Origin of the sequence: Streptomyces sp. NRRL S-118 (genome assembly GCF_000716335.1) — a bacterium.
Classification (GTDB): Bacteria; Actinomycetota; Actinomycetes; order Streptomycetales; family Streptomycetaceae; genus Streptomyces.
This window is the reverse complement of record NZ_KL591021.1, coordinates 1-51,372: the sequence shown is the minus strand read 5'-3', so window position 1 is coordinate 51,372 and position 51,372 is coordinate 1. Positions and strand designations below refer to the sequence as shown.

50 protein-coding genes are annotated in these 51,372 nt (G+C 70.9%); 21 read left to right on the top strand and 29 right to left on the bottom strand.

Annotated features, from left to right (window positions below):
- The 7 genes from IH00_RS0128170 to IH00_RS0128140 form a co-directional block, all read right to left on the bottom strand.
- On the bottom strand, positions 1 to 370 hold a 370-nt coding region (locus IH00_RS0128170; RefSeq protein WP_031078443.1), incomplete at its 3' end, for an ATP-binding cassette domain-containing protein.
- Entirely contained in the window at positions 363 to 1,418 is a 1,056-nt protein-coding gene (locus tag IH00_RS0128165; protein ID WP_031078441.1) for an ABC transporter ATP-binding protein, read from the bottom strand. The genes IH00_RS0128165 and IH00_RS0128170, both read right to left, overlap by 8 nt.
- A gap of 13 nt (positions 1,419 to 1,431) precedes the next feature.
- The gene (locus tag IH00_RS0128160) at positions 1,432 to 2,361 is read right to left on the bottom strand and encodes an ABC transporter permease (protein ID WP_031078439.1); all 930 of its coding nucleotides are present in this window, start codon (positions 2,359 to 2,361) and stop codon (positions 1,432 to 1,434) included.
- Between the two features lie 31 nt (positions 2,362 to 2,392).
- Positions 2,393 to 3,316: an ABC transporter permease gene (locus tag IH00_RS0128155; RefSeq protein ID WP_031078437.1), complete on the bottom strand. Its 924-nt coding sequence runs from the start codon at positions 3,314 to 3,316 to the stop codon at positions 2,393 to 2,395.
- Between the two features lie 175 nt (positions 3,317 to 3,491).
- A complete protein-coding gene (locus IH00_RS0128150; protein ID WP_052411685.1) occupies positions 3,492 to 5,132 on the bottom strand; it encodes a peptide ABC transporter substrate-binding protein in 1,641 nt (546 codons plus the stop codon).
- Between the two features lie 687 nt (positions 5,133 to 5,819).
- Complete coding sequence (gene typA, locus IH00_RS0128145; RefSeq protein WP_031078434.1) at positions 5,820 to 7,727, bottom strand: translational GTPase TypA; 1,908 nt, start codon at positions 7,725 to 7,727, stop codon at positions 5,820 to 5,822.
- A 409-nt stretch (positions 7,728 to 8,136) separates the two neighbouring features.
- Positions 8,137 to 10,419, bottom strand: a complete 2,283-nt coding sequence (locus IH00_RS0128140; protein WP_031078432.1) for an ABC transporter family substrate-binding protein — start codon at positions 10,417 to 10,419, stop codon at positions 8,137 to 8,139.
- A 257-nt stretch (positions 10,420 to 10,676) separates the two neighbouring features.
- Between IH00_RS0128140 and IH00_RS0128135 the strand changes: the two genes are divergently transcribed.
- The 6 genes from IH00_RS0128135 (at position 10,677) to IH00_RS0128110 (ending at position 16,602) form a co-directional block, all read left to right on the top strand.
- The gene (locus IH00_RS0128135; RefSeq protein WP_031078430.1) at positions 10,677 to 10,907 is read left to right on the top strand and encodes a hypothetical protein; all 231 of its coding nucleotides are present in this window, start codon (positions 10,677 to 10,679) and stop codon (positions 10,905 to 10,907) included.
- Between the two features lie 146 nt (positions 10,908 to 11,053).
- Positions 11,054 to 11,893, top strand: coding sequence for a hypothetical protein (locus IH00_RS0128130; protein WP_031078428.1), 840 nt, complete (start codon positions 11,054 to 11,056; stop codon positions 11,891 to 11,893).
- A gap of 15 nt (positions 11,894 to 11,908) precedes the next feature.
- Positions 11,909 to 13,816 (top strand): fumarate reductase/succinate dehydrogenase flavoprotein subunit, encoded by a 1,908-nt coding sequence (locus tag IH00_RS0128125; RefSeq protein WP_031078426.1) that lies wholly within the window; start codon positions 11,909 to 11,911, stop codon positions 13,814 to 13,816.
- Entirely contained in the window at positions 13,813 to 14,604 is a 792-nt protein-coding gene (locus IH00_RS0128120; protein WP_031078424.1) for a succinate dehydrogenase/fumarate reductase iron-sulfur subunit, read from the top strand. Before IH00_RS0128125 ends, IH00_RS0128120 begins: the two co-directional genes overlap by 4 nt.
- 10 nt (positions 14,605 to 14,614) lie before the next feature.
- A complete protein-coding gene (locus IH00_RS0128115; RefSeq protein ID WP_052411684.1) occupies positions 14,615 to 15,889 on the top strand; it encodes a hypothetical protein in 1,275 nt (424 codons plus the stop codon).
- Positions 15,886 to 16,602, top strand: a complete 717-nt coding sequence (locus tag IH00_RS0128110; protein ID WP_031078420.1) for a PspA/IM30 family protein — start codon at positions 15,886 to 15,888, stop codon at positions 16,600 to 16,602. Before IH00_RS0128115 ends, IH00_RS0128110 begins: the two co-directional genes overlap by 4 nt.
- A gap of 89 nt (positions 16,603 to 16,691) precedes the next feature.
- Here the strand turns inward: IH00_RS0128110 and IH00_RS0128105 are convergent, their stop codons facing one another.
- The 5 genes from IH00_RS0128105 to IH00_RS0128085 all read right to left on the bottom strand — a co-directional run bounded on the left by IH00_RS0128105 (position 16,692) and on the right by IH00_RS0128085 (position 21,591).
- The gene (locus tag IH00_RS0128105) at positions 16,692 to 19,193 is read right to left on the bottom strand and encodes a SpoIIE family protein phosphatase (protein WP_031078418.1); all 2,502 of its coding nucleotides are present in this window, start codon (positions 19,191 to 19,193) and stop codon (positions 16,692 to 16,694) included.
- A gap of 182 nt (positions 19,194 to 19,375) precedes the next feature.
- The gene (locus IH00_RS0128100; RefSeq protein ID WP_031078415.1) at positions 19,376 to 19,822 is read right to left on the bottom strand and encodes an ATP-binding protein; all 447 of its coding nucleotides are present in this window, start codon (positions 19,820 to 19,822) and stop codon (positions 19,376 to 19,378) included.
- Between the two features lie 185 nt (positions 19,823 to 20,007).
- Positions 20,008 to 20,412: a (deoxy)nucleoside triphosphate pyrophosphohydrolase gene (locus tag IH00_RS0128095; protein WP_031078414.1), complete on the bottom strand. Its 405-nt coding sequence runs from the start codon at positions 20,410 to 20,412 to the stop codon at positions 20,008 to 20,010.
- 45 nt (positions 20,413 to 20,457) lie between these two features.
- Complete coding sequence (locus IH00_RS0128090) at positions 20,458 to 20,637, bottom strand: SPOR domain-containing protein (protein ID WP_031078412.1); 180 nt, start codon at positions 20,635 to 20,637, stop codon at positions 20,458 to 20,460.
- 201 nt (positions 20,638 to 20,838) lie between these two features.
- Positions 20,839 to 21,591, bottom strand: a complete 753-nt coding sequence (locus IH00_RS0128085; RefSeq protein ID WP_031078411.1) for a GntR family transcriptional regulator — start codon at positions 21,589 to 21,591, stop codon at positions 20,839 to 20,841.
- A 282-nt stretch (positions 21,592 to 21,873) separates the two neighbouring features.
- On the opposite strand from IH00_RS0128085, the gene IH00_RS0128080 reads away from it, so the two are divergent.
- Entirely contained in the window at positions 21,874 to 23,217 is a 1,344-nt protein-coding gene (locus tag IH00_RS0128080) for a glycoside hydrolase family 18 protein (protein WP_031078410.1), read from the top strand.
- A 49-nt stretch (positions 23,218 to 23,266) separates the two neighbouring features.
- Here the strand turns inward: IH00_RS0128080 and IH00_RS0128075 are convergent, their stop codons facing one another.
- Positions 23,267 to 24,451, bottom strand: a complete 1,185-nt coding sequence (locus IH00_RS0128075; protein ID WP_052411683.1) for a DUF4190 domain-containing protein — start codon at positions 24,449 to 24,451, stop codon at positions 23,267 to 23,269.
- 359 nt (positions 24,452 to 24,810) lie between these two features.
- Positions 24,811 to 26,385, bottom strand: a complete 1,575-nt coding sequence (locus tag IH00_RS0128070) for a S8 family peptidase (RefSeq protein ID WP_031078407.1) — start codon at positions 26,383 to 26,385, stop codon at positions 24,811 to 24,813.
- A 199-nt stretch (positions 26,386 to 26,584) separates the two neighbouring features.
- On the opposite strand from IH00_RS0128070, the gene IH00_RS0128065 reads away from it, so the two are divergent.
- On the top strand, positions 26,585 to 27,685 hold the full coding sequence (locus tag IH00_RS0128065) for a pyridoxal-phosphate dependent enzyme (RefSeq protein WP_420710931.1): 1,101 nt from the start codon (positions 26,585 to 26,587) through the stop codon (positions 27,683 to 27,685).
- Positions 27,686 to 27,771: 86 nt separating this feature from the next.
- Positions 27,772 to 28,020 carry an SCO4226 family nickel-binding protein gene (locus IH00_RS0128060; RefSeq protein ID WP_031078404.1) on the top strand — a complete coding sequence of 83 codons (249 nt, stop codon included), beginning with the start codon at positions 27,772 to 27,774 and terminating at the stop codon, positions 28,018 to 28,020.
- Positions 28,021 to 28,395: 375 nt separating this feature from the next.
- On the opposite strand, the gene IH00_RS0128050 is transcribed toward IH00_RS0128060, so the two are convergent.
- Positions 28,396 to 28,809, bottom strand: coding sequence for a PIN domain-containing protein (locus tag IH00_RS0128050; RefSeq protein ID WP_031078403.1), 414 nt, complete (start codon positions 28,807 to 28,809; stop codon positions 28,396 to 28,398).
- A complete protein-coding gene (locus tag IH00_RS0128045; protein ID WP_031078400.1) occupies positions 28,791 to 29,075 on the bottom strand; it encodes a hypothetical protein in 285 nt (94 codons plus the stop codon). Before IH00_RS0128045 ends, IH00_RS0128050 begins: the two co-directional genes overlap by 19 nt.
- A 773-nt stretch (positions 29,076 to 29,848) precedes the next feature.
- On the opposite strand from IH00_RS0128045, the gene IH00_RS0128040 reads away from it, so the two are divergent.
- Both IH00_RS0128040 and IH00_RS0128035 read left to right on the top strand, forming a co-directional pair.
- The gene (locus IH00_RS0128040; RefSeq protein WP_018845686.1) at positions 29,849 to 30,100 is read left to right on the top strand and encodes a hypothetical protein; all 252 of its coding nucleotides are present in this window, start codon (positions 29,849 to 29,851) and stop codon (positions 30,098 to 30,100) included.
- Positions 30,100 to 30,492, top strand: a complete 393-nt coding sequence (locus IH00_RS0128035) for a hypothetical protein (RefSeq protein WP_031078396.1) — start codon at positions 30,100 to 30,102, stop codon at positions 30,490 to 30,492. Before IH00_RS0128040 ends, IH00_RS0128035 begins: the two co-directional genes overlap by 1 nt.
- A 55-nt stretch (positions 30,493 to 30,547) precedes the next feature.
- Here the strand turns inward: IH00_RS0128035 and IH00_RS42915 are convergent, their stop codons facing one another.
- Positions 30,548 to 30,814, bottom strand: a complete 267-nt coding sequence (locus IH00_RS42915) for a hypothetical protein (protein ID WP_158827958.1) — start codon at positions 30,812 to 30,814, stop codon at positions 30,548 to 30,550.
- Complete coding sequence (locus tag IH00_RS0128025; protein WP_158827956.1) at positions 30,811 to 31,266, bottom strand: hypothetical protein; 456 nt, start codon at positions 31,264 to 31,266, stop codon at positions 30,811 to 30,813. The genes IH00_RS42915 and IH00_RS0128025 overlap by 4 nt, the downstream gene beginning before the upstream one ends.
- Before the next feature lie 333 nt (positions 31,267 to 31,599).
- Here IH00_RS0128025 and IH00_RS0128020 point away from each other — a divergent pair, with 333 nt between their 5' ends.
- On the top strand, positions 31,600 to 31,872 hold the full coding sequence (locus IH00_RS0128020) for a hypothetical protein (RefSeq protein WP_031078392.1): 273 nt from the start codon (positions 31,600 to 31,602) through the stop codon (positions 31,870 to 31,872).
- 62 nt (positions 31,873 to 31,934) lie between these two features.
- Positions 31,935 to 32,612 carry a hypothetical protein gene (locus tag IH00_RS37760; RefSeq protein WP_158827954.1) on the top strand — a complete coding sequence of 226 codons (678 nt, stop codon included), beginning with the start codon at positions 31,935 to 31,937 and terminating at the stop codon, positions 32,610 to 32,612.
- Between the two features lie 549 nt (positions 32,613 to 33,161).
- On the opposite strand, the gene IH00_RS0128005 is transcribed toward IH00_RS37760, so the two are convergent.
- The 5 genes from IH00_RS0128005 to ychF form a co-directional block, all read right to left on the bottom strand.
- Positions 33,162 to 34,001, bottom strand: coding sequence for a helix-turn-helix domain-containing protein (locus IH00_RS0128005; protein ID WP_031078387.1), 840 nt, complete (start codon positions 33,999 to 34,001; stop codon positions 33,162 to 33,164).
- A complete protein-coding gene (locus tag IH00_RS0128000) occupies positions 33,991 to 34,515 on the bottom strand; it encodes a DUF6879 family protein (RefSeq protein WP_031078385.1) in 525 nt (174 codons plus the stop codon). Before IH00_RS0128000 ends, IH00_RS0128005 begins: the two co-directional genes overlap by 11 nt.
- Complete coding sequence (locus IH00_RS0127995) at positions 34,499 to 34,705, bottom strand: hypothetical protein (protein WP_031078384.1); 207 nt, start codon at positions 34,703 to 34,705, stop codon at positions 34,499 to 34,501. Before IH00_RS0127995 ends, IH00_RS0128000 begins: the two co-directional genes overlap by 17 nt.
- A gap of 141 nt (positions 34,706 to 34,846) precedes the next feature.
- A complete protein-coding gene (locus IH00_RS0127990; protein WP_031078382.1) occupies positions 34,847 to 35,347 on the bottom strand; it encodes a hypothetical protein in 501 nt (166 codons plus the stop codon).
- A gap of 270 nt (positions 35,348 to 35,617) precedes the next feature.
- Positions 35,618 to 36,706 (bottom strand): redox-regulated ATPase YchF, encoded by a 1,089-nt coding sequence (gene ychF / locus IH00_RS0127985; RefSeq protein WP_031078381.1) that lies wholly within the window; start codon positions 36,704 to 36,706, stop codon positions 35,618 to 35,620.
- A gap of 174 nt (positions 36,707 to 36,880) precedes the next feature.
- Between ychF and IH00_RS0127980 the strand changes: the two genes are divergently transcribed.
- Positions 36,881 to 37,522, top strand: coding sequence for a DUF6542 domain-containing protein (locus tag IH00_RS0127980; RefSeq protein WP_031078379.1), 642 nt, complete (start codon positions 36,881 to 36,883; stop codon positions 37,520 to 37,522).
- 105 nt (positions 37,523 to 37,627) lie between these two features.
- Here IH00_RS0127980 and ppgK read toward each other — a convergent pair whose 3' ends face one another.
- Together ppgK and IH00_RS0127970 are read right to left on the bottom strand one after the other, a co-directional pair.
- A complete protein-coding gene (ppgK, locus tag IH00_RS0127975) occupies positions 37,628 to 38,371 on the bottom strand; it encodes a polyphosphate--glucose phosphotransferase (RefSeq protein WP_031078377.1) in 744 nt (247 codons plus the stop codon).
- Positions 38,372 to 38,401: 30 nt separating this feature from the next.
- Positions 38,402 to 39,448 carry a 4-hydroxy-3-methylbut-2-enyl diphosphate reductase gene (locus IH00_RS0127970; protein WP_199819822.1) on the bottom strand — a complete coding sequence of 349 codons (1,047 nt, stop codon included), beginning with the start codon at positions 39,446 to 39,448 and terminating at the stop codon, positions 38,402 to 38,404.
- 413 nt (positions 39,449 to 39,861) lie between these two features.
- Between IH00_RS0127970 and xseA the strand changes: the two genes are divergently transcribed.
- The 3 genes from xseA (at position 39,862) to IH00_RS0127955 (ending at position 42,056) form a co-directional block, all read left to right on the top strand.
- Complete coding sequence (gene xseA, locus IH00_RS0127965; protein WP_031078374.1) at positions 39,862 to 41,091, top strand: exodeoxyribonuclease VII large subunit; 1,230 nt, start codon at positions 39,862 to 39,864, stop codon at positions 41,089 to 41,091.
- Between the two features lie 10 nt (positions 41,092 to 41,101).
- On the top strand, positions 41,102 to 41,335 hold the full coding sequence (locus IH00_RS0127960) for an exodeoxyribonuclease VII small subunit (protein WP_031078372.1): 234 nt from the start codon (positions 41,102 to 41,104) through the stop codon (positions 41,333 to 41,335).
- Between the two features lie 130 nt (positions 41,336 to 41,465).
- The gene (locus tag IH00_RS0127955; RefSeq protein WP_031078369.1) at positions 41,466 to 42,056 is read left to right on the top strand and encodes a malonic semialdehyde reductase; all 591 of its coding nucleotides are present in this window, start codon (positions 41,466 to 41,468) and stop codon (positions 42,054 to 42,056) included.
- A gap of 79 nt (positions 42,057 to 42,135) precedes the next feature.
- Here the strand turns inward: IH00_RS0127955 and IH00_RS0127950 are convergent, their stop codons facing one another.
- Complete coding sequence (locus tag IH00_RS0127950) at positions 42,136 to 42,672, bottom strand: DUF4245 domain-containing protein (RefSeq protein ID WP_031078368.1); 537 nt, start codon at positions 42,670 to 42,672, stop codon at positions 42,136 to 42,138.
- 130 nt (positions 42,673 to 42,802) lie between these two features.
- Between IH00_RS0127950 and glpX the strand changes: the two genes are divergently transcribed.
- The gene (gene glpX, locus IH00_RS0127945; protein ID WP_031078366.1) at positions 42,803 to 43,834 is read left to right on the top strand and encodes a class II fructose-bisphosphatase; all 1,032 of its coding nucleotides are present in this window, start codon (positions 42,803 to 42,805) and stop codon (positions 43,832 to 43,834) included.
- A 129-nt stretch (positions 43,835 to 43,963) separates the two neighbouring features.
- Here the strand turns inward: glpX and IH00_RS0127940 are convergent, their stop codons facing one another.
- Complete coding sequence (locus IH00_RS0127940) at positions 43,964 to 44,338, bottom strand: WhiB family transcriptional regulator (RefSeq protein WP_031078364.1); 375 nt, start codon at positions 44,336 to 44,338, stop codon at positions 43,964 to 43,966.
- A gap of 176 nt (positions 44,339 to 44,514) precedes the next feature.
- Positions 44,515 to 45,180, bottom strand: coding sequence for a DUF1707 SHOCT-like domain-containing protein (locus tag IH00_RS0127935; protein ID WP_031078362.1), 666 nt, complete (start codon positions 45,178 to 45,180; stop codon positions 44,515 to 44,517).
- Between the two features lie 186 nt (positions 45,181 to 45,366).
- Between IH00_RS0127935 and IH00_RS0127930 the strand changes: the two genes are divergently transcribed.
- Complete coding sequence (locus IH00_RS0127930; RefSeq protein WP_031078360.1) at positions 45,367 to 47,034, top strand: fumarate hydratase; 1,668 nt, start codon at positions 45,367 to 45,369, stop codon at positions 47,032 to 47,034.
- A gap of 64 nt (positions 47,035 to 47,098) precedes the next feature.
- On the opposite strand, the gene IH00_RS0127925 is transcribed toward IH00_RS0127930, so the two are convergent.
- Complete coding sequence (locus IH00_RS0127925) at positions 47,099 to 48,637, bottom strand: ricin-type beta-trefoil lectin domain protein (protein WP_031078359.1); 1,539 nt, start codon at positions 48,635 to 48,637, stop codon at positions 47,099 to 47,101.
- Positions 48,638 to 48,743: 106 nt separating this feature from the next.
- On the opposite strand from IH00_RS0127925, the gene IH00_RS0127920 reads away from it, so the two are divergent.
- Positions 48,744 to 50,144, top strand: a complete 1,401-nt coding sequence (locus IH00_RS0127920) for a class II fumarate hydratase (RefSeq protein WP_031078356.1) — start codon at positions 48,744 to 48,746, stop codon at positions 50,142 to 50,144.
- 82 nt (positions 50,145 to 50,226) lie between these two features.
- Entirely contained in the window at positions 50,227 to 50,931 is a 705-nt protein-coding gene (locus IH00_RS0127915; protein ID WP_031078355.1) for a cytidylyl-2-hydroxypropylphosphonate hydrolase, read from the top strand.
- Positions 50,932 to 51,372 lie beyond the last annotated feature (441 nt).

Sequence of the window (51,372 nt, the reverse complement as noted above, 5' to 3'; positions counted from 1 at the left end):
GCTTGGTGATGTCCTGGCCCTTGTAGAAGATCTCGCCCGCGGTGGCGGTCTCCAGCATCATGAGGACCTTGGCGACCGTGGACTTGCCACAGCCGGACTCGCCCACGATGCCGAGCGTCTCGCCCTGGTAGAGGTCGAAGGAGATCCCGTCCACGGCCTTGACCGCGCCGATCTGCTTCTTGAACAGGATGCCCTGGGTCAGCGGGAAGTGCTTGACCAGGTTGCGCACCTGCAGGATCGGCTCACCGCGCTCGACGGGGGCCTCGATCGCCTCGACGGCCGCCGTCTCGCCGGCCGGCTGCACCGTCTCCACCTCGGTGACGTTCGGGGTCGGGTCCACGGCGTCGTCCTTCTTGCTGATCTCAGCCATGGATCGTCTCCTTCCAGAAGTGGCACGCGCTGCGGCGGCCCGGCAGTTCGGAGCCGTCCTGCTCCGTGACCGGCACCAGGGCCGGGGAGTCCGTACGGCAGATGTCCTGCGCCCGGGTGCAGCGCGGGTTGAACGCACAGCCGGACGGCACGTGCAGCAGGTTGGGCGGCAGGCCCTTGATCGCGAAGAGCTCCTGGCCCTTCTGGTCCAGGCGCGGGATCGAGTCGAGCAGCCCGCGGGTGTACGGGTGGGCGGGCCGCTTGTAGAGCTCGTGGATCGGTGCCTGCTCGACGATCCGGCCCGCGTACATGACCGCGATCTTGTCCGCGACGTCGGCGACCACGCCGAGGTCGTGGGTGATCAGGATCAGGCCCATGTTGTACTCGCGCTGGAGCTCCGCGAGCAGGTCCATGACCTGGGCCTGGACGGTCACGTCGAGCGCGGTGGTGGGCTCGTCCGCGATGATCAGGTCCGGCTCCAGCGCGAGCGCCATGGCGATCATGATGCGCTGGCGCATACCGCCGGAGAACTGGTGCGGGTAGTCGTTGACGCGCTGCTTGGCCGCGGGGATCTTGACCCGCTCCATCAGCTCGATGGCCTTGACCTTGGCGTCCTTCTTGGACATCCCCTGGTGGACGCGGAACATCTCGCCCAGCTGGTTGCCGACGGAGAAGACCGGGTTCAGGGCCGACAGGGCGTCCTGGAAGATCATGGCCATCTTGGGCCCGCGGAGCTTGCGGCGCTCGTTCTCGGGCAGCGTCAGGATGTCCTGGCCGTGGAAGAGGATCTCTCCCTTGGCGACCCGCCCGGGGGGCGAGTCGAGGATGCCCATGATGGCCTGCGCGGTGACGGACTTGCCGGAGCCGGACTCGCCGAGCACGGCGAGCGTCTCACCCGCCCGCACGCTGTAGTTGACGCCGTTGACCGCCTTGACGACGCCCTCACGGGTCTTGAACTCGACGTGCAGGTCGCGCACTTCGAGCACGGGGGTCTCGTCGTCCGCATCCGGACGGCGGGGCACTTCAGCGGTGACCTCGGTAACAGTCATGTGTGCCGCCCTCCTAGCGCAGCTTCGGGTCAAGGGCGTCACGCAGCCCGTCGCCGACGAAAACGAAACCGAGGACCGTCAGCACGATCGCGATACTCGGGTAGACCCACAGGTAGTCCTTGACTCCCAGGAAGTCCTTGGCGGCGGCGAGCATGTTGCCCCACTCCGGCACCTCCGGGCTGACGCCGACGCCCAGGAAGGACAGCGACGCCTCGGCCACGATGGCGCTGCCGACGCTGAACGCGGCGTAGGCCATCACGGCGGAGATGGAGTTGGGCAGGATGTGCCGCAGGATGATGCGCCTGGTGTCCGCGCCCAGTGCCCGCGCGGCGAGCACGTAGTCGGCCTCGCGGACCGAGAGGATCGAACTGCGCAGCAGTCGCGACACGGTCGGCCAGGAGAAGAGGGCCAGCGAGATGATCACCGGGGCCACGCCGCGGCCCATGGCGATGATGATGACGATGGCGCCGATGAGCAGCGGGAAGGCGAAGAAGACGTCGGCGACGCGCATGAGCACCGAGTCGGTGGCCTTGCCGAAGTAGCCGGCCAGCGCACCGATGATGATGCCGATGGTGCAGGCGAGGAAGATCGACGCGAGGCCGACCTGCACGGCGATACGGGAGCCGTAGACGATGCGGGAGAACTGGTCGCGGCCGAGGGCGTCGGTGCCGAGCCAGTGCGCGCCGCTGGGCGACTGGAGCGTCGCGGTGAGGTCCTGGTGGTACGGGTCCTGCGGGGCGATCAGCGGAGCGAAGATCGCGGTGATGAAGAGCAGCGACACCAGCACCAGGCCGACGACGGCCAGCTTGTTGGCCATGAAGCGGTGGCGGATCTCGCCCAGCTGGGTGATGCGTGCGACGGCGGGCTCGGCCCCGGTGGATGCGGCTGCCGTTTGAGCGGTCGCTTTCCCCGGCCCGGCTGTGCTCTTGGTGAGCTCGGTCATGGGTGTGACTCCTAGAACGGGCTGCCTGGGATCAGGCGAGACGGATGCGTGGGTCGAGGACCGCGTACAGCAGGTCGACCAGCAGGTTCAGCAGGACGAACACGGCGACGCCGAAGGTCACCACGCCGATGATGATCGGGTTGTTCTGCTGCTGGACCGCTTGCACCAGCGCGAGCCCGATGCCGTCCCAGTTGAAGATCGCTTCGGTGATGAGCGCGCCGCCGAGCAGCGTGCCGAAGGAGATGCCGATGTAGGTCACCACGGGGATGATCGAGTTGCGCAGCACGTGCTTGAACAGGACGGTGCGCTTCGGCAGGCCCTTGGCGATGGCCGTCTTGACGTAGTCGGCGCGCAGCACCTCCAGCATGGTGCCGCGCATGAGCCGGGCGACCAGGGCCGCGTCGAGGATGGCGAGTGTCACCGCTGGTAGCACCAGGGAGTTGAGCGTCCCGTCGGAGATGAGCGGGAACCACTCCAGCTTCACGACGAAGGCGGACTGGAGGATCATGCCGATGACGAAGGACGGGAAACCCACGGCCAGGGTCGTGAGCAGCGTGATCAACACGTCCCAGAACGAGTACCGGAACAGCGCCGCGATGAGTCCCGCGAACGTACCCAGTGCGATGTCGATGACGATGGCGGCGACAGCCAGCTGCGCGGTGTTCCCGAGCTTCGGCTTCAGCACCTCCGTCACCGGCCGCCGCTGGGTGTAGTCCTCACCCAGGTCGCCCTGGGCCAGGTTCTTGACGAAGTTTCCGTACTGGACGGGGAGCGGGTCGTTGAGCCCGTAGCGCTCCCGCAGCTCTTCCACCACGGCGGGATCTCGGGCTTTGTCGCCTCCGAGTGAGCCCACGGGGTCGCCTGGGAGAACGAACAGACAGCCGAAGAGGACAACAGTCGCACCGAAGAGAACGACCACCATCTGCCCGAGCCGCCGGATCACGTATCTGCCCACGATGCCTCCTTCACATACTGAGCGGGGGGTTGGCGGCTTCATCCGATCGGGAGAGCGGCCGCTGCGGGCGCCGGTCACGAAATGCGCCCGTGGCTGAGCGAAGGCCGTGGGGGGCCGGAGAAGTTACTCCGACTCCCCCACGACCTTCGCTGGACTTGCTATGAGGAGGTGTTCGCTACTTGAGCGTGATCTCCGCGAGGGTCGGGTCCTCGAAGAAGTCCATCTGGACGTTGTCGAACTTCGTGGTGTTGGCCAGGCGGTACTGCGAGCGCTTCCAGAGCGGGATCAGACCCTGCTCGGTGTCGATCGCCAGCTTCTCGGCCTCCTGGTACAGCTTGGCGCGCGCGGCGTCGTCCTTGGTCGCACGGGCCCGCTTCAGCAGGTCGTCGAACTTCGGGTTGCTGTAGCGGCCGCGGTTGTCACCGAGGGCCTTGCCGGTGCCCGGCTCCGGGTTGATCGAGCCGGTGGACAGCAGCGGGTACAGGAAGTTGTCCGCCGTCGGGTAGTCCGCGCCCCAGGCCGAGCGCCACAGACCGTTGGCCTTCTTCTCCTGCTGGGTGGCCAGCGCCTCCTTGAACGGCTTGCCGTCCAGCTTGACGTTGAGGCCCAGGACGTCCTTCAGCTGCTGCGCGATGGCCTGGACCCACTCCTCGTGGCCGGCACCGGTGTTGTAGCCGAAGTTGATGGTGGTGCCCGGCTTCAGGCCGGCCTTGGCGGCCAGCTCCTTCGCCTTCGCCTTGTCCTGCTTGACACAGGTGGTGCAGACGCCGTCCTGGTACACGTCGGCGAACGACGGCGGCAGGACCGAGGTGGCGGGCTTCATCATGCCCTGGAAGACGCCCTTGGCGATGGCCTCGCGGTCGATCGCGTACGAGATCGCCTTACGGGCCTCGACCGAGTTCAGCGGCGCGTTGTGGTTGAACGACACCAGGTAGTTGATACCGCTGGTGTCCGCCTCGACCCACTGGTTCTTCGGCGCGTACTTGGCCTTGGCGACCGGCAGCTGCGGCGTGGGCATACGGGCCCAGTCGAACTGGCCCGACTGGAAGCCCTGGTACTCCAGGTTGGCGCTGTTGGCCGGGTTCAGGATGCTGAGCTCGACCTTGTCCAGCTTGGCCTTGGTCAGACCGTAGTCGTCATTGCGGACGAGGACGATCTTCTTGTTGTGCTCCCACGAACCCTCCATCTTGAAGGGGCCGTTGCCGATGGGGGCGTCGTTGTACTTCTTGTTGTCGCCGGCGCCGGCGACCTTCGGCACGGGGCTGAAGACCGGGTGGACCGTCTTCTTGTCGAACTCGAAGTCCGCCTCGCTCAGGACGACCTTGAGCGTGTTGGCGTCCGTGGCGGTCACGCCGGCGAACTTCTCGCTCTTGCCGCCGTTGAGGTCCGCGTAGCCCTGGATACCGGCCATGTGGTACGCGACGTCGGAGGCCGAGGCCTTGGACGCTACGCGCGTCCAGCCGCGGACGAACGCCTCGGCGTCCACGGGCTCACCGTTGGTGAACTTCGTGCCGGCCTTGATCTTGAACGTCCAGGTCTTGCCGTCATCGCTGGTGGTCGCGGACTCGGCCAGGGCCGGGACCAGCTCACCGTTCGCCTTGACCTTGTACAGGCCGGTGAACAGGTTGTGGGCGACCAGCATGCCCTCTGATTCCTGGGCGTTGTACGGGTCAATGGCGGTGGGCTCGGTGATTCCCAGGCGGAAGACCCCTCCGCCCTTGCTGTTGCTTCCTTCATCGCCGCCACCACAGGCCGTGGCTGCCAGGGCGACGACTATCGCGCCCGTGACCCACTTGGCGCTCTTGGCACCGCGCATGGGCTCCTCCTCATGAGTCCACTTTTCACTACAAGAGAGGCACTCCAGGCGTCGCCGACACCCCTGACGGCAAGGACCCAAGTGCCCGAGTGTGCTCGTGAGTCGGCGCTCCCCACAGCGCATGACCCATTGACCCGAGCTCAACGGAGCCAACTATTGAGTACGTCCGGGCCGTAAACCACACTTAAAGGGTCTCGTTTTGACAACATCACCAAGGACCCGAAGCCCGAAATCCGGACAAAGTGAGCACAGACAGACACCCGCGAAACGGACCGTTAACACATGTTCCGGAGAGCGACGGCCGATATCCGGACGCTTCGGCAGCGAAAACGCGTTGACGCGGCGGGCCGCGGGATCCCCGCGGGATGACCCCCGCGAGGCGCTCGGCGACGACCGGCACGGCTCCCCTCCGGGGCCGGCTCCGGGAGCTGGGGCTCGACCGTCCCAGGGCCGCCGGAGAGCCGCGAGCCGGCACACAACCGGCCGTGACGGTACGGGTGTCGGCGCGAGCCGGCACGCAACCGGCCCTTCCGGTAACGGTGTCGGGCGGGCCGCCGGCACCACGGCCGACTACCGGCGCGGCGGGAGGCCGGCGCGGGAGAGGCGCGAGAAGGCCGCCGACGGCACGGCGCCCGGCTCCCGGGCGAAGTGCCGGGGGCCGGGCGCCGTGTGTGCGGCGGAGAGCCGTCAGCCGTGCTTGGCGCGCGAGGCGGCGCGGGCGCGCTCGCGCTGGTCCAGGTTGACCTTGCGGATGCGGACCGCCTCCGGGGTCACCTCGACGCACTCGTCGTCGCGGCAGAACTCCAGCGACTGCTCCAGCGAGAGCTTGCGCGGCGGGACGATCGCCTCGAACGAGTCGGCCGAGGACGACCGCATGTTGGTGAGCTTCTTCTCCTTGGTGATGTTGACGTCCATGTCGTCGGAGCGGGAGTTCTCACCGACGATCATGCCCTCGTACACCTCGGTGCCGGGCTCCACGAAGAGGACGCCGCGCTCCTGGAGGTTCGTCATCGCGAAGGCGGTGACCGCGCCGGAGCGGTCGGCGACGAGCGAGCCGTTGTTGCGGGTCTGGAGCGTGCCGAACCACGGCTCGTGGCCCTCGTGGATGGAGTGGGCGATGCCCGTGCCGCGCGTCTGCGTCAGGAACTCGGTGCGGAAGCCGATGAGGCCGCGGGAGGGCACGACGAACTCCATGCGCACCCAGCCGGAGCCGTGGTTGGACATGTTGTCCATGCGGCCCTTGCGGACGCCCATGAGCTGCGTGACGGCGCCCATGTGCTCCTCGGGCACGTCGATGGTCATGCGCTCGACCGGCTCGTGGACCTTGCCGTCGATCTCCTTGGTGACCACCTGCGGCTTGCCGATGGTCAGCTCGAAGCCCTCGCGGCGCATCTGCTCGACCAGGATGGCCAGCGCCAGCTCACCGCGGCCCTGCACCTCCCAGGCGTCGGGGCGCTCGGTGTCGAGGACGCGCAGCGAGACGTTACCGATCAGCTCGCGGTCCAGGCGGTCCTTCACCTGGCGGGCGGTGACCTTGCGGTCCTTCACGGCCGCCTTGTTGTCCGCGCCCTTGCCGGTGGCGCCCCGGCCGACCAGCGGCGAGGTGTTCGTACCGATGACCATGGAGATCGCCGGCTCGTCGACCGTGATCAGCGGCAGCGCGACCGGGTTCTCCGGGTCGGCCAGCGTCTCGCCGATCATGATGTCCGGGATGCCGGCGACGGCGCAGATGTCACCGGGGCCCGCCACCTCGGCCGGCTTGCGGGTGAGCGCCTCGGTCATCATCAGCTCGCTGATGCGGACGTTGGCGATGGTGCCGTCGCGCTTGATCCAGGCCACGGTCTGGCCCTTGCGCAGCTCGCCCTGCTCGACGCGGAGCAGCGCGATGCGGCCGAGGAAGTTGTCGGCGTCCAGGTTGGTGACGTGCGCCTGGAGCGGGGCCTCCTCGTCGTACACCGGGGCCGGGATGTGCTCCAGGATGGTGGAGAAGAACGGCTCCAGGTTGGTCGAGTCGGCCGGGACGGTGCCGTCCTCCGGCTTGGTCAGCGACGCGATGCCGTCACGGCCGCACGCGTAGACGATCGGGAACTCGATCTGCTCCTCGTCGGCGTCCAGGTCGAGGAAGAGGTCGTACGTCTCGTTGACGACCTCGTCGATCCGGGAGTCCGGGCGGTCCGTCTTGTTGATGCAGAGGATGACCGGCATCCGGCGCTGCAGCGCCTTGCGGAGCACGAAGCGGGTCTGCGGCAGCGGGCCCTCGGAGGCGTCCACGAGCAGCACCACGCCGTCGACCATCGACAGACCGCGCTCGACCTCACCGCCGAAGTCGGCGTGGCCGGGGGTGTCGATGATGTTGATCGTGATCGGGGCCCCGCCGTCCTTGGGGTGGTACTTCACCGCCGTGTTCTTGGCGAGGATCGTGATGCCCTTCTCACGCTCCAGGTCGTTCGAGTCCATCATGCGGTCGTCGACCGAGTCGAGCTGGTGGGCGGCGAAGGCGCCGGCCTGCTTGAGCATGGCGTCGACGATGGTCGTCTTGCCGTGGTCGACGTGGGCGACGATGGCGACGTTACGGATGTCCTGGCGCGTGGGCATGAGTGGCTGGCGCTTCTCTCAAAATCGTGGGTGCGGCGTCTCTTGTTCCTCGTACGCCCGCCGGGCGGTCGCGCCACGGCTGTGTTCCATGGTACGGGCCATGGGCGCAAGAGGCTTCCCGACCCATTCGAGAAGCGGGAACACGTGTCCGATCACACGGAACGCGGGGAGCGCACTGGGGGGTGCGCGGGAGGAGGAGCAGCCCGGGCCGGGACACCTGACGCAGCTTGCCCGCCGGGCCGGCCGGCGGGCAAGCAACTTGAGCGGATTCTGAGGTTGACCTGCGGCTTTGCGGTGGGGTGGCGCGTGGTGCCCGACCGCGGCCCGGACACCGGGCGGTGTCCGCACGCGCCCGGCCCGCCGGGGCGGGCGGACGGGGTGCGGTGCGGACGCACGTCCGGGTCACCTCTCAGCGGCGCTGGAAGCCGATGTCCTCGTAACGGGGGGTCGCGAAGCCGAACGCCCCGGCGTTCACCACCGCCGGCCGGGCGGCCACGAGCTGCGGCCGCTGGTAGAGCGGGATGGACCCGGCCGCGGCCCAGATACGGGCGTCGGCCCGCTTGACCAGGTCCCGCGCCGCCTTCTCGTCCAGCTCACCGGCCGCCTGGTCGAAGAGCTGGTCGATGTGGTCCGTGCCGACCCGGGTGTAGTTCTGCTCCACCAGCAGCGAGCCGTCGGTGGCCGGCTGCGGCTTGGCGAAGATCGGCCGCCCGTCGGTGGCCGGGTAGGCGGTCGCGGGCCAGGAGTACAGGGCGAGGTCGTAGTCGCCGGCGGCGACGTGGTCCTTGAAGTAGCTCTCGTCGGAGACCTTGACGACATGGGTGCGGATGCCGATCCGCTCCAGCATCCGGGCGATCCTGGCGCCGACCGCGCGCAGGGACTCGGAGCCGGGCCCGGACGGCAGGACGAAGCGCAGGCTCAGCTCCTTGCCGTCCTTCCCGAGCGGTCCGGCCGCGGCGGCCTTCGCCGAGGGCGAGGCCGGGCCCGGTGCGGCGGTGCCGCGCGGCGCGTACGCCCCGGGGACGCCGCCCTTGGCCTTGTCGGCGTTGTCGGGGTTGTCGGCGTCGGTGTCGCCGACGGCCCGGGCCTGCCGCAGCAGCGCGCCCTGGACCGCCTCGACGGGAGCGGGGGCGAGGACGTACGTCCGGTCGGAGCCGCCCCCGCCCGTGGCCGCAGCGCCGGTGCCCGGTTCGCCGGAGGCCGGCTTGTCGTCACCCACGATGTAGAGGCCCTCGTTCGACGGACGGTCGGCGCGGGTCTGTGCCGAGCCGGCCGCCGGGGACGCGGCGGCGCCGGGCGTCGCGGGCCGGGACGCGCCGGAGGACGCCCCGGCGCCCGCCTCGGTGCCGTCCTTCGGGGCGGCCGGCTTGCGGGCGCCGCCCGGGGTCCAGCCCGCGTCGGCCAGCAGGGCCTGCGCCTCCTCGGTGTCCTGGTCGCCCAGGGCGCCGCTGCTGTCGGCGTACGCCCACTGGCCCGCCAGCGCCAGGTGGCTGCCGACCGGGTGGGCGGGCAGACCCAGCGGCTTCAGGACGGTCTCGGCGAGCTCCCGCCGGTCCAGCGCGCGGGCGACCGCCCGCCGCACCCGCTCGTCCGCGAGGGGTCCGGACTCGCCGTTCAGCGCGAGCTGGGTGTAGGCCGGTTCCAGCGACTTGCGGACGACGAAGCCGCGCAGCGCCTTCTGCTCGGCCGTGAGCGCCGCGGGTGCCTGGGCGTCCTCGGGGCCCGCCACCCCGGCGCCGGCGGACGCGGGGCCGGAGCCCGGGGCCGGCGCGGGCGGCGCGGCGGACCCGCTCCGGGCCGGTCCTGCCGCCCCCTTCCGCGCGGCGAGCGCGATCCGGTCGGCCGTCGCGCGGTCGATCTCGGCGAGGTCCACCGTCCCGGCGGCGAGCGCGGCGGCGCGCTGGGCGCGCGGGACCGCCCGCAGCACGAGCGCGTCGAGCTTCGCGGGCCGGCCCCACCAGCGCGGGTTGCGCGCGAGGGTGGCCGTGCCGGCCTTGGTGTCGAGCGCCTTGACCTGGAAGGGGCCCGCGGTCACCGGCAGCTTCGTGCGGGCACCGTCGTTGAAGGTGTCCGGCTTGCCCATCACGTCCCTGGGGTAGAGCGGCGTGAACAGGGCGCGCCAGTCGGCGTACGGCCGGTTGAAGGTGACCCGGACCTCCAGGTCGCTCGCGCCGCGCTCGATCTTCTCGATGCGCTCGTAGCCGGCGTTGCGGGCGGTCCAGTAGGCGGAGTCCTTGCCGCTGAGCGCCCGCCACTGGGCGGCGAAGTCGGGCGCGCCGATCTCCCGCCCGTCGCTCCACACGGCCTGCTGGTGCAGTTTGTAGAGGACGACCTGCCTGGGCTCGGTCTCGACGATCTCGGCCGATTCCAGGTAGTCGGCGTTGCGCTGGGGCCGGCCGCGCTCGTCGAGGGTGAAGAGGGCGGGCAGTACGGCTCCGGCGATCCGGCCCGTGGTGCTGTCCGCGTCGGCCTGGAAGGTGTTGAGCGTGGCCGGCATCGTGTCGACGGCCCAGCGCAGCGTGCCGCCGTCGGCGACGCGGTCGCGGGCGGCGGGCGCGATGTCCTGGGGGACGGGCCGCGCCGTCTCCTCCTCCTCGCCGGAGCCGCATCCGGTGAGAGTCAGTACGGAGGCGGCGATGACGCCCCCGGTGAGGAGGGCGACGGACCGGAGAGGGGCGCCGACGTGGGACATGTCCTGTACCTCTTCGTCCAGCTATGTCGAATTGAGGAATTTAGAGATGATCAGACCTATTGCACCTACACTGAAAACGACACAGCGGGCCACATGACGGCGACACGGCGGAACCGGCCGCGAAAAGCCACCCGTGCGGCCCAACGGCGACTCCGGACGAGTGGAATCCGTGCACACGGCTTCCCAACGGGCGATGTGACGCGCAACACTCGCAGGCGCGTGTTTGCCACCCCGCGATCGCGAAGTGAGGGCAATCCATGTCACTTCAGGACGATTTGACAGAGGTCAAGCGCAACCTCGAAGAGCTGGCCCGTTCGGTCATCCGGCTGGAGCAGAACCTCGCCCGGGAACGCGAGGGCACGTCCGTACCGACGGCGGTCGGCAGGCCTGAGGGCCTGGTGTCCATCCCGGACACCCCGTACGACTCGTCCCTGTGGACCGACTCGGACGACGAGGGCCTGGGCGCCCGCGACCGCCGCGCTCCCTGACGCGGACCGGCGCGCCCCGCGCACGACAGGCCCGCTCCCCAGGGGGTGTCCCGCGGATCCCGCCGCGCTGCGGCGGCCCGGCGCATCCGCACGGTGCGCCCCCTGATCCGGCCTGATCCACAAGACACCCCCTCCCGGAGACCTCGTTGGCCACAGGCACCCGACAACCACACACCGATCCGGCGGAACCCCCGCGCACCGGCGTGCGCAGTGCGAGCCGCGCCGCCATCGCCCCGGGCCACCTGCGGACCGACCGCTGGTGGCTCGCGCCCGCCGCCACCGCGGCAGGGCTGCTGGCGTTCATCGCCTACTCCACCTGGCGGGCCTTCGCGAACAGCGACTACTACGCGGCGCCCTACGTCTCGCCGTTCTACTCGCCCTGCCTCGCCGAGAACTGCACGCCGATGAAGGGCGGGCCCAACTGGGAGATCTTCGGCAGCTGGTGGGGCCTGTCCCCCGCTCTGCTGATCCTGATCTTCCCGCTCGGCTTCCGGCTGACCTGCTACTACTACCGCAAGGCCTACTACCGGGGCTTCTGGGCGTCGCCCCCGGCCTGCGCGGTCGCCGAACCGCACCGGAAGTACACCGGCGAGACCCGCTTCCCGCTGATCCTGCAGAACCTCCACCGGTACTTCTTCTACGCCGCGGTACCGGTCGCGGGCATCCTCACCTACGACACCGTGCTGGCCTTCCGCGACGCGTCGTACGCGTGGGGCCACATGGGGCTGGGGACGCTGGTCTTCCTCGTCAACATCGTGCTGATCTGGGCGTACACCCTGTCCTGCCACTCCTGCCGGCACATCGTCGGCGGGCGGCTGAAGCACTTCTCGAAGCACCCCGTCCGCTACCGGCTGTGGGGCTGGGTCGGCCGGCTGAACGCGCGGCACATGCAACTGGCCTGGGCGTCGCTGATCAGCGTGGCGCTCGCCGACCTCTACGTGTACCTGCTCGCCACGGGCGCCTTCGAGGATCCGCGCTTCTTCTAGAAAGGGTGCTCACCGATGAGTCAAGCGGAACGGCAGCAGTGGGACGTCGTCGTGGTCGGTGCCGGCGGGGCGGGTCTGCGGGCCGCCATCGAGGCGCGCGAACAGGGCGCCCGCACGGCCGTGATCTGCAAGTCGCTGTTCGGCAAGGCCCACACCGTGATGGCGGAGGGCGGCATCGCCGCCTCCATGGGCAATGCCAACGCCGGTGACAACTGGCAGGTGCACTTCCGCGACACCATGCGCGGCGGCAAGTTCCTCAACCAGTGGCGCATGGCCGAGCTGCACGCGCGGGAGGCGCCGGACCGGGTGTGGGAGCTGGAGACCTGGGGCGCCCTGTTCGACCGCACCAAGGACGGCCGCATCTCGCAGCGCAATTTCGGCGGCCACGAGTACCCGCGCCTCGCCCATGTCGGCGACCGCACCGGTCTGGAGCTGATCCGTACGCTCCAGCAGAAGATCGTCTCGCTCCAGCAGGAGGACTTCCGGCGGTTCGGCGACTACGAGGCCCGGCTGAAGGTCTTCCAGGAGTGCACGGTCACGCGCGTCCTCAAGGACGACGGCCGCGTCGCCGGGACGTTCTGCTACGAACGCGAATCCGGCCGCTTCTTCGTCCTGGAGGCGCCGTCCGTGGTCCTCGCGACCGGCGGCATCGGCAAGTCCTTCAAGGTGACGTCCAACTCCTGGGAGTACACCGGCGACGGCCACGCGCTGGCGCTGCTCGCGTGCGCGCCGCTGGTGAACATGGAGTTCGTGCAGTTCCACCCGACCGGCATGGTCTGGCCGCCGTCGGTGAAGGGCATCCTCGTCACCGAGTCGGTACGCGGCGACGGCGGCGTGCTGCGCAACAGCGACGGCAAGCGGTTCATGTTCGACTACGTCCCCGACGTCTTCAAGGAGAAGTACGCGGAGACGGAGGAGGAGGGCGACCGCTGGTACGAGGACCCGGACAACAACCGGCGCCCGCCCGAGCTGCTGCCCCGCGACGAGGTCGCCCGGGCGATCAACGCCGAGGTCAAGGCCGGACGCGGCTCCCCGCACGGCGGGGTCTTCCTGGACGTGTCGACGCGCATGCCGGCAGAGACGATCAAGCGGCGGCTGCCGTCGATGTACCACCAGTTCAAGGAGCTGGCGGACGTCGACATCACGGCCGAGCCGATGGAGGTCGGGCCCACCTGCCACTACGTGATGGGCGGCGTCGCCGTCGACTCGGACACCGCCGCCGCGGTCGGGGTGCCCGGGCTCTTCGCGGCCGGCGAGGTCGCCGGCGGCATGCACGGCTCCAACCGGCTCGGGGGGAACTCCCTCTCCGACCTGCTGGTCTTCGGGCGGCGGGCCGGACTGCACGCGGCCGGGTACGCGGCGGGGCCGGGCGGGCGTCCGGCGGTCGACGAGGCCCAGATCGACATGGCGGCGGCGGAGGCGCTGCGGCCGTTCGGCACGGCGGACACCGATCCGGCGCAGGTTCCGGAGAACCCGTACACGCTCCATCAGGAGCTGCAGCAGACGATGAACGACCTCGTCGGCATCATCCGCCGCGAGGAGGAGATGGCGCAGGCCCTGCGCAAGCTCGCCGAGCTGCGGCAGCGGGCCCGGCGCGCGGTCGTCGAGGGCCACCGGCAGTTCAACCCCGGCTGGCACCTGGCCCTGGACCTGCGCAACATGCTGCTGGTCAGCGAGTGCGTGGCGCGCGCGGCACTGGAACGCCGGGAGAGCCGCGGCGGGCACACCCGGGAGGACTGCCCGGGCATGGACCGCGAATGGCGGCGGGTCAACCTGCTGTGCCGGCTCGCGGCGCCCGACTCCGCCCGCGGCCAGATCTCCCTGGAGCGCACGACGACCGAGCCCATCCGTACCGACCTGCTCGCCCTCTTCGACAAGGAGGAGCTGGTCAAGTACCTCGCCGAAGAGGAGCTCTACGAGTGACCACGTACGACGCGAGCTTCCGGGTGTGGCGGGGGGACACGGCCGGCGGCGGTCTGCAGGACTTCACCGTCGAGGTCAACGACGGCGAGGTGGTGCTCGACATCATCCACCGGCTCCAGGCCACCCAGGCGCCGGACCTGGCGGTGCGCTGGAACTGCAAGGCCGGCAAGTGCGGCTCGTGCAGCGCCGAGATCAACGGCCGGCCGCGGCTGCTGTGCATGACCCGCATGTCGACGTTCTCGCGCGACGAGACGATCACGGTGACACCGCTGCGGGCCTTCCCGGTCGTCCGCGACCTGGTGACGGACGTGTCCTTCAACTACGAGAAGGCCCGGGAGGTGCCGTCCTTCGTGCCGCCCCAGGGGGTGGCGCCGGGCGAGTACCGGATGCAGCAGGTCGACGTCGACCGTCCGCAGGAGTTCCGCAAGTGCATCGAGTGCTTCCTGTGCCAGGACACCTGCCATGTGGTGCGCGACCACGAGGAGAACAAGACGGCCTTCGCCGGCCCGCGCTTCCTGATGCGGATCGCGGAACTGGACATGCACCCGCTGGACGCGGCCGCGGAGTCGGGCCTGGACCGCAAGCGGACGGCCCAGGACGAGCACGGTCTGGGCTACTGCAACATCACCAAGTGCTGCACCGAGGTCTGCCCCGAAGGCATCAGGATCACGGACAACGCCCTGATCCCGCTGAAGGAACGGGCCGTGGACCGCAAGTACGACCCGCTGGTGTGGCTCGGGAACAAGATCGGCCGGCGTCCGGTCGCGAAGGACGACAAGGCGACTTAGCCTCACTCGTGTGACGCTGATAGCCGAGGGGAGCTGGGCGACGGACCTGATTCTGCCGATCGCCCTGCTCATCGCGGCGGGAGCGGTCGCGGCGTACACGTACACCCGGCGCCGCAGGCGTACCGCCACCCGCACCACGCCCCACGGGGGCGCTCCGCGCGCGCCGCGGCCGGACGGGCTCGACGCCCGCGCGGACGCGGCGCTCGTCGCGGCGGACGACGCCGTGCGGTCGGGCGAGGAGGAACTGCCGTTCGCCACGCTCCAGTCGGGCGAGGAGGCCGTGCGGCCCTTCGCCGAGGCGATGGCGTACGCGCGGGGCGAGCTCGCCGCGGCCTTCCTGCTGCGGCAGCGGCTCGACGAGGGCGTGCCGGAGGACGAGGTGTCGCGGCGCCAGGCCCTGGAGGAGATCGTCGCGCGCTGCGAGGAGGCCGTGCGGCGGCTGGACGCGGACGCGCCCGTACCGGTGGCGCCCACCGCGCGGGCCGCGCACGCCGTCGGGGCCGAGGCCACCGCCCGGAACACGGCGGCAGCGGATGCGGTCACGGCGGATGCGGCGGCCCGGCAGGCCGCCCCCGCGGACACGGCCGCCCCGGACGCCGCCTTCGACGCCGTGGAGGCCACCCGTCTGGAGCTGGACGGCCGCGTCACGACCGCGCAGGCGACCCTCGCCGCTCTCCGGGAGCGGTACGGGGAGTCGGCGACCTGGCCCGTGGCCTACGCCCCCGACGCGGCCGGCGAGCGGGTGCGGTTCGCCGCCGGGGCGCTGGAGCGGGGGCGGGTCGGGCACGCGGAGAGCGCCATCGGGCAGGCGGCGCGGCTGGTGGAGGCCGTGGAGCGGCGGGCGCTGGAACTGGCGGAGGCGGCGGGCCGGCTGCCGGGTGCGCTGGTCGAGGCGGAGCAGTCCCGCGGCGAGCCGGCGCTCGCGGACGTACGGCGGGCCGTGGAGGCGGGGAGGTACGACCCGCTCGACGCGCTGCGCCGCGTCACGGAGGCGGACCGGGACCTGCGCGGGGCACCGGACCTGGCGCTGCTGTGCGCCCGCTCCGCGGCCGGCGCGGCGGACGTCCACATCGGGACGCACCGCGCGGCGGTGGGGCCGCGGGCGCGTACCCGGCTCGCGGAGGCGCGGCGGTTGCTGGCCGGCGGCGGCTCCGTCCGGGAGGTGCTGAGGGCCGGGGAACTCGCCCGGGAGGCACAGGGCCTCGCCGAGCAGGACGTCCGCGTGCACGGGCACACGGAAGGGGGCGGGTACGGGGGGCCACGTCACCGAGGAGAGGCGCCATGACCACAAAGCAGACCGTTCTGGGCCGGGTCGCCCAGCTGGCCAAGGCCGACGTCACCGCGCTGCTGGAGCAGGCGGAGGATCCGCGCGCCATGCTGGACCAGCTCATCGGCGACTACACCGTGCACATCGCCGAGGCCGAGCGGGCCGTGGCGGACACCCTCGACAGCCTCCGCCTGCTGGAGCAGGACCACCGCGAGGACGTGGCGGCGGCCCGCGAATGGGGCGAGAAGGCCCGCGAGGCCAGCCGTCGCGCGGACGACCTGCGCGGGGCGGACCGGAGCGGGCTCGCGGACAAGTTCGACACCCTCGCCAAGGTGGCGCTGGGCCACCAGCTCCAGTCCGAGGAGGACGCCCGGGCCGCCGAGCCGACGATCGCGGCCCAGCGGGAGCTGGTGGCGAAGCTCGGGGAGGGATCGGAGCGGATGCGGCAGAAGCTCGCGGAGCTCGAATCGGCCCGCGACCGGGCGGCCGCCGCCCGGGCCGCCGGTGACCGGAGGCTCGACGCGGTCCGCAGCATCGACGTGCTGGACCCGACGAGCGAGCTGAGCCGCTTCGAGGACAAGGTGCGCCGCGAGGAGGCCAGGGCGATGGGAAAGCAGGAGCTGGCCGCCTCGTCCCTGGACGCGGTGTTCGAGCGCCTGGACCTGCCCGACCTCGCCACCCGGCGCACCGAGATCGAGGCGCGGCTGGCCGCCCTGAAGGCGGCGGCCTGACCCGGGCGCGGTGCCCGGGCGACGCGGCGACGCACCGGCCGGTTCCGGCCGCCTCTCCCCGCCCGGCGGTGGCCTCCCGCCGCCGGCGGTCAGAACATGCTCAGGAGCTGGTCGACGGTCGGCTCCGACGGGGCGGAGTCCGACGGGAGCGGCAGGTCGAACCAGACGGTCTTGCCGCGCGGTGTGCGGCGTGAGCCCCAGGCGGTGCTGAGCAGGCCGACGAGCTGGAGGCCGCGGCCGCCCTCGTCGGTGTCGCGGGCCCGCCGGCGGCGGGGCTGGACCAGGCCCGCGTCCCACACCTCGCAGACGAGGGTGCGGTCGCGCAGCAGGCGGAGGCGGATCTCGCCCTCGCCGTACCGCAGGGCGTTGGTGACCAGCTCGCTGACGAGGAGCTCCACGGTGTCGATGAGCGGGTCGAGCTCCCAGGTGGTCAGCTGGGCGCGGGCCAGTTCCCGGGCGCGGCCCACGGAGCGGGGCTCGCGTGGCAGGCGCCAGTCGCCGACCGCCTCGGCGGGCAGTCCCTGGATGCGCGCCATGAGCAGGGCGATGTCGTCCTCGCCGTGGCGGGTGTCGAGGGTGTTGAGGACGTGGTCGCAGACGTCCTCGAGGGGCCGCGCCGGGTCGGTCAGCACGCTGCGGAAGGCTTGCAGGCCCTCGTCGAGGGGATGGTCGCGGGATTCGACGAGGCCATCGGTGTAGAGGGCGAGCAGCGCGCCCTCGGGGAGCTCGATCTCGACCTCCTCGAAGGGCTCGCCGCCGACCCCGAGGGGCATGCCCGGCGGCACGTCGAGCAGGAGCGCCTCCTCGCCGGGCTCGACGAGGACGGGCGGCAGGTGGCCGGCGTTGGCGAAGGTGCAGCGCCGGGTGACGGCGTCGTACACGGCGTACACGCAGGTGGCGAGGTAGACCTCGGAGCGCTCGGGTCCGCGGGCCGACCGGCCGGGACTGCCGGCGGTACCGAGGCCGCGGGCGATCTCGTCGAGGTGCGACAGGACCTCCGCGGGTTCCAGGTCCAGTTGCGCGAGGGTGCGTACGGCGGTGCGCAGCTCCCCCATGGCGACGGCGGCCCGCAGCCCCCGTCCCATGACGTCGCCGACGACGAGCGCGGTGCGGTGCCCGGGCAGTTCGATGACGTCGAACCAGTCGCCGCCCACCTCGGTGGCGGTGTTGCCCGGCAGGTAGCGGCAGGCGATGTCGAGGCCGGCCGCCTCCGGGTCGCCGGGCGGCAGCAGACTGCGCTGGAGGATCAGCGCCCGCTCGTGCTCGCGGCGGTAGAGGCGCGCGTTGTCGATGCAGACGGCGGCGCGCGCGGCGAGCTCCACGGCGAGCGCCCGGTCCCGTTCACCGAAGGGCTCGCTGCCCTTGGTGCGGGAGAACTGCACCAGTCCGACGACGGTGTCGTGCGCCACCATCGGGACGACGAGCGTCGACTGGACGAGGCTGCCGTCGGCGCCCGGCAGGCTCTGCAGGCGGCCGGTGCGCAGGGCGCCGGCGCAGGGCGAGTTGAAGGGGTAGCGGTGGACGGCGCCGACGTCGATCGGCACGGTGTCGCAGCAGCCGGGCGTGCGGCCGGGGTTCACGCTCGGGTTCATGAGCGGGGTGTCGGAGACGGCGCTGGCGAAGGCGACGCGGCGCAGTTCGGCACCGCCGTCGGTGGCCCGGCCCGGCGGGGCCTCGTCGCCGGTGAGCAGCCCCTGGTAGAGGTCGACGGACGCGAGGTCGCAGAAGCCGGGGACCGCGACGTCGAGGAGCTCGCGCGCGGTGGTCTCCAGGTCGAGGCTGTTGCCGATCCGGGCGCTGGCTTCGTTCAGGATGGCGAGGTTGCGCCGGGCGCTGGCCGCCTCGCGGGCCGCGATGTGGCGGCGGGTGACGTCGGTGCCGACCCCGGCGACGCCGACGGGGCGGCCGGAGCCGCTGTGCACCCGGTAGAGGTTGACCGACCAGTGGCGGCGCTCGCTGCTGCCGGGCACCGAGCCGGTCAGCTGGAGGTCGGTGACGGCCTCGCCCGTGCGGAGCACCCGTTCGAGCGCGGCGGTCATCCGTTCCGCCTCGGGGCGCGAGAGGTAGTCGTGGACGGTACGGCCCCGGTGCTCGTCGACGGAGCCACCGAAGACGGTGGCGAAACGCCGGTTGGCCCGCTGGACCGTCAGATCCGTACCGAAGAGGAGGAAGCCGAACGGAGATTGACCGAAAATCGCCTGCGAAGCGGCGAGATCGGTCTCGATCCGCCGCAGGGCGCGTACGTCGACGACGATGCAGGACGCGCCGCGCTCCCCGTCCGCCGTCTCGCTGGGCATCACGTACAGCTCGGCGATGCCGCGCGTGCTGCTCTCGCCGGGAGCCCGGAAGGGGACGAGGCCCGTCCACTCCCGGCCGTCGAGGATCTCGGCGACCTTGCGGTGGCCACGCGGGCGCAGGTCGGGGGGCATGAACGCCTCGACCGGGTCCTTGCCCTTGACCTCGTTCGCCGGGATGCCGAACAGCTCGGTGGCGCGCGCGCTCCACTGATCGACGAGCCCGTCGGGGCCCATCGAGAAGGAGGCGACTCTGATGTAGTCGTAGATCGAGCCAGGCGGGTTGCTCTGCCACATGACGCCGCTGACCGTCTCAGGTATCTCGCTCACGCGACCGTCCCCTCCAGCTCACCGCACCGGACCGGCCATTCCCGCAGTATTCAGCACTACGGCCCCCGTCGGCACGCCGTTCACGATCACAGGGTGGTCTCGGTCGTTTTGAGCCTGGCCCAAAAAGTGATCGTTGTCCCTTCACTCTTCTAACCAGGCAGAGCCAGCTCGAACCACACGGTCTTCCCCGCGCGGCCTTTACGGGTCCCCCAGCGGCGCGCGGAACAGGCCACGAGCTGGAGCCCGCGACCCCCTTCGTCATCCGGTCCGGCGGGGCGCTCCAGCGGCGGATCCGGAAGCGGATCGGAGACCTCCACCATGAGGGCGGGCGGCGGCGGGAACACCGGGTCGGGCCTGCCGGGCCCGTCGTCCCCGGGCCGCAGGCTCAGCCGGAGCCCGATGGGGCCGGCGGTGTACCGCATGGAATTGGTCACCAGCTCGCTGACCAGCAGGACCGTCACATCGGCGAGCGCCGCGTCCAGGTCCCAGGCGAGGAGGGTCTCGCGGACGACATGACGGGCGGAGCGTACGGTGTCGAGCTCAGCCGGGAAGGTCCACTCGGCACACTCGCCTTCGGTCTCGATCACGCCGACCACTTCCCGGACCCAGGCAGACCCATGTCCCTTTTCGGGGGGTTAATCGGCACATACCCGATATTGAGGACGCCCTATCGCCACCCCGGTCGCACGGTGGCACGAACGGCGTACACGCACCTCCCGCACGCCCTCCTCCGGCCGCTCCCCGTCGACGGGTGCCCGGCTCCCGCCGCCGTGGCGCGAGGTCAGGCCGACGGCGCGGCCGGGAGGTGGCGGGCCGCGCGGGAGACGGCCGGACGGTCCTGATCCAGCCAGTCGACACTGTCCAATTCACGACGGGCCAGCCAGCGCAGCTCGTCATGGTCCTGGAGGGGCCGCGGTTCACCCGACAGCAGCCGGGCCGTCCAGACGTGGAGGACGTAACCGGGCGCCAGGGGCCATTCGCCGGGGATCCGCTCGCCGGGCTCGATCTCGACGCCCAGCTCCTCGCGCAGTTCGCGCACCAGCGCCTCCGGCGCCGTCTCCCCCGGTTCCAGCTTGCCGCCGGGCAGCTCCCAGCGGCCCGCCAGCGCCGGAGGGGCGCTGCGACGCGCGGCCAGCAGCCGCCCCCCGTCGAGCACGGCCCCGGCCACCACCACGCGATCCGTCATGCGCCGGAGCGTAACCGGTGGCGACCGGGGGCACCGCGCGGGGCCTCAGCTCGCGGTCTGACCGATGCGTTCGACCCAGTAGCGCTGCTCGTGCCCGCGGGAGTCGAGGCTGTCGGCCATCTTCTGCGCCTCGTCGCGGGTGGCGTACCTGCCCACCCGGTAGTGGTTGCCGTTGTCGTCCTGGCGAATGACCAGCCAGGGGAGTACCGCACCGCTGTCGCTCATCGCACCTCTCCCCCCTCCTGAGTGCACTTCTCTAAGGATCCCGAGGAAACCGCAGACTGCATATGCCTGAGCCTACGCCTGACCTTCACGGAGCGGATACGTGTTTTCACGAAGAGATAAGCTTCCGGCCAGTAACCGGGGGCAAAAAGGGGGCGCACTCGGCCGAGCGCGCCCCTTGCGTGGAGCCGGGAAGTCGTCGGCTCACCGCACCGGCAGATGGTAGGTGAGCCGGTAGCGGTCCGCCGGGACCACCACATCGGCCGTCTCCACGGCCCGCCCGGAGGCGAAGTACGTCCGCTCCACCACGATCACCACGTGCCCCGGCACACCCCCGAGCGTCAGCAGCTCCTCCGCGAGACCCGGCCGCGCGCCGACCTCCTCCACCACGTTGTCCACGACGACGTCGATCGCCGCCATCCGCTCCACGACCCCGCAGCCGCCCAGCGGCCCCTCCTCCGGGAGCATCACGGGGGTACGCCCGGTGATGGCGAGCGGCTCCCAGGAGGTGGAGATCATCATCGCCTCGCCGCCCTCCCGGAAGACGTAGCGCGTCCGCATCACCCGGTCCCCGGCGCCGATGCCGAGCCGCTCGGCGATCGCGGCGCCGGCCCGCTCCTGCTCACTGCTGGACTCCCACGTGCCCCGCACCTCCCCGTCCGCCTGCTCCTGGCGGAAGGGGCTCGCACCGGCGGGCGGGCGGTAGCCGGAGCGGGCGATGCGGCGGGGCACCGGCCGCTCCCGCACATAGGTGCCCGATCCCGAGCGGCCTTCGACCAGCCCCTCGGCCATCAGGACCTTGCGGGCCTCCAGGGCGACCGTGTCCGAGACCCCGTACTCCTCGCGGATGCGGGCCTGCGACGGGAGCCGGGTGTGCGGCGGCAGCGAGCCGTTGACGATCTTCTTCCTGAGATCGCTCGCAACGCGCAAATAGGCGGGCTGCTCACCGAAGGTCACGGGCCACTCCCATCAGGTTGACAGACAGCTACAGCGTGGCAACCGACGGTTGAGCGCCGCAAGTATGGGCCAGAGTTTCACTCGAAGTGATGACGGCCGGTTGCCCGCCCTTCCACTCGGGCACGGACGCCGATTTCGCCGCCGCGCCGCACCGCTCCCACCGCTTTCCCTCACCCCACTCCGTCACCCCCTTGACCACAATGGTCCAGACCAATACGTTCCTGGCGGCACAACCAGCACGGCTCCCCGACCCGTCACGCCTCACGCACAGGAACGAGCCTCATGCGCCGAAGCACCCTGTCCCGGCTGGCCATCGCCGCCTGCTCCCTGTCCCTGCTGGCCGGCCTCGCCCCGGCCGCCACCGCGACCGCACCCGCGTCCCCGTCATCGCCGTCCCCGCACCCCCCGTCGTACAAGCGGGTCGGCTACTTCACCCAATGGGGCGTGTACGGGCGGAACTTCCAGGTCAAGGACCTGGACACCAGCGGTGCCGCCGCCAAGCTCACCCACGTCAACTACGCCTTCGGCAACGTCGGTCCGGACGGCAGATGCTTCACCGGCAACATCCCCGGCGAGGCCGACGCCTGGGCCGACTACGGACGGCCCCTCGACGCCGCGGGCTCCGTGGACGGCGTCGCCGACACCCCCAGCCAGCCGCTCGCCGGCAACTTCAACCAGTTGCGCGAGCTCAAGGCCAAGTACCCCCACCTGAAGGTGATGATCTCGCTGGGCGGCTGGAGCTGGTCCACGCACTTCTCGGACGCGGCCCGCACCCCGGCCTCCCGCAGGGCGTTCGTCGCCTCCTGCCTCGACCTCTACCTCAAGGGCGACCTGCCCGTCGACGGTACGCGCGGCGGCGCCGGAGCCGCCGCCGGGGTCTTCGACGGCATCGACCTCGACTGGGAGTGGCCCGGCTCGGCCGGCGACACGGACACCGTCTTCCGCCCCGAGGACAAGCGGAACTTCACCGCCCTGGTCCATGAGTTCCGCACCCAGCTCGACGCGTACGGCAGGTCCCTGGACACCCCGCGGCGCTTCGAGCTCTCCGCCTTCGTGCCCACCGCACCGGCGAAGATCGACGCGGGCTTCGATGTGCCCAGGATCATGCGGGACTTCGACTTCGTCACCCTCCAGGGATACGACTTCCACGTCTCCGGCGAGCGCAGGACCGCTCAGCAGTCGGCCCTGCGCGCCCGGGACGACTTCAGCGTGGAGCAGACCGTCCGCGACTGGCTCCGCCGCGGGGCGCCCGCCCGCAAGCTGGTCGTCGGCATGCCCTTCTACGGCCAGGGCTGGACGGGCGTCACGGGCGGCGGCGACGGCATGGGACAGCCCGCGGCCGGCCCCGCGCCCGCGACCTGGGCACAGGGGTACGAGGACTACAAGGCTCTGAAGAAGCTGGCCGACTCGGGCGCGTACACGGTCCACCGCGACCACCGGGGCGGCCACGCCTGGCTGTTCGACGGCACCACCCTGTGGACGTACGACGACCCGCGCGTGCTGCGCACCAAGGCGGCGTACGTACGGGCGCGGGGCCTGGGCGGCGCGATGTTCTGGTCCCTGGACGGGGACACCGCCGACGGTGAACTGATCACCGCCGTCGACCGCGGGCTCGGGCACCGCTGACCGTCCCGCGGCACACCACCCGGCACCGCGCGGCGCGGGCCGCCGTCGCTCAGACGGCGGCCCCTCCCGTTTCCGCACCGGCGCCGCCGTCCTCGCCGTCACCGGGGTCCTCCGGGTCGCCTTCCGGGTCGCCCGGCTCGTCCGGAGGCGTGTCCGACAGGCCGAGCGTGCCGCGGACCGTGCTCCCCAGGTCGTACGGCAGGGCTTCGTACCCGGGTTCGTAGTGCTCCCAGAACACCTCCGGGTCCGCGGCGCCCGCCGCCTTCGCCCAGTGCTCCCGCGCGCCCTCCAGCTCCTCGACCAGGTCCGTCACGCCCTTGCGGGAGGCGGCCGGCCACGTGTGCCCCTCGAGCGCCGAAACGGACGCCGCGAGGGCCTTCTCCACGTCGCCCGCCCACTCCGCGTTCGCGGCCAGGTCCTCCTCCACGTCCTCCTCCGGCTCGTCGGCGAGGACGTCGTCGATCGGGTTCACGGCCTTCAGGAAGGCGAGCTGGTGCGGGTCGAGGACGGCGGCGTCGCTGCGCAACGACCCGGTCAGCTTGTCCCTCTCGGCGGCGAACGCGCAGCTGACGGTACGGTCGCCGAGCCGCCAGCTCTGCCTGCTGGGCTGGTAGTAGAACAGCCAGGCGTTCTCCGGTACGGCCCAGACGTCCATCGCGTACTGCCGGTTGACGGTCGCGCAGCGTTCCTCGGCCGCCGCCTCGATGGGCTCGTCGCCCGGCCAGCCGTCACCGAGCCCGGTGAGCTTGAAGGAGCCGGTGATCTCGCCGTCGTGCGGCTCGGAGCACGGGACGACCTCGACGTCGGCGGTCTCCGCCTCCGCTGCGCCGCCGGGCGTGACGAAGCACTGCCCCTTGCGCAGGTCGAAGGTGGAGCGGGTCCGTCCCGCCTCGTCCGCCGCTTCCCGGAAGCCGTCGTACGCCTCGCGCAGGACGCCGGTGGCCAGCCCGGCCGTCAGCAGGAGCGTGCCGACCAGCGACATGATCATGCCCGCGACGGCCAGCCCCTTGCCCCGTTCGCCCTTCTTCCGGATCCGTACGAGGGCGGCGGCGCCCAGGATCATGCCGAGCGGCGGCAGGCAGCACAGGATGCCGGCGACGAGGGACGCGATGGCGAGTCCGTTGATGTCCGGCGCGGCCGGCGGCAGCGGGCCCGGCGCCCCCGGTGGTCCGGGCATGCCGTAGGCCGGGTGGTACTGCTGGGGCGGAGGCCACCCCTGGGCGGACGGTTCCACGGGTTGCGGTGCTCCTGTCGGGGCGGGGCGGAATCGATCGTATGAACGGACCGGCGCGCGGCATGGTACGCCGTCGGGGGCGGGGGGCGTAACGCGGGTGATCAGCACGGCATTTCGGGCGGTCCACGGTCTGACGGCCCACCAGGCGGCCCCGGGGCGCGCTCGACGCGGGGCCGCGGGAGCGGACGGGCGACGCGGTGTGCGACGGCTGCGCACGGAAGGACGGCCGCCGGGATGGCGCGCGCGCCGCGGAAGGTTCGGCCGACGGGGTGCGGCAGGCACGCGGAAGGGCGGCCGCCATGGCGTGGCGGCCGCCCTTCGTCGCGCGCTGTTCCGTGCGGCGCTGTCAGGTCAGCGGGTCAGAACTGCAGGGCCCAGGAGTCGATCTTCCCGGTGTCGTAGTTCGCGTTGTCGCTCACCCGCAGCTTCCACGTGCCGTCGGCCACCTCGGAGGAGGCGTTGACGGTGTACGTGGTGTTGATGTTGTCGGCGCTGCCGCCGGTGCCGTAGCCCTTGAGCGTGTACGCGGTGCCGTCGGGCGCGACGAGCTGCACCTGGAGGTCGCCGATGTACGTGTGGACGATGTTCACCGGCACCTGGAGGGCGGCGGGGGCGTTGCCCGTGACACCGCTGACGGTGATCGGCGACTCGACGGTGGAGTTGTCGTTGATCGCGTGGTCGGCGGTGTTCTCGAAGCGCTTGCCGGGCGGCGGGGTGGTGCCGCCGTCACCCACGTACAGCAGGCGGTTCGGCGAGCCTGTGCCCGGGTTCCCGACCACGCCGGTGGTGGCGGCGGAGGTCAGGGCGGAGGCGACCTGGGACGGGGTGGCCGTCCGGTTGTTGGCCAGGTAGAGCGCGGCGGCGCCCGCCACGTGCGGCGCGGCCATCGACGTGCCCGAGATGGTGTTGGTGGCGCTGTCGCCGGTGTTCCAGGCGGAGGTGATGGACGAACCGGGCGCGAAGATGTCCACCACGCTGCCGTAGTTGGAGAAGCTGGAGCGCGCGTCGCTGCTGGTCGTGGAGCCGACCGTGAGGGCCTCGGAGACGCGGGCCGGCGAGGTGCTCGACGCGTCCCGGCCGTCGTTGCCCGCGGCGATGGCGTACGTGACGCCGGCCGCGATGGAGTTGCGCACGGCGTTGTCGAGCGCCGTGTCCGCGCCGCCGCCGAGGCTCATGTTGGCGACGGCCGGCTTGACCGCGTTGCGAGTCACCCAGTCGATGCCGGCGACGACCTGCGCGGTGGTGCCGGAGCCGGAGTTGTTCAGCACGCGGACGCCGACGATCCTGGCCTTCTTGGCCACGCCGTAGGCGTTGCCGGCGACGGTTCCGGCGACGTGCGTGCCGTGGCCGTTGCCGTCCTGCGCGGTGTTGTCGTTGTCGACGGCGTCGTAGCCGTAGGAGGCCCGTCCGCCGAAGTCGCTGTGCGTGATGCGTACGCCGGTGTCGATGATGTACGCGGTGACGCCGTCACCTGCCGGCTCGGGGTAGGTGTAGCTCTGGTTGAGCGGCAGGGCGCGCTGGTCGATCCGGTCCAGGCCCCAGGACGGCGGCGACGGCTGGGTGCCGCTGATCGTGAAGACGCGGTTCTGGACGACGGAGTCGACCGCCGGGTCGGCGGCGAGCTTCTTCGCCTGCGCCTCGGAGAGCTCCACGGCGTAGCCGTTGAGGGCCGCGGTGTACGTCTTCTCGATCGTGGCTCCGTACTTGGCGGCGATCGCCCTGCCCGCCTTGGACTCGGCGTCGGCGGCCGCCTCGTCCAGCGTGACGATGTAGCTTCCCGCTACGGCGTTGGGAGCGCCCGCGTACTGGATGACGCCTTCCGGTGCCGGGGCCGCGGTGGCCGGCAGGGCGGACACGGTGCCGAGCGCCAGGGCGGCGACGGCTATGGCGCTGGCCGTGGCCAGTCTTCGCCGCGGGGTACGCATCACTGACATGTGAGGGGTCCTCCTCATCGGGTGGTGCGTTGCTGTGGGGGTGTGGCAGTTAGGCGTGAGCATGACAAACAAGCGCCGCCGGGTACGCGGCGTTGCCCGTGCGTGACTGCCAGCGAAAGATTGGCTGATCCATAGGAATCGCACAAGGGTGCCGACGGACCGGTAACACAGCCGCCATACGCCTGCCATGCTGGCGTTCATGGCCACGGCGTCTTCCTACCGGTGTACGGGATGCGGAGTCCGATCACCCGTATCCGCGCTGACCTGGTGCTGCCCTCGTTGCGGCGGCCCCTGGGACCTCGACTTCACGGCGGGACCGGTGCCCCTCGATGCGCTGGCCGGCAGGACCGGTTCGCTGTGGCGGTACGAGGAGGCACTGCCCCTCTCCGGTCCGTACGCCTCGCTCGGCGAGGGCCGGACGCCCCTCGTCCGCCTCACGGACACGGTTTCGGCCAAACTCGACTACCTGATGCCCACCCTGTCCTTCAAGGACCGGGGCGCCGTACTGCTGGCGGAGCTCGCCCGGCGTCTCGCCCCGCGCCGCGTGGTCGCCGACAGCAGCGGCAACGCGGGCACCGCCGTCGCCGCGTACTGCGCCCGCGCCGGGCTCGACTGCACGGTGTACGTCCCCGGGACGGCGCCGCCCAAGAAGCTGGAGCAGATCCGGGCGCACGGGGCGCGGCCGGCCGTGGTGGAGGGCGACCGGGAGGCGGCCGCGCGCGCCGCCCGACGGGCCGCCGGCGAGCCGGGCACCTTCTACGCCTCGCACGTCTTCAACCCGTACTTCCTGCACGGCACGAAGACGTACGTGTACGAGTTGTGGGAGGACCTCGGCGGGCGCCTGCCCGGCACGCTGGTGCTGCCCGTCGGGAACGGGACGCTCCTGCTGGGCGCCGCCCTCGCCGCCGACGAGCTCCACGCGCACGGTCTGATCGAGGCGCGGCCCCGGCTGGTGGCCGTCCAGGCGGAGGCGGTGGCGCCCCTGGCGGCGGCGTTCCGCGCGGGCGCCGACGAGGTGCGGCAGCCCGCGCCCGCGCGGCCCACCCTCGCCGAGGGCATCGCCATCACCGACCCGCCCCGGGCCCGCGCCGTCCTGCGCGCCGTACGCGCCTCGGGTGGCGCATTCCTGACGGTTCCGGAGGACCGGATCCGCGCCGCGCAGCGCGATCTGGCGGGGCGGGGCCTGTTCGTGGAACCGACGGCGGCGGTCTGCTGGGCGGCGGTACGGGCCGCGCCGCCGGAGGCCGACGTGGTGATCCCGTTGTGCGGTGCGGGCGCGAAGACCGGTCTGGCGCCATGAGGACTGCCGTGCGCACCGCGCCGGGCGGCGGCTGCGGGTGCAGCATGGAAGGGGAAGCCGCACATCACCACCCGGAGGTGTGAGCCATGGCCACATTCATGGACGTCCACCGCGGCATGAACGGCATCACGTCCGAGCAGCTGCGCCAGGCCCACGAGGCCGACCTCGCCATCGAGAAGGAGGAGGGGGTCCACTTCGAGAAGGCATGGGCGGACCCGGCGTCCGGCACCGTCTACTGCCTGTCCACCGGCCCGTCGGCGGACGCGGTGCAACGCATCCACGAGCGGACCGGCCACGCGGCCGACGAGATCCACGAGGTCCCGCTGTCGGTCTGACCCTCCTGACCCCCATCGTCCGGGGGCGCCCCGCACGAGCGGCTGAGCCCCGACACGCCCGGCCGGGGGCTCATTTGGCCCGGTAGCACGCCGATTCGACGGTGACTTCGAGCAGGTCCGGCGCATCGCCCACCGCGCCGGCCTTGTGCAGCCGCACGTCCAGCGCGAAAGCACGGCCCTCGGCATGATGCGCATTGCGAGCGCGAAGCGACCTACGGTCCTGGCCTCCTTCCTCGTGTCCATCGGCGCCATGGAGCGGTGGCGCAAGGCTGTCCTCACGGCAACCGGCCGGTTCGGAAGTCGTCGGCTCGGCCTCCCCCAGCTCCTGCAGCCGGCACTACGGGCACTGCCCCTCCCACCACGGAGGAAGAGACATCACACCGTTACGAGCCGGACGCGATCGCCACAGAGCTTGGCCATATCGTCAACATCAGAGGTCAGCATGACCACGGGACGGTGCTGTCGCAGCGCGGCATCAGCGACCGCTGCATCGATCGCGTACTTGTGCCCGTGCAAGCCGGCGTTCATCAGCAGCTTCGAGGCCGCCCTCGCCTCCTCGTCGCCCACCGAAACCACGCGCAGTCCGGAGAGCACCCGGTTCAGGCGGGACTCGTGCGTACGGGCATGGACGGCCTCGATGATGGTGAGCGCGCTGATGACGACCTCCATGCCTCGCGAGCGCGCCTCGGCAATCAGAGCCACCACCTGCTCGTCGTCAGCGAGCAGCTTCGAAAGCCCCTCGCTGTCAAGGACCAGCGTCCCCTCGTGACTCAGCTTGCGGCGGGCCATTCGCCCTCCTCGGCAAACACCTCGTCGAAGATCTGCCGAGCCCGCTGCCGGGCCTGCTCGGAGACCGGCCCCTTGCGATTCTCGTAGTCCGCCAGGTACTCATCAAGGACCTGGCCGCGCAGCTCACGCTCGACCGCCGCGGCGATGAACGCGGAGAACTCCCGCTTGCCCACCCGAGCCCGGATCGCCTCCGCGGTTCCCTCCGGCAGCGACAGACTCACCCGTGTCGCGGGCCCTTCCCCGATGCTGTACGTCGTCTCACCCATGCCCTCAGTGTGTCAAACGAGTAGGAAACACGCTACGCCGCCCCTCGCCACGCGCCGCAGGGCCCGTAACCCCGCACGGGCGTCCGCACCCCATTCCGGCACGATCCCAGCACGGTATGGATGAGCAGGGATATGACAGGTGGGCCAGGTTCTCAGCACCCATCCCGGCACGGAAGCAGCAAAGAGCCCGACTCCGAGTCGGGCCCTCTCTGACCTGCACGTATGCCAGATCAGCGACGTGGCGATAGCACACTTGCTACACGTTGAAGCGGAATGTCTGCGGACTGATCCTGACCTGCGGCGGAGCCCCACCCAGGGCTCTGACCTGGGAGTTCCTCGTCGGCATGCGTTGGCTCCCGACGGCCGCTTACGGGTGTCCTGCGGACTGGCTGCGGACTGGGCGGGGGCTCCGAGGCCGAGAAAGCACCGCTGGACCGACCTCCAGTGCGACTTCGCCAGCAGCTGGTCACGTCCGTAGCTCGAGGTACTGGGCCGTGAGGTACCCACGCGGCAGACGCTGCCCAGCGTCCGGCGCATCGGATCACCTCGCGGAGCGGATCGCACTCACTTCAGTGTGCTCCGCTGGACTCGGCGGCGCCTGCGATCCCTGGTGACTCCTCCCCCCTGAAGGGGATGGCTTCTCGCTGAGCGGATCGGGCTTCGCCACGGACCAGGAACGTTGATCGCGCCTCCCCGCCGAGTCCACTGCGACCGGTCTGCCCATGGGGCCATTCACCTCACGAAGAAATACGACCGCCGGTAGGATCGGCACCATGAGTGGTAGCAGGAAGTATTCGATCAGCCTGCCCGAGGACCTCGCCGAGGCCGTACGCGCCCACGTGGGCCCCGGCGGCTTCTCCGCCTACGTCGCCGAGGCCCTCGAACAGCGGGTCGCCATGGACAAGCTCCGGGAGATCGTCGCCGACTTCGAGACCGACAACGAAGCTCTCACCCGCGAGGAGGTCGAGGCCGCCCGGGCGCTGCTGCGCCACGACCACCGACAGGCCGGCGGGGCCGCCGCCTGATGCCCGGCACCCTCCTGCTCGACAGCGAAGGCCTCTCAAAGCTCTACCGCAAGGACCGTACTGTCGTGGCTCTGGTCCAAGCGGCGTCGGAAGAAGGCATCCGCGTCGCCACCAGCGCCATGACCACTCTTGAGGCCGACTACGAGCGCATCCACCCGGCCCGCATCAAGTGGGTCCTCTCCCGCATCGACGTTCACGACGTCACCAAGGAGATCACCGATCAGGCCGCCGCGCTTCTGCGCGCCCATCACCTCCACGGCCACAAGTACGCCATCGATGCCGCCTTCGCCGTCATCGCCCGCAACGCACCCCGGCCGGTCACCATCCTCACATCCGACCCCGAGGACCTGACCCTCCTGTGCGACCCTTCCGTGGAGGTCGTCAAGGTCTGAGGCAGTCTCACGCCGACCGGACATGCCGCTACCCCAGGGGCGAGGACTCCCTCGCTCACATGACGGGGCGATTGGAAGACGCGTACTCATCCGCGATGTTGAAGACGCTGGCACAGCGCGGACATTCCGCATGTCCGAAGAGATGGGCGATCCCGTCGGCGAGCACGGTTTCCCCATCACGGACGGCAGTCTCATGCATCCACCGACCGACGCCGGCAAGGCTTTCTGGGGACGCCGGCCTGAGTCCGCGTCGGTCCACGTCACCGAGGTGCCAATCCCGGATCGCTGAGTAGCGCCCGTAATCGCCGATAGCGATCGTCACCTCTGCAGCGCAGTGGGGCAGGTGACCTGGTAGAAGTCATCCGAGAAGTCCCTCAGGACCGCACTCCAGTGGTACTGCTCTTCCACCGCGAGCAAGTAGAGGAAAGTCGCGAAGTAGTCGTCTGGCCGCGACCGCAGGTGCCGATCCAGCAGCTCACGGAACTCCGCGATCGCGTCGGCGCAGCCCGCCAGCAGATCGTCGCACCCGTGGCCCCCTGCCGCGCACCGCACGATCGTCCCGGCCAGCCCGCGCGCCCGCGCGCTCCGCGACGCGAGACGCACCAGACGCGGCAGTGCGGCGAAACTGGCGGGGAACACCAAGTCGCACTCAAGGACCAGCCGGTAACCCAGCTCATCCCATGCCTCTGCGTCGTCCTCGCGCTCGACGCGCGCCAGGAGCTCGGGGACGCGATCGATGTCCCCGTGGCAGTCGTACATCCGTGCCCAGTTCACCACCTGAGCATTTAACCGCCCTGAGGCAGCCAGGGACGACTCCGCATCCATGAACGCCCCCTGCACGACTCATCAGCCAGGACCCAGCGTCGCGGGGAGGGCAAACACCCCCATTCCTATGCGCTCAGGCCGCCGGGAGATGGAGCCTCGACACTCTCCTGACCTGCGGATACAACCTGTAGCAAGTCGCCGGCTGAGGGTCGGATCGGTCTGGAACCGTGGCGGAATTTGCGCTGCTAAGACAGCGCGGTCGCCGGTGACCAGTCCAAGGGGTCATACCCCACCCCCTTCGCCCTCTCCCTTCCTTGCGCCATCGCCTCTACGATCCGGCCCATGATCAAGCTCTCGTGGGCCTTGGTGGCCGAGCACGTAGACGAGTGGACCGGCGACGACACGGCGCAGGGCGCGGCCGTCCTCGAAGCCAGGGTGGGGTCGGTGGTCGAGTCGAGCGGCATGAATCCTGAGAGCGCGCAGCACTGGCGGACGGACTTCCTCGCGCCCGTGGTCGAGTCACTGCGTACGGAGGGGGCAGCCGCTCTCGCGCGAGGCGAGTCGTGGAGCAAGGCTGCCGGGCCGTTCATGGCGTGCGCGTCGCCCGTCACCTGACCTGGACAGGCCCCCGGCTTCACGCCCCAAAGGTGCTGCCATGTGGCACGAGAATGGGTGCCATGACGGAGAGGCGTGAATGGAAGTACGACAGAACTGAGCTGGCGTGGCTCCACGACCGGCTCGGCCGCTCGGAGGACGGGCCTGGGCACGTGGTGTCCGAGCTTGTACCGAGCGGCTATGAGGCATACGTACGGGTCTTCCACCGCTTCGAGGCCACGGACGGTTCAGGTCGCAGCCGCACGTGGGAGTCGTGGGCCCAGGACTCTAATGTTCCGTTTCACCCGGAGATATCCCACAGGTGGTTGCCGCGCCAGGAGCTCAGCACGGGACAACCGCTGTGGGTGGCCGATGATGGGGCTCTCGACGAGCGCAGCCGACGGGCGCTTGCTCGCCTGCTCGGCATGGTTTCCGGAGAGCAGGCCGTGTACTTCGCCTACGACCTCGCGGCCATGCTCTGGGGCGACGACGACGGACCTCTCGTCCGTCACAGCTCCCTGGCCGACCTTGAGAACGTAAGAGAATCGGTGAGGGACCTGGTGGGAGAGAGCGGCCCAGAATTCTGGTGGCCGCAAGATCGCAGTTGGGTGGTCACTACCGACTATGACTTGCTGTCGACCTACGTTGGCTGCTCGGCACAGACCTCCGAGCTGCTTCTGGCGGACGACGAACTCGAAATTCTCCCAGTCACGCTTCAGACCCGCGTCGATTGGGACACCAAGCCACCGCACGGCTCGTAGCTGCACCGGTCAAGATTCCCAGCACACCAAGGGTGTGCCCCTATTCGGTCCGCACCACCAAGGCGAACGACGTACACACGCGCCGGAAGCTCCCGTGCCCTGTCCGACCGGTATGGCTCATGCACTCCACGTCCACGGCAGCACCATCCGCCGACGGCTGCGCCGACCACCCGCACTCGTAGGCCAGGCACTCCGCCTCGAACGTCACGTCCGTGCCCGGGTGCTGAGTAATCCGGTGCCCTATGTAGCGCAGGACAGAGCGGCTCACGGCCTCCTCCGACCGCGTGTCCGGTGCGGGTGGTTGCGGATCTCCACGTCCGCGTCCGTCGCTGCTGACAGGTCGCCCCTGTCGCGCGCCGCCTGGCGCTGCGAGACCAACGCCGCGCACACCCCGCAGCCGGGCGCAGGGTCAGGCGGAGTCCGGGGCAAAGACACATGCACCGGGCCGCTCATCGTCGTTCTCGGATTACTCACGCTTGCCGCCTCCCCGACCGAATGTCCCGAGCGAGCAACCAGTTTCATCGAGCGAGTCGGAGGGGCCTACGTTTATTAGCGTTGTCGGGTAAAGATCACGGCCCAGTCGTTCAAGAGTGAACGGCAGTCGTCACCCCACACGGCGTATCCCTCGTACCGTTCAAAGTCCTCCCGGTACACGTTCACGTCCCGGTGGTCCCGGAGTATCAGGGCCCCTGTTCCTGTCTCTACGGTGGCCAGGCGACGGTCATAAACGGTGAACGTGTTAAGGGGGCGCTCTGGAATGTGTCCTCCCAATGGGATCACGCCCAACCGCACATTCGGGATACGGGACACAGACGCGAGCCGGTCCATCTGCATGGCCATTTCCAAAGGCGGAAGCAATGGCCACCTGACGGCCTGTTCCGTCAACAGGAACGTGAACCGCTTCTCCGGATTGACCAGGACGCTTTGCCGCTCCAGCTTCTTCGCGATGGTCTTGGACTGGTCTCCAGGAACGTCAGCGATGCTCGCGCGCACGTACTCAGGCGTAGCGAGCAGGCCGGTAATCATGGAGAGCAGGAAGTAGCGGAACTCCGTGGAGACCGCCTCAAGCCTGGCTAGTTCGTTCTGTTTCTTGTCCAGCCCCCTGCGGCGCGAACTCCAGTGGTCCTGCCACTCGGTGTTCGCGGAGCGGGCAAGGGCGAGGATCTCGGCAGCCAGCGGCCCCTCTGCACCGAGGGCATCAAGGATCAGCTCTACGTCGACTATGGCGGGGGTGAGCTTCCCGCCCTCAATATTGCTGATCTTTGTCTGGCTCATATTGCAGCGCTTCGCGAGCCGGACTTGAGTCCATCCGGCCCGCTTGCGCTCGTTCTTCAGGACCGCCGCTAGGTCTGACCTAGATTGACCTAGGGCCTCCGGCTCAAAGGTCAAGGCCCTTCACGTACTCCTCAAAGGGAACCGACTCGGATACCGCGATCCTCTGGTACTCGATGAACGGCGCCGTATCACCCTCGTGCACTTCGCGGCCGATCTGCCTGCCGTCCGGGTAGTAGTTCATGAGAACCACTTCGGAATGGTCGAACATCCAGAAATCCTGCACGCCATCCAACGGGTTGGACCTGTCCGTGACGTCGAGAATGCGGATCTGCTCGCCGGCCAAGGCATGGGCCTTGTAGTAGTGGTGGAATTCGAAGCGCAGGTATTCCGACAGAGGGCGAGTGACGACGTGAACGCGGCCCTGTGTGCGCCCTTCCGCAACCTGTCGGCGTAGCCGATCGGTGTACTCGTTCGCCACGGTCTCCGGGTCGATACGGACTCCGGAACGGAACGCCGCGAACTCCTCTGCCTCCTGCGGCATGAGGTACTGCGGCAGCGTCTCAAGGCGCCACGCCTCCCGTGTGAAGCGCTCGAAACGCACCGCCCACGCATCACCAGCCAAGAGCACGGAAAGCCTCCCTCAATGTCTCCTCCGGGATCTCCACGAGCCCTTCCCCGTCAGGAGCGGTGAACGCGTGGGACACGTCACCTTGGACGACGAACGAGCCGGACGCGGTCCGGTAGATGTTCGGGCAGTCGTCCTTGCCGCACTCGCCGTTCCCGTTGCCGGTCAGCCGGGTCAGTTCCTCACGAGCCATGGTGAAACCCCCTGTCTCGCGCCCCTCGTGGGGCGGCATCACGACCGTACGGAGGGGCGCCGTCGCCGTCCATGCGACAACGCGAATATTCGCGTTGTCGCATAAAGAGGGGTCGTTCCAGGAGGCCCGAACCAACAGCGGTCAGGGAACGAACGGCTCCGCCAACATCACGACCCGATCGCTCTCGACTTCGAACCCGAGTACGGGATGGCTGCCGTCGCCGCCCTCGGCATCCATCAGCACCGGCTTCCCCAACCGCCGACCGATGGCCGCGAGGAACCCGCAGAACAAGTCCAGTCGCTCCTGCCCCTGGAGTTCCCGCAGGTCGACATCAAAGTCGATCTCGTCCGACGAACAGAAGCGGAAGATCACCAGCACATCGGCAGCCAGCCAGACCCTCAACTGCGGGCACTCAGCGTCGGCCGGGCGGGATAGCACTGTCTCCGCCCGGGGCACCGGAAGTACCGACTCTCCTTCGGAGTACTGGTGCTTCCATCCGCTCACGTCAACAAGGTCGAGGACAGCCTGCCAGTCCTCGACCGAGGCCCCAGGAACGAGCACGTCCGGCAGCGCACCCATCAGATCAGGGTCGAAGAACCCTCTGACGTCATCCCACAGCAGGTCAGCAGCCACTCCCCCCATCCTGCCCGGCGTCCCTTCCCCATGCGTACTGGGTTTCCCGTGCCCTCCCCAGGTGCGCCTCTCGTTCTGTCCGGCCTCACACGGCACCCCGGAAACCCCAGCTCAAAGCACGTACAGACCCGCCCCGAGAGTCAGCACCAAGTCAGCACACGGCCAGGAAACAGGCTGATCCAGCCAGAGAAAACAGGAAGGGGCCAGACCCGAAGATCTGGCCCCTGAGCTGGGGTTTTACCGTCTGACCAGCACCTCAGCCAATCACGGCGTCAGCCGTCACACGTTGAAGCGGAACTCCACCACGTCGCCGTCCTGCATCACGTACTCCTTGCCCTCCATCCGGGCCTTGCCCGCCGCGCGGGCCTCGGCGACCGAGCCGGTGGCGACCAGGTCCTCGAAGGAGATGACCTCCGCCTTGATGAAGCCCTTCTGGAAGTCGGTGTGGATCACACCGGCCGCCTCGGGAGCCGTCGCGCCCTTCTTGATCGTCCAGGCGCGGGTCTCCTTCGGGCCCGCCGTCAGGTAGGTCTGCAGGCCCAGGGTGTCGAAGCCGACGCGGGCCAGGGTCGCGAGGCCCGGCTCCTCGGCGCCGACGGACTGGAGGAGCTCCATGGCGTCCTCCTCGTCGAGCTCGGCGAGGTCCGCCTCCAGCTTGGCGTTGAGGAAGATCGCCTCGGCCGGGGCGACCAGAGCGCGCTGCTCCTCCTTGAACGCCTCGTCGACCAGCTCGTCCTCGTCGACGTTGAAGACGTACAGGAACGGCTTCGTGGTCAGCAGGTGCAGGTCGTGCAGGAGCTCGGCCTTCTCGGAGCCCTGGACGATGCCGTGCGAGAAGAGCGTGTCGCCCTTCTCCAGGATCTCCTTGGCCGCCTCGACCGCCGCCACCTTCGGGGCGACGTCCTTCTTGATCCGGGACTCCTTCTGGAGGCGCGGCAGGACCTTCTCGATCGTCTGGAGGTCGGCGAGGATCAGCTCGGTGTTGATCGTCTCGATGTCGTCCTTCGGCGAGACCTTGCCGTCGACGTGGACGACGTTCTCGTCCTTGAAGGCGCGGATGACCTGGCAGATCGCGTCCGACTCGCGGATGTTCGCCAGGAACTTGTTGCCCAGGCCCTCACCCTCGCTCGCGCCGCGCACGATGCCCGCGATGTCGACGAAGTCGACGGTGGCCGGCAGGACCCGCTGGGAACCGAAGATCTCGGCCAGCTTGGCGAGGCGGGCGTCCGGGACGCCGACGACGCCGACGTTCGGCTCGATGGTGGCGAACGGGTAGTTGGCCGCCAGCACGTCGTTCTTGGTCAGGGCATTGAACAGGGTCGACTTGCCGACATTCGGCAGACCGACGATTCCGATCGTGAGCGACACGTTGGCGACTTCCCTAGAAGTGTGGATGGTGGGCCGACCCCCCAGTTTAGGGGCGCGGCGGTGCGGGCAGCGACGGCGGCCGGGGGACGGCCACAAGGCGAACTCTCGGCCAAGGTCGTATAAAAGGCGTGTCCCGTGCCGGATTCCTGCCCACGTGCCACCTACGTTGTCCAGGTGGAGCAGCAACGGAACAGTCCCCCTCGGCGCCGGCCGCGGCCGGCCCGGCGCCCCCCGGTCGCGCCTCAGGGCGCCCTCGCCGAGGGCCCGCCGCGCACGGCGGGGCGGCCCGGTCCGCGGCCGGACGTCCGGCCCGAGCGCCCACGCGGAGGCGCGGCCCGCCCGCCCGGGCGGCGGCCGGTGCCACCGGTCGTCCTCGCGCTGCGACGGCTGCGGCGGCTGCCCGATCCCCGGCTGACCGGTCTCGGCGCGGGGCTGTTCGCCTGCGGGGCGATGTTCGTCCTCGGCTGCCTGGACCGGCTGCTGCTGGACGGCTCGCCCCTGGTGTACGGGCTGCTCTTCCTGCCCGTCAGCGCGCTGACCGCGCTGTGGGTACGGGAGGCCGACCTGGTCACCGCCCCGATCAGCGTGCCCATCGCCTTCGCCGTCGGTGTCGTACCGATCGCCGGCGGGGTGGGGGGCGTCGGCGGCCGCACCATGGCCGTGGTCACGGCGCTCGCCGTGCACGCGGGCTGGCTGTACGGAGGCACGCTGGTGGCGGGGCTGATCACCTGCGTCCGCAAGGTGCGGGAGATGGGGCGGCGCCAGCGGGCCGCGGCCGCCGCGACCCGGGTCGCCCGGCGCCGCACCATGCCGTGACCCGTCCGCCGGGCCGGTACCGCTTGGCGCCGTGACACCCGCCGCCGGGGCCTCCCGCGCGGGAGGGCCGGCCCCGGACGGGGCGGCCCTCCGAGGAGCACGGGGTCAGTGTGAGGCCGCGGCCATCGCCGCGCCGACGATGCCCGCGTTGTTCTGGAGCTGCGCGGGGACGATCTCCGCCCGTACGCCCTTGATCAGGGGCAGGAACTTCTCCGCCTTGCGGCTCACGCCGCCGCCCACGATGAAGAGCTCCGGGGCGAACAGCATCTCCACATGGGCGAGGTACTTCTGGACCCGCTGGGCCCACTCCTCCCAGCTCAGGTCCTTGTCCTCCTTGACCTTGGTCGACGCCCGCTTCTCGGCGTCGTGGCCGTCCAGCTCCAGATGCCCCAGCTCCGTGTTCGGCACGAGGTGCCCGTCGGTGAAGACGGCGCTGCCGATGCCCGTACCGAGCGTCAGCACGATGACCGTGCCCTTGCGGCCGCGCCCCGCGCCGAAGGTCATCTCGGCGATGCCGGCCGCGTCGGCGTCGTTCAGCACCGTGACGGTCACACCGTCGCCGAGCTGCTCCCGCAGGAGCGCCGCCGCGTCGACGCCGATCCAGCCCTTGTCGACGTTCGCCGCGGTGCGGATGGTCGAGCCGGTGACGACGCCCGGGAAGGTGACGCCGACCGGACCCGACCATCCGAAGTGGCCGACCACTTCCGCGACGCAGCCCGCGACACCGTCGGGTGTCGCGGGCTGTGGGGTCAGTACCTTGTGACGGGCCTCGGCCAGATCGCCGCGCTCCAGATCCACGGGAGCGCCCTTGATCCCGGACCCGCCGATGTCCACTCCGAAGACGTTCATGGACTCAACGTTACGGCTCCGGGCGGACGGTTACTCCTTCGCGGCGTCCGCCGCGGCCTCTCCGCCCGCCGCGCGGGCCTCGGCCCGGGCCACGAGCTCGGCGGCCTCGGCGCGCAGATCCCGGCGCAGCTCCTTGGGGAGCGAGAAGGTGATCGACTCCTCGGCCGCCTTGACGGTCTCTACGTCCTCGAAGCCGCGCTGCGCCAGCCACTCCAGCACGCCGTCGACCAGCACCTCGGGCACGGACGCGCCCGACGTGACGCCGACCGTCGAGACGCCGTCCAGCCATGCCTCGTCGATCTCGTCGGCGAAGTCCACCAGGTGGGCGTCGCGCGCGCCCGCGAGCTTGGCGACCTCGACCAGCCGCTTGGAGTTGGAGGAGTTGCGGGACCCGACCACGATGACGAGGTCCGCCTCGGCGCCCATCTGCTTCACGGCGAGCTGGCGGTTCTGCGTCGCGTAGCAGATGTCGTCGCTCGGCGGCGAGACGAGCAGCGGGAACTTCTCCTTCAGCGCGTCGACGGTCTCCATGGTCTCGTCGACGGAGAGGGTGGTCTGGGAGAGCCACACGACCTTGGACGGGTCGCGCACCTCGACCTTCTCCACGTCGTCCGGGCCGTCGACCAGCGTGATGTGGTCGGGGGCCTCACCGGAGGTGCCGATGACCTCCTCGTGGCCCTCGTGGCCGATCAGGAGGATGTCGAAGTCCTCGCCCGCGTACCGGACGGCCTCCTTGTGGACCTTGGTGACCAGCGGGCAGGTCGCGTCGATGGTGGCGAGCCGGCCGGCCGCCGCCTCCTCGTGGACGACGGGTGCCACGCCGTGCGCGGAGAACATCACGATCGAGCCCGGGGGGACCTCGTCCGTCTGCTCGACGAAGATGGCGCCCTTCTTCTCCAGGGTCTGCACGACGTACTTGTTGTGCACGATCTCGTGGCGTACGTAGATCGGGGCGCCGTACTGCTCCAGCGCCTTCTCCACGGCGATCACGGCACGGTCCACGCCCGCGCAGTAACCGCGGGGGGCGGCGAGGAGGACGCGGCGGGCGGCAGGCGTAGCAGCAGTCATGCGTCCCATCGTAAGGGCGCGTCGGCACGGCACATGATCCGCCGCGTGCGGGGACCGGCTGCAGGGTGGGCACCGGCGCGCGGGGGACGGAGCGGCGGGGCGACGCGGACGGGCCGCGCCGGACGCCCGGCTCCCGGGACCTCCTTTTCTGCGGGCTGCTCCGAATCGCCCCCAGGGCGCCGGCCGGCGTGCCCGGCACCCCCGGTCGGGCGGGGCGGTCGCGGGGCCGGCGGGGCAGGCGGTGACGCCGGCACTCGGGGTGGGTGCGGAGTGCCGACCGTGGGACTGGTGGTGCTGGCGGTGCAGCGAGGACGCCGGAGCGGCGTGGGGTGAGCGTCGCCCGCACGTCCCGGGTTCGGGGGCGGGCACGTCTCCGTGCCGGATCGGCCGGGCTGTCGGTGGCGGCGCGTAGGCTCGCCCGCATGGGTCTGAATACGTCTGCCGAAGCGCCGCTGCCCGTCGGTGAGGTGTCACGGCTCATCGGGGGGTGGATCGACCGGCTCGGCGCCGTCTGGGTGGAGGGGCAGATCACGCAGTTGTCGCGGCGGCCGGGGGCCGGAGTGGTCTTCATGACCCTGCGCGACCCGTCGTACGACATCTCCGTGAGCGTGACCTGCTACCGGCAGGTCTTCGACGCGGTCGCGGACGTCGTCGCCGAGGGCGCGCGGGTCGTGGTGCACGCGAAGCCGGAGTGGTACGCGCCGCGGGGCCAGCTGTCGCTGCGGGCGGCGGAGATACGGCCGGTGGGGATCGGGGAGCTGCTCGCCCGGCTGGAGATGCTGAAGCGGTCCCTGGGGGCGGAGGGGTTGTTCGCGTCCGACCTGAAGAAGCCGCTGCCGTTCCTGCCGCAGCTGATCGGGCTGGTCTGCGGCCGGGCCTCGGCCGCCGAGCGCGACGTGCTGGAGGTCGCGCGGCGGCGCTGGCCGGCGGTGCGGTTCGAGGTGCGCAACGTCGCGGTGCAGGGCGTGCACGCGGTGCCCCAGGTGATCCAGGCGGTCAAGGAGCTGGACGCGGTCCCGGACGTCGACGTGATCATCGTGGCCCGCGGCGGCGGCAGCGTGGAGGACCTGCTGCCCTTCTCCGACGAGCAGCTCGTCCGTGCGGTCGCCGAGTGCCGTACGCCGGTGGTGTCGGCGATCGGCCACGAACCGGACGCGCCGCTGCTCGACCTGGTCGCGGACCTGCGGGCGTCCACCCCGACGGACGCCGCGAAGAAGGTCGTGCCGGACGTGGGCGAGGAGCTGGAGCGGGTCCGGGCGCTGCGGGACCGCGCCCTGCGCACGGTGCGGGGACTGCTCGACCGCGAGGAGCGGGGCCTGGCGCACGCGCTGGCCCGGCCCGTGATGGAGCACCCGGGGCGCATGGTGGAGGAGCGGGAGGCCGAGGTGGACGCCCTGGTGGCGCGCAGCCGCCGGGTGCTGGGCCACCTGCTGGACCGGGCCGACTCCGAGCTGTCGCACACCCGCGCGCGCGTGGTGGCCCTCTCCCCCGCCGCGACCCTGGAGCGGGGGTACGCGGTGCTGCAGCGGGCGGACGGATCGGTGGTCCGCTCGCCGGAGGAGGTCGCCGCGGACGAGGAGCTGCGGGCCCGTGTCGCGGAGGGCGAGTTCCGCGTGCGCGTGGCCGACGGCGCTGTCGTACCCCGCCCTTAGGGTGGACCGCATGGCAGCAGACACCACGGGCACGGGCACCGGGACGGCGATCGGGTACGAGCAGGCGCGCGACGAGCTCATCGAGGTGGTCCGCCGGCTGGAGGCGGGCGGCACGACGCTGGAGGAGTCGCTGGCCCTGTGGGAGCGGGGCGAGGAGCTGGCGAAGGTGTGCCGCCGGTGGCTGGAGGGCGCGCGGGCCCGTCTGGACGCGGCGCTGGCCGAGTCCCACCGCGAGGAGGAGTGAACAGCCGGCGAGGCGGAGCGAGCGGCCAGTGAGGTGGATCACGCGGACCTCACCTTAGTTGAAAGTTAACCTATCTCCGGCGTACGGTCGGGACATCGCCTGATCCTCCGCACCTGCGAAAGGTACGAGCATGTCCCTCGTTCTTGACCCCGCCGCCCAGGACCTCCTCTTCCGCGAGGCCCGCACGGCCAACACCTTCACCGACGAGCCGGTGACCGAGGAGCAGGTCCAGGCGATCTACGACCTGGTGAAGTACGGCCCCACCGCGTTCAACCAGACCCCGCTGCGCGTCGTCCTCGTGCGCTCCGCCGAGGCCCGTGAGCGCCTGGTGCCGCTCATGGCCGAGGGCAACCAGGCCAAGACGGCCTCCGCCCCGCTGGTCGCGATCCTCGCCGCGGACAACGAGTTCCACGAGGAGCTCCCGCAGCTGCTGCCGCACTTCCCCCAGGCCAAGGAGCTGTTCTTCGCGGAGCGCCCGGTGCGCGAGCAGTCCGCCGCACTGAACGCCGCCCTCCAGGCCGCCTACTTCATCGTCGGTGTCCGCGCCGCGGGCCTCGCCGCCGGCCCGATGACCGGCTTCGACTTCGCCGGCGTCCAGAAGGAGTTCCTGGACGACGACCACACCCCGCTCATGGTCGTGAACATCGGCAAGCCGGGCGACGACGCCTGGTTCCCGCGCAGCCCGCGCCTGGCGTTCGAGGACGTCGTCACGACGGTCTGACCGGCGCGCGCCGCCCCGCCGGGGCGGCAGACGTGAACGGCGGCCCCGGGCACGTGGTGCCCGGGGCCGCCGTCGTCGTTCACGGCTTCGGCGCGTCCTTCGACGGCTTCAGCGCGGCCGCCATCTCCGCGAGCTGCTCGTACGGCGCCGTACCCGTCACCACGGTCGTGACGCCCTTCTCGCGCAGCACGAGGGCGTCGTACTTCGGACCCTCCCAGCGCTGCCAGGTCCGCCCCGCCACCTGCTGCGTGCGGCCCGTGTCGGCCGCCTCGTGGCTGACCTCGGCGATGTACTTCTCCGGCGACGCCGTGGACTGCTCCACCGCCACGTACTGCCGGTCCGGTGACAGGAAGCCCAGGTGCCAGGCGTCGCCCTCCTGGCGCTCGTACGTCACCGACGTCGGCGTCCAGCCCTCGGCCAGGCCCTCCGGCACCAGCACGGGGTAGGGGGCGGCGCGCTGAGCCGTCAGCAGCTCGACGCGGTAGTCCACCGGCTTGATCGGGTCGGCCTTCTCGTCGTGCGGGACGAAGAGGTAGATCACACCGGCGGCGGCACCGATGACCGCCATCGACTGGAACATCCCGCGTACTGTCCGCTTGCCTCGCATACCTGCCACGCCCCCTATGGTCGCATCAGCCTGGCCTGCTCATACGTGGGCCCCTCTGCTCAATATGTCGACCTACCGATAGAGTCGCAGCACCCTCTTCACCACTTGCGGCCGTCGCCGTACAGAAAGGTGCGTACCGATGACCGACAATCATCTGCCGTCCGAGCTCGAGGTCTCCCCCGAGGCTCCCGACCGCAACCTCGCCCTGGAGCTGGTCCGGGTCACCGAGGCCGCCGCGATGGCGGCCGGCCGCTGGGTGGGCCGCGGCGACAAGAACGGCGCCGACGGCGCGGCGGTCAGGGCCATGCGGACCCTCGTCTCCACCGTGTCGATGAACGGCGTGGTCGTGATCGGCGAGGGCGAGAAGGACGAAGCCCCGATGCTGTTCAACGGCGAGCGGGTCGGCGACGGGACCGGCGCCGAGTGCGACATCGCCGTGGACCCGATCGACGGCACCACGCTCACCGCCAAGGGCATGCCCAACGCGATCGCCGTGCTGGCGGCCGCCGACCGCGGGACGATGTTCGACCCGTCCGCGGTCTTCTACATGGACAAGCTGGTCACCGGCCCGGAGGCCGCCGACTACGTCGACATCAACGCCCCGGTGTCCGTGAACATCCGCCGGGTCGCCAAGGCCAAGCACTCCTCGCCCGAGGACGTCACGGTCGTCATCCTGGACCGCCCGCGCCACGAGGGCATCGTCAAGGAGATCCGCGAGACCGGCGCGCGCATCAAGTTCATCTCGGACGGCGACGTGGCCGGCTCGATCATGGCGGTGCGCGAGGGCACCGGCGTGGACCTGCTCATGGGCATCGGCGGCACCCCCGAGGGCATCATCAGCGCCTGCGCGATCAAGTGCCTGGGCGGCGTGATCCAGGGCAAGCTGTGGCCCAAGGACGACGAGGAGCGGCAGCGCGCGATCGACGCGGGCCACGACCTGGACCGTGTCCTGTCCACGAACGACCTGGTCAGCGGTGACAACGTGTTCTTCGTCGCCACCGGCATCACCGACGGCGAGCTGCTGCGCGGCGTGCGGTACCGCGCCGAGACGGCGACCACCTCGTCGCTCGTGATGCGCTCCAAGTCGGGCACCATCCGGCAGATCGACTCGACGCACCGCCTGTCGAAGCTGCGCGCCTACAGCCAGATCGACTTCGACCGCGCCAAGTGACACCCGCGGGGGCATGAGCCCCCGGGACCCTCGACGGGCCTCCGGCCCGTCCCCGTGGAACACGAACAGGGGCGCCCCCATGTGCGGTGGGAGCGCCCCTTCCCGTACGGGCCGGGCGGACGGGGCCCGTCAGCCCGCTGCGGCGATCGGCCCGCTGGAGGCCGCCGCCTTCCTGAGCTCGACCTCGCGACGGCGCCGCCGGGCGAGCACGACGCGGCGCTCGGCGGCGGTGAGGCCGCCCCACACGCCGTACGGCTCGGGCTGGAGCAGCGCGTGCTCCCGGCACTCGACCATCACCGGGCAGCGCGCACAGACGCGTTTGGCGGCTTCCTCGCGCGCCAGCCGGGCGGCCGTCGGTTCCTTGGAGGGGGCGAAGAACAAGCCTGCTTCGTCCCGGCGGCACACCGCCTCGCTGTGCCACGGCCCGGCCTGGTCCTCTCGCGCGGGAAGGCGCGGGGCAGGGACGGCGGCGACCTGGAGGGGCTGATGCGGCAGTTGCAGCACGGTCTACTCCTGACGACGGCTTCGCGAGCGAGAGACGATGCAGCAAGGCCTACCCGTTGTGCGCGCGCCTATGCACTGAGTGGCGCCCCCGTCCGGCAGGCGGGATTCGGGTCGGCCGAAAGCCGACGCACGGCCGGCGGGGCGCCGGGCACGGGAGCCGGGCGCCGCACGGACGGTCAGGCGCCGAGGTGCTTCCGCATGCGCTGGTGGAGGTCGGCGATGCGCTTGCCGCGCTTGGGCTTGGCCTCGACGTTGCCGAGGACCGCGTAGCCGTTGACGACGACGACCGGGGCCTCGGGGTCCGCGGCCTCCAGGGTGACGACCTCGAAATTGCCGAGCACACCGGTGCCGCTGCCGCGCAGGGTGATGTTCTCGGGGACGCGGATCTCGACGTTGCCGAAGACCGAGGTGGCGTTGATGGTGGTCAGGCGCTGCGCGAAGATCGCCTCGGTGAGGTCGATCTCGACGTTGCCGAAGAGCGAGAAGGCGTGGGTCCGCCGCCCGACGCGCCAGCGGCCCTTGCGGGTCGAGCTGGAGAGGACCGCGACCAGCTTCTCGGCCGGCACGGCGGCCTCGTCCGGGCCGTCCGCGTACACGGGGGCGGGCTCGCGGGGCGCCCGGGCGGCGGGCAGGTCCCGTACGAGGGGCTCGAGCTCGCCCAGGGTCTTGGCGCGGTAGACGGCGTCGATCCGCTCCGCGTGCTCCTCCGCGTCGATGCGCCCCTCGGCGAGGGCGTCCCGCAGGATGTCCGCGATCCGGTCGCGGTCGGCGTCCGAGGCGCGGAGGGCTTCGGCGGTGACGGGCGCGGCGGGCGGCTGCTGGGGCTGCTTCTCGAGGTCCACGCCTCCAGCGTAGCGAAACGCGATAGATCGCGACCAGAGGTCACGACCGGACCGCGCCGGTGCGGCGCGAGGACGCGGGGAACTGAGCCTTACCTCACAGGTTCGGGCGGCTCGGGGCGTTCTACGCTTGTGGGCGCGCTGCCAATGGAGGCCGCGCCGCTGTCTGCCGAGTGAGGAATGGCCGTCATGCCAGAGTTTGCGTACTCCGATCTGCTCCCCCTGGGAGAGGACACCACGCCCTACCGCCTGGTGACCGCCGAGGGGGTCTCCACCTTCGAGGCCGACGGCCGTACGTTCCTCAAGGTCGAGCCGGAGGCGCTGCGCAAGCTCGCCGCGGAGGCGATCCACGACATCCAGCACTACCTGCGCCCCGCGCACCTCGCGCAGCTGCGCAAGATCATCGACGACCCGGAGGCGTCGAGCAACGACAAGTTCGTCGCGCTCGACCTGCTGAAGAACGCCAACATCGCGGCGGCGGGCGTCCTGCCCATGTGCCAGGACACCGGCACGGCGATCGTCATGGGCAAGCGCGGCCAGAACGTCCTGACCGGGGGCGAGGACGAGAAGGCCCTCTCCCACGGCATCCACGACGCGTACAAGAACCTCAACCTGCGCTACTCGCAGATGGCCCCGCTCACCATGTGGGAGGAGAAGAACACCGGCTCCAACCTGCCCGCGCAGATCGAGCTGTACGCGACGGACGGCGGCGCGTACAAGTTCCTCTTCATGGCGAAGGGCGGCGGCTCCGCCAACAAGTCGTTCCTGTACCAGGAGACCAAGGCGGTCCTCAACGAGGCCTCCATGATGAAGTTCCTGGAGGAGAAGATCCGTTCGCTGGGCACGGCCGCGTGCCCGCCGTACCACCTCGCGATCGTCGTCGGCGGCACCTCCGCCGAGTACGCGCTGAAGACAGCGAAGTACGCCTCCGCGCACTACCTCGACGAGCTCCCCGACCAGGGCTCCGTCCTCGGCCACGGCTTCCGGGACAAGGAGCTGGAGGAGAAGGTCTTCGAGCTGACGCAGAAGATCGGCATCGGCGCGCAGTTCGGCGGCAAGTACTTCTGCCACGACGTGCGCGTGGTGCGCCTGCCGCGGCACGGCGCGTCCTGCCCGGTGGCGATCGCCGTGTCCTGCTCGGCCGACCGCCAGGCCGTCGCCAAGATCACCGCGGAGGGCGTCTTCCTGGAGCAGCTGGAGACGGACCCGGCGCGCTTCCTGCCGGACACGACCGACGAGCAGCTCGCCGAGGAGGGCGACGTCGTCCGGATCGACCTGAACCAGCCCATGGACGAGATCCTCGCGGAGCTGTCGAAGTACCCGGTCAAGACGCGGCTGTCGCTGACCGGCCCGCTGGTCGTGGCGCGCGACATCGCGCACGCCAAGATCAAGGAGCGGCTGGACGCGGGCGAGGAGATGCCGCAGTACCTGAAGGACCACCCGGTCTACTACGCCGGCCCGGCGAAGACGCCGGAGGGCTACGCCTCCGGTTCGTTCGGCCCGACGACGGCCGGCCGCATGGACTCGTACGTGGAGCAGTTCCAGGCGGCGGGCGGCTCCAAGGTCATGCTGGCCAAGGGCAACCGCTCCCAGCAGGTCACGGACGCGTGCGCGGCGCACGGCGGCTTCTACCTGGGCTCGATCGGCGGCCCGGCGGCGCGTCTCGCGCAGGACTGCATCAAGAAGGTGGAGGTCGTCGAGTACGAGGAGCTCGGCATGGAGGCGGTCTGGAGGATCGAGGTCGAGGACTTCCCGGCGTTCATCGTGGTGGACGACAAGGGCAACGACTTCTTCCAGGACCCGGCCCCGGCCCCGACCTTCACCACCATCCCGGTGCGCGGCCCGGGTCTGGCCTGACCCCCCGGCGCGATACGGGCCCGGTCACCGTGACGGTGACCGGGCCCGTCGCCGTACGGCGCCGCTATGCGAAGCGCTGCTTCGCCGAGCCGTCGCACGGCTGGAGGCGCAGCGGGTCCTGCGCAGCGGCCAGCGTGAGGCAGAGGGACGGGGCCGCGGCGGGGCGCAACGTGGCGCCCTGACGGACGAACCGCTGGTTGGCCGCGCCGGAGCAGTTCCACAGGACCAGGGCCTTGCCGGCCTGGTAGGCGGCGCCGGGGACGTCCAGGCACCGGTCGTGGGTGAGCTGGGTCCGCACCGACGACTGCGCGGTGTCGTACCACCAGTTCTGGTTGCGGCCGCCGTGGCAGTCCCAGCCGCCCACCGCGGTGCCGTTGCGCGTGACGGAGCCGGTGACGTCGAGGCAGGTGCCGGTGGCCTCGTTCCGCAGCGGGGCGAACAGGTCGTCCCAGGCGCCCGGCTGGAGCACCGGACGGCCGGTGGACGCCGGGTCGGCGCAGCTCGCCTCGCGCACCCCGGCGCCGTAGAGCTGGGTGAGGCAGGAGGCGAAGGCCGCGTGGCCGGCGGCGTTGGGGTGGAAGGACTGGCGGACGGAGTTCTCGTCCGGCAGGCCCGGCTTGGACAGGTCGATGTACAGCCCGCGCGCCCACGCGGAGTCCATGCAGACCTCGTGCCCGTGGAAGAGGCGGGAGTTGTCGAGGTAGACCGCGCCGGTGTTCGCCGCCGCGCGCCGCATGCCGCGCTCGAAGGCGGGTACGGCGGTGTTGCGGCCCCAGACCGTGTCGGAGTCGTGGCCGAGCCCGCCGCAGGCGAGCTTGGTGGAGAAGTCCGGGTTGTCGCGGAAGTCGGGGCCGATGGGGCTCGGGTAGCCCATGACGACGAGCTTGTAGTCGCCGTCGGCGTACCCGGCGTCGCGCATCACGGTGCGCAGGTCGCGCACGGTCTGCTCGACCTTCGGCACCAGACCGTCCACGCGGGCCTGCCAGCCGGGGGCGTACTTGGGCTCGCACGGGCCCTGGAGGGTCAGGTAGCGGGTGACGCAGTCGGTCATCACCGGGCCGAACTGGAGGTCGTCGTTGGCCCCGGCCACCAGCAGCACCATCTTGATGCGGGTGTTGCGGGCCTTGACGGCGAGGCTGTCGCTCTGGACCAGTTCGTCGGCGTACTGCTTGCTGCCGCCGATGCGGATGTTGGCGGTGGAGGCACCCGAGCAGGAGACGTTGTACGTGACGTCGGCGGGGATGGCGGTGCGGTGGATCGCGGCCTCGGGCGAGCGGTGGCACCAGTTGCCGGGGCGGTTGGTGCCCGGGTCGTACGTGCCGACGCCCTCGCCGGATATCTCGCTGTCGCCGAGCGAGATCAGGCCGGTCTTCCGCTCGGCGAGCGGCCGCTCCTCGGGGCTGCCGTACAGCGCGGTGGCCTCGGCCGCGCGGATCCGTTCCAGTTCGGGCGGCAGGGGGACGGATGCGGCGGTGGCGGCGGTGCGCTGCCCTGCGGCGGCCGCGTGCGCGGGGGCCGTGGCGGCGGTCGTCCCGGCGAGCGCCGCGGCGAGTACGGCCACGGCCGCGACGGGTCCTCGCAGCCTGGTTCTGGTGCGCGTCATTGCGCCTCCTGGAAGTGGGGTTACCCACGGTTTTTACTGGCCGGTAGTCGCCTTGGGAATACGCAGAACAAGACAAGTGCTCAACTTTCACAGGAGGTTGACGACCATGAACGACGTACCGGAGTACCGGACCGAGCACGACTCCATGGGCGAGGTGCGGGTCCCGGCCCACGCCAAGTGGCGTGCCCAGACCCAGCGGGCGGTGGAGAACTTCCCCATCTCCGGGCAGCGCCTGGAGCGCGCCCACATCGAGGCGCTGGCCCGTATCAAGGCCGCCGCGGCGAAGGTCAACGCGGAGCTCGGCGTGCTGGACGGGGAGATCGCCGGGGCCATCCAGGAGGCGGCCGCGGAGGTCACCGAGGGCCGCTGGGACGAGCACTTCCCCGTCGACGTCTTCCAGACCGGCTCCGGAACCTCCTCCAACATGAACGCCAACGAGGTGCTGGCCACGCTCGCCGGCGAACGGCTCGGCCGTCCGGGCGCCGTCCACCCCAACGACCACGTCAACGCGTCCCAGTCGTCCAACGACGTCTTCCCCTCCTCCATCCACGTCGCCGCCACCGCCGCCGTCACCCGGGACCTCGTGCCGGCCCTGGAGCACCTCGCCGCCTCGCTGGAGCGGAAATCGGCCGAGTTCGCGGACGTCGTCAAGTCCGGGCGTACGCACCTGATGGACGCCACCCCGGTGACGCTGGGTCAGGAGTTCGGCGGGTACGCCGCACAGGTGCGGTACGGCGTCGAGCGGCTGCACGCCTCGCTGCCCCGCCTCGCGGAACTGCCGCTCGGCGGCACCGCGGTCGGCACCGGCATCAACACCCCGCGCGGCTTCTCCGCCGCCGTCATCGCCGAGGTCGCCGCCGCGACCGGGCTGCCGCTGACCGAGGCACGCGACCACTTCGAGGCGCAGGGGGCCCGCGACGGGCTGGTCGAGACGTCCGGCCAGCTCCGCACCATCGCCGTCTCCCTCACCAAGATCGCCAACGATCTGCGGTGGATGGCCTCGGGGCCGCGCACCGGCCTCGCCGAGATCAACCTCCCCGACCTCCAGCCCGGGTCGTCGATCATGCCGGGCAAGGTCAACCCGGTGATCCCGGAGGCCGTCCTGATGGTCGCCGCGCAGGTCGTCGGCAACGACGCCACCGTGGCGGCGGCAGGCGCCGCCGGGAACTTCGAGCTGAACGTGATGCTCCCGGTCATCGCCAAGAACCTGCTGGAGTCGGTACGGCTGCTCACCCGGGCCTCCCGCCTGCTGGCCGACCGGACCGTCGACGGGATCACCGCCAACCGCGAGCGGGCCCGCGAGTACGCCGAGTCGTCGCCGTCCGTGGTCACCCCGCTCAACAAGTACATCGGGTACGAGGAGGCCGCGAAGGTCGCCAAGAAGTCGCTCGCCGAACGCCGGACCATCCGCGAGGTCGTCCTCGCATCGGGGTACGTCGAGCGCGGCGACCTGACGCTCCAGCAGCTCGACGAAGCCCTGGACGTCCTGCGGATGACCCGGCCCTGACCTGCGGTTCCGTACGCCGACCACCTCGCCGCCCGTGATCTGCGTCGCGGCGGGGCCGGCGGCGCACCCCTAAGATCTGCGCATGACAGCCGAGACGACGGGACGACACGAGGCGGGAACGGGAGCGGGCGACGGACGGGGCGTGCGCTGGGCGCCGGGCACGCAGATCCTGTGGCGGTACCGGGACAACGGCGGCGACGCCGTCCACATCTGCCGCCCGGTGACGGTCGTCCAGGACACCGACGACCTCCTCGCCGTCTGGATGGCGCCCGGCACCGAGTGCGTCAAACCGGTGCTCGCCGACGGCACCCCCGTGCACGAGGAGCCGCTCGCCACCCGCTACACCGCACCGCGCACCACCACGCGCGCCCGGTGGGCCGGCAGCGGCGTGCTGAAGCTGGCCCGGCCGGCCGACCCCTGGTCGGTGTGGCTGTTCTGGGACAGCGGCTGGCGCTTCCGCAGCTGGTACGTCAACTTGGAGGAACCCCGCCTGCGCTGGGCGGGCGGCGTCGACTCCGAGGACCATTTCCTGGACATCTCCGTCTTCCCGGACCGTACATGGCTGTGGCGCGACGAGGACGAGTTCGCCCAGGCGCAGCGCAGCGGCCTGATGAGCCCGGCGCGGGCGCGGCGCGTCCAGGAGGCGGGGCGGGCGGCGGTCGAGGTGATCCGGGCGTGGGGAACGCCGTTCGCGGACGGCTGGGAGGACTGGCGGCCTGACCCGCGCTGGACGGTACCGGAGCTGCCCAGGGACTGGGATCGCGCCCCGGCGCGGACCGCTCCGTGAGACCCTTGATGCGCCCCTGGGGGGCAAACGTAGGATCGTCCTCCGCAAGTCCGCGCGTCAGTAACGACTGAGCACACAACAGGACCTGACCGTAAGTCATCCATGAGGGGGGTGGAGCCGTGCCCGATCCGCGCACGGAACCCAGGCCCCCTGTCGGCGGGGCCCGCAGAGCGGGTATAGCGCCTGACAGAGCGATTGCATCGCCCAACCGGCCCGGACGGACGGAATCCCACGCGTGACGGAGCATCCCACCTCCCACGACGGCAGGCAGCCTCGTGCTGCCCGCCCGCAGGAACGCAGCAGGCCGCGGCAGGAGGCGCCCCCGGCGGCGCCCGCCGCGGCCCCCGCGGTGCCTGCTCCCGCGCCCCCCGGCGCGCCGGGCTCCGGTGCGCCCTCGGCGCGCGCACGCGCCCAGGGCCCCGCGTCCGCGGCGGGCCCGCG

What these genes read in the sequence shown, in the direction of transcription:
- IH00_RS0128165 (WP_031078441.1), bottom strand. Translation starts at nt 1,418, where the DNA reads ATGACTGTTACCGAGGTCACCGCTGAAGTGCCCCGCCGTCCGGATGCG.
- IH00_RS0128160 (WP_031078439.1), bottom strand. Translation starts at nt 2,361, where the DNA reads ATGACCGAGCTCACCAAGAGCACAGCCGGGCCGGGGAAAGCGACCGCT.
- IH00_RS0128150 (WP_052411685.1), bottom strand. Translation starts at nt 5,132, where the DNA reads ATGCGCGGTGCCAAGAGCGCCAAGTGGGTCACGGGCGCGATAGTCGTC.
- typA (WP_031078434.1), bottom strand. Translation starts at nt 7,727, where the DNA reads ATGCCCACGCGCCAGGACATCCGTAACGTCGCCATCGTCGCCCACGTC.
- IH00_RS0128140 (WP_031078432.1), bottom strand. Translation starts at nt 10,419, where the DNA reads ATGTCCCACGTCGGCGCCCCTCTCCGGTCCGTCGCCCTCCTCACCGGG.
- IH00_RS0128135 (WP_031078430.1), top strand. Translation starts at nt 10,677, where the DNA reads ATGTCACTTCAGGACGATTTGACAGAGGTCAAGCGCAACCTCGAAGAG.
- IH00_RS0128125 (WP_031078426.1), top strand. Translation starts at nt 11,909, where the DNA reads ATGAGTCAAGCGGAACGGCAGCAGTGGGACGTCGTCGTGGTCGGTGCC.
- IH00_RS0128110 (WP_031078420.1), top strand. Translation starts at nt 15,886, where the DNA reads ATGACCACAAAGCAGACCGTTCTGGGCCGGGTCGCCCAGCTGGCCAAG.
- IH00_RS0128105 (WP_031078418.1), bottom strand. Translation starts at nt 19,193, where the DNA reads ATGTGGCAGAGCAACCCGCCTGGCTCGATCTACGACTACATCAGAGTC.
- IH00_RS0128095 (WP_031078414.1), bottom strand. Translation starts at nt 20,412, where the DNA reads ATGACGGATCGCGTGGTGGTGGCCGGGGCCGTGCTCGACGGGGGGCGG.
- IH00_RS0128090 (WP_031078412.1), bottom strand. Translation starts at nt 20,637, where the DNA reads ATGAGCGACAGCGGTGCGGTACTCCCCTGGCTGGTCATTCGCCAGGAC.
- IH00_RS0128080 (WP_031078410.1), top strand. Translation starts at nt 21,874, where the DNA reads ATGCGCCGAAGCACCCTGTCCCGGCTGGCCATCGCCGCCTGCTCCCTG.
- IH00_RS0128070 (WP_031078407.1), bottom strand. Translation starts at nt 26,385, where the DNA reads ATGTCAGTGATGCGTACCCCGCGGCGAAGACTGGCCACGGCCAGCGCC.
- IH00_RS0128065 (WP_420710931.1), top strand. Translation starts at nt 26,585, where the DNA reads ATGGCCACGGCGTCTTCCTACCGGTGTACGGGATGCGGAGTCCGATCA.
- IH00_RS0128060 (WP_031078404.1), top strand. Translation starts at nt 27,772, where the DNA reads ATGGCCACATTCATGGACGTCCACCGCGGCATGAACGGCATCACGTCC.
- IH00_RS0128050 (WP_031078403.1), bottom strand. Translation starts at nt 28,809, where the DNA reads ATGGCCCGCCGCAAGCTGAGTCACGAGGGGACGCTGGTCCTTGACAGC.
- IH00_RS0128045 (WP_031078400.1), bottom strand. Translation starts at nt 29,075, where the DNA reads ATGGGTGAGACGACGTACAGCATCGGGGAAGGGCCCGCGACACGGGTG.
- IH00_RS0128040 (WP_018845686.1), top strand. Translation starts at nt 29,849, where the DNA reads ATGAGTGGTAGCAGGAAGTATTCGATCAGCCTGCCCGAGGACCTCGCC.
- IH00_RS0128035 (WP_031078396.1), top strand. Translation starts at nt 30,100, where the DNA reads ATGCCCGGCACCCTCCTGCTCGACAGCGAAGGCCTCTCAAAGCTCTAC.
- IH00_RS0128020 (WP_031078392.1), top strand. Translation starts at nt 31,600, where the DNA reads ATGATCAAGCTCTCGTGGGCCTTGGTGGCCGAGCACGTAGACGAGTGG.
- IH00_RS37760 (WP_158827954.1), top strand. Translation starts at nt 31,935, where the DNA reads ATGACGGAGAGGCGTGAATGGAAGTACGACAGAACTGAGCTGGCGTGG.
- IH00_RS0127995 (WP_031078384.1), bottom strand. Translation starts at nt 34,705, where the DNA reads ATGGCTCGTGAGGAACTGACCCGGCTGACCGGCAACGGGAACGGCGAG.
- IH00_RS0127990 (WP_031078382.1), bottom strand. Translation starts at nt 35,347, where the DNA reads ATGGGGGGAGTGGCTGCTGACCTGCTGTGGGATGACGTCAGAGGGTTC.
- ppgK (WP_031078377.1), bottom strand. Translation starts at nt 38,371, where the DNA reads ATGAACGTCTTCGGAGTGGACATCGGCGGGTCCGGGATCAAGGGCGCT.
- IH00_RS0127970 (WP_199819822.1), bottom strand. Translation starts at nt 39,448, where the DNA reads ATGGGACGCATGACTGCTGCTACGCCTGCCGCCCGCCGCGTCCTCCTC.
- xseA (WP_031078374.1), top strand. Translation starts at nt 39,862, where the DNA reads ATGGGTCTGAATACGTCTGCCGAAGCGCCGCTGCCCGTCGGTGAGGTG.
- IH00_RS0127960 (WP_031078372.1), top strand. Translation starts at nt 41,102, where the DNA reads ATGGCAGCAGACACCACGGGCACGGGCACCGGGACGGCGATCGGGTAC.
- IH00_RS0127955 (WP_031078369.1), top strand. Translation starts at nt 41,466, where the DNA reads ATGTCCCTCGTTCTTGACCCCGCCGCCCAGGACCTCCTCTTCCGCGAG.
- glpX (WP_031078366.1), top strand. Translation starts at nt 42,803, where the DNA reads ATGACCGACAATCATCTGCCGTCCGAGCTCGAGGTCTCCCCCGAGGCT.
- IH00_RS0127930 (WP_031078360.1), top strand. Translation starts at nt 45,367, where the DNA reads ATGCCAGAGTTTGCGTACTCCGATCTGCTCCCCCTGGGAGAGGACACC.
- IH00_RS0127925 (WP_031078359.1), bottom strand. Translation starts at nt 48,637, where the DNA reads ATGACGCGCACCAGAACCAGGCTGCGAGGACCCGTCGCGGCCGTGGCC.
- IH00_RS0127920 (WP_031078356.1), top strand. Translation starts at nt 48,744, where the DNA reads ATGAACGACGTACCGGAGTACCGGACCGAGCACGACTCCATGGGCGAG.
- IH00_RS0127915 (WP_031078355.1), top strand. Translation starts at nt 50,227, where the DNA reads ATGACAGCCGAGACGACGGGACGACACGAGGCGGGAACGGGAGCGGGC.